The organism is Collinsella sp. AF02-46-1 (assembly GCF_003465825.1).
Classification (GTDB): domain Bacteria; phylum Actinomycetota; class Coriobacteriia; order Coriobacteriales; family Coriobacteriaceae; genus Collinsella.
This window is the reverse complement of sequence record NZ_QSBV01000002.1, coordinates 1-57671: the sequence shown is the minus strand read 5'-3', so window position 1 is coordinate 57671 and position 57671 is coordinate 1. Positions and strand designations below refer to the sequence as shown.

The 57671-nt window shown below is 59.8% G+C and carries 51 protein-coding genes, 1 tRNA gene, 1 other RNA gene and 1 pseudogene (1 of these 54 running past the window's edge); 35 read left to right on the top strand and 19 right to left on the bottom strand.

Going from position 1 to position 57671, the window contains the following annotated elements; translation table 11 throughout:
• The 12 genes from DWV20_RS01440 to DWV20_RS01385 all read left to right on the top strand — a co-directional run.
• Positions 1 to 24, top strand: the final stretch of a protein-coding gene (locus tag DWV20_RS01440; RefSeq protein ID WP_158566271.1) for a SpaA isopeptide-forming pilin-related protein. 1644 nt of this gene lie to the left of the window's left edge; the window shows 24 of its 1668 coding nt (coding positions 1645–1668); its start codon lies off the left edge, out of view; the stop codon is at positions 22 to 24.
• A gap of 114 nt (positions 25 to 138) precedes the next feature.
• Positions 139 to 1899 (top strand): SpaA isopeptide-forming pilin-related protein, encoded by a 1761-nt coding sequence (locus tag DWV20_RS01435; protein ID WP_158566269.1) that lies wholly within the window; start codon positions 139 to 141, stop codon positions 1897 to 1899.
• A gap of 508 nt (positions 1900 to 2407) precedes the next feature.
• Positions 2408 to 3376 carry a helix-turn-helix domain-containing protein gene (locus DWV20_RS01430; RefSeq protein ID WP_118256193.1) on the top strand — a complete coding sequence of 323 codons (969 nt, stop codon included), beginning with the start codon at positions 2408 to 2410 and terminating at the stop codon, positions 3374 to 3376.
• Positions 3358 to 4131 carry a hypothetical protein gene (locus tag DWV20_RS01425; protein ID WP_118256192.1) on the top strand — a complete coding sequence of 258 codons (774 nt, stop codon included), beginning with the start codon at positions 3358 to 3360 and terminating at the stop codon, positions 4129 to 4131. The genes DWV20_RS01430 and DWV20_RS01425 overlap by 19 nt, the downstream gene beginning before the upstream one ends.
• A 131-nt stretch (positions 4132 to 4262) precedes the next feature.
• Positions 4263 to 5180, top strand: coding sequence for a class C sortase (locus DWV20_RS01420; RefSeq protein ID WP_158566267.1), 918 nt, complete (start codon positions 4263 to 4265; stop codon positions 5178 to 5180).
• 327 nt (positions 5181 to 5507) lie between these two features.
• Positions 5508 to 5819 (top strand): Asp-tRNA(Asn)/Glu-tRNA(Gln) amidotransferase subunit GatC, encoded by a 312-nt coding sequence (gene gatC / locus DWV20_RS01415; protein ID WP_055250987.1) that lies wholly within the window; start codon positions 5508 to 5510, stop codon positions 5817 to 5819.
• Entirely contained in the window at positions 5819 to 7333 is a 1515-nt protein-coding gene (gatA, locus tag DWV20_RS01410) for an Asp-tRNA(Asn)/Glu-tRNA(Gln) amidotransferase subunit GatA (protein ID WP_118256190.1), read from the top strand. The genes gatC and gatA overlap by 1 nt, the downstream gene beginning before the upstream one ends.
• Entirely contained in the window at positions 7333 to 9009 is a 1677-nt protein-coding gene (gene gatB / locus DWV20_RS01405; protein WP_118256189.1) for an Asp-tRNA(Asn)/Glu-tRNA(Gln) amidotransferase subunit GatB, read from the top strand. Before gatA ends, gatB begins: the two co-directional genes overlap by 1 nt.
• Before the next feature lie 534 nt (positions 9010 to 9543).
• Positions 9544 to 9789, top strand: coding sequence for a DUF6110 family protein (locus DWV20_RS01400; protein ID WP_117817141.1), 246 nt, complete (start codon positions 9544 to 9546; stop codon positions 9787 to 9789).
• 78 nt (positions 9790 to 9867) lie between these two features.
• A complete protein-coding gene (locus DWV20_RS01395; protein ID WP_233539746.1) occupies positions 9868 to 11883 on the top strand; it encodes a heavy metal translocating P-type ATPase in 2016 nt (671 codons plus the stop codon).
• Between the two features lie 143 nt (positions 11884 to 12026).
• The gene (locus tag DWV20_RS01390) at positions 12027 to 12380 is read left to right on the top strand and encodes a hypothetical protein (RefSeq protein ID WP_147346298.1); all 354 of its coding nucleotides are present in this window, start codon (positions 12027 to 12029) and stop codon (positions 12378 to 12380) included.
• Positions 12377 to 12892, top strand: coding sequence for a PIN domain-containing protein (locus tag DWV20_RS01385; protein ID WP_147346297.1), 516 nt, complete (start codon positions 12377 to 12379; stop codon positions 12890 to 12892). Before DWV20_RS01390 ends, DWV20_RS01385 begins: the two co-directional genes overlap by 4 nt.
• Positions 12893 to 12950: 58 nt before the next feature.
• On the opposite strand, the gene DWV20_RS01380 is transcribed toward DWV20_RS01385, so the two are convergent.
• A complete protein-coding gene (locus DWV20_RS01380; RefSeq protein WP_147346296.1) occupies positions 12951 to 13385 on the bottom strand; it encodes a hypothetical protein in 435 nt (144 codons plus the stop codon).
• A gap of 239 nt (positions 13386 to 13624) precedes the next feature.
• Between DWV20_RS01380 and ssrA the strand changes: the two genes are divergently transcribed.
• The 8 genes from ssrA (at position 13625) to DWV20_RS01340 (ending at position 22967) form a co-directional block, all read left to right on the top strand.
• Positions 13625 to 13988, top strand: a transfer-messenger RNA (tmRNA) gene (gene ssrA / locus DWV20_RS01375).
• Positions 13989 to 14573: 585 nt separating this feature from the next.
• Positions 14574 to 15452 (top strand): patatin family protein, encoded by an 879-nt coding sequence (locus DWV20_RS01370; RefSeq protein ID WP_118256184.1) that lies wholly within the window; start codon positions 14574 to 14576, stop codon positions 15450 to 15452.
• Between the two features lie 194 nt (positions 15453 to 15646).
• Positions 15647 to 16090, top strand: coding sequence for a 50S ribosomal protein L13 (gene rplM / locus DWV20_RS01365; protein WP_022094635.1), 444 nt, complete (start codon positions 15647 to 15649; stop codon positions 16088 to 16090).
• A gap of 2 nt (positions 16091 to 16092) precedes the next feature.
• A complete protein-coding gene (gene rpsI, locus DWV20_RS01360; RefSeq protein WP_022094634.1) occupies positions 16093 to 16488 on the top strand; it encodes a 30S ribosomal protein S9 in 396 nt (131 codons plus the stop codon).
• Positions 16489 to 16611: 123 nt separating this feature from the next.
• Positions 16612 to 17949 carry a phosphoglucosamine mutase gene (gene glmM / locus DWV20_RS01355; RefSeq protein WP_117563621.1) on the top strand — a complete coding sequence of 446 codons (1338 nt, stop codon included), beginning with the start codon at positions 16612 to 16614 and terminating at the stop codon, positions 17947 to 17949.
• Between the two features lie 101 nt (positions 17950 to 18050).
• On the top strand, positions 18051 to 18518 hold the full coding sequence (locus DWV20_RS01350) for a PTS glucose transporter subunit IIA (RefSeq protein WP_316242586.1): 468 nt from the start codon (positions 18051 to 18053) through the stop codon (positions 18516 to 18518).
• Positions 18519 to 18790: 272 nt separating this feature from the next.
• Positions 18791 to 19519, top strand: coding sequence for a glucosamine-6-phosphate deaminase (gene nagB, locus DWV20_RS01345; protein WP_055251013.1), 729 nt, complete (start codon positions 18791 to 18793; stop codon positions 19517 to 19519).
• Between the two features lie 448 nt (positions 19520 to 19967).
• Positions 19968 to 22967: a BTAD domain-containing putative transcriptional regulator gene (locus DWV20_RS01340; protein WP_118256183.1), complete on the top strand. Its 3000-nt coding sequence runs from the start codon at positions 19968 to 19970 to the stop codon at positions 22965 to 22967.
• Between the two features lie 69 nt (positions 22968 to 23036).
• On the opposite strand, the gene DWV20_RS01335 is transcribed toward DWV20_RS01340, so the two are convergent.
• The 6 genes from DWV20_RS01335 to DWV20_RS01310 form a co-directional block, all read right to left on the bottom strand.
• Positions 23037 to 23336: a YhbY family RNA-binding protein gene (locus DWV20_RS01335; protein WP_117637846.1), complete on the bottom strand. Its 300-nt coding sequence runs from the start codon at positions 23334 to 23336 to the stop codon at positions 23037 to 23039.
• Between the two features lie 158 nt (positions 23337 to 23494).
• Complete coding sequence (locus DWV20_RS01330) at positions 23495 to 24382, bottom strand: methyltransferase domain-containing protein (RefSeq protein WP_233539745.1); 888 nt, start codon at positions 24380 to 24382, stop codon at positions 23495 to 23497.
• 316 nt (positions 24383 to 24698) lie between these two features.
• Positions 24699 to 26063, bottom strand: a complete 1365-nt coding sequence (locus tag DWV20_RS01325; RefSeq protein WP_035136908.1) for a PFL family protein — start codon at positions 26061 to 26063, stop codon at positions 24699 to 24701.
• Positions 26064 to 26171: 108 nt separating this feature from the next.
• On the bottom strand, positions 26172 to 28730 hold the full coding sequence (locus tag DWV20_RS01320; protein ID WP_199581738.1) for a homocysteine S-methyltransferase family protein: 2559 nt from the start codon (positions 28728 to 28730) through the stop codon (positions 26172 to 26174).
• Positions 28731 to 28739: 9 nt separating this feature from the next.
• Entirely contained in the window at positions 28740 to 29528 is a 789-nt protein-coding gene (locus DWV20_RS01315) for a hypothetical protein (protein ID WP_117640108.1), read from the bottom strand.
• Positions 29528 to 30400, bottom strand: coding sequence for a methylenetetrahydrofolate reductase (locus DWV20_RS01310; RefSeq protein WP_117640110.1), 873 nt, complete (start codon positions 30398 to 30400; stop codon positions 29528 to 29530). Before DWV20_RS01310 ends, DWV20_RS01315 begins: the two co-directional genes overlap by 1 nt.
• A gap of 426 nt (positions 30401 to 30826) precedes the next feature.
• Here DWV20_RS01310 and DWV20_RS01305 point away from each other — a divergent pair, with 426 nt between their 5' ends.
• On the top strand, positions 30827 to 32914 hold the full coding sequence (locus DWV20_RS01305; protein ID WP_117563614.1) for a glutamine synthetase III: 2088 nt from the start codon (positions 30827 to 30829) through the stop codon (positions 32912 to 32914).
• A gap of 448 nt (positions 32915 to 33362) precedes the next feature.
• On the opposite strand, the gene DWV20_RS01300 is transcribed toward DWV20_RS01305, so the two are convergent.
• The 4 genes from DWV20_RS01300 to DWV20_RS01280 form a co-directional block, all read right to left on the bottom strand.
• Positions 33363 to 33439: transfer RNA gene (locus tag DWV20_RS01300), tRNA-Glu, on the bottom strand.
• Between the two features lie 100 nt (positions 33440 to 33539).
• The gene (locus DWV20_RS09965) at positions 33540 to 35717 is read right to left on the bottom strand and encodes a MurT ligase domain-containing protein (RefSeq protein ID WP_199581736.1); all 2178 of its coding nucleotides are present in this window, start codon (positions 35715 to 35717) and stop codon (positions 33540 to 33542) included.
• Positions 35718 to 35762: 45 nt separating this feature from the next.
• Positions 35763 to 36806 (bottom strand): hypothetical protein, encoded by a 1044-nt coding sequence (locus DWV20_RS01285; protein ID WP_118256182.1) that lies wholly within the window; start codon positions 36804 to 36806, stop codon positions 35763 to 35765.
• The gene (locus tag DWV20_RS01280) at positions 36806 to 37882 is read right to left on the bottom strand and encodes a hypothetical protein (RefSeq protein WP_118256181.1); all 1077 of its coding nucleotides are present in this window, start codon (positions 37880 to 37882) and stop codon (positions 36806 to 36808) included. Before DWV20_RS01280 ends, DWV20_RS01285 begins: the two co-directional genes overlap by 1 nt.
• Before the next feature lie 500 nt (positions 37883 to 38382).
• On the opposite strand from DWV20_RS01280, the gene DWV20_RS01275 reads away from it, so the two are divergent.
• From DWV20_RS01275 to DWV20_RS01250, 6 genes are all read left to right on the top strand, one after another.
• The gene (locus DWV20_RS01275) at positions 38383 to 39606 is read left to right on the top strand and encodes an iron-containing alcohol dehydrogenase (protein WP_118256180.1); all 1224 of its coding nucleotides are present in this window, start codon (positions 38383 to 38385) and stop codon (positions 39604 to 39606) included.
• 84 nt (positions 39607 to 39690) lie between these two features.
• Positions 39691 to 40791: a glycerol dehydrogenase gene (locus DWV20_RS01270; RefSeq protein ID WP_117563611.1), complete on the top strand. Its 1101-nt coding sequence runs from the start codon at positions 39691 to 39693 to the stop codon at positions 40789 to 40791.
• Between the two features lie 114 nt (positions 40792 to 40905).
• Positions 40906 to 41973: a glycerol dehydrogenase gene (locus DWV20_RS01265; protein ID WP_118256179.1), complete on the top strand. Its 1068-nt coding sequence runs from the start codon at positions 40906 to 40908 to the stop codon at positions 41971 to 41973.
• Between the two features lie 151 nt (positions 41974 to 42124).
• A complete protein-coding gene (locus DWV20_RS01260) occupies positions 42125 to 43378 on the top strand; it encodes a 4Fe-4S binding protein (RefSeq protein WP_117765275.1) in 1254 nt (417 codons plus the stop codon).
• A gap of 114 nt (positions 43379 to 43492) precedes the next feature.
• A complete protein-coding gene (gene ychF / locus DWV20_RS01255; protein WP_055309950.1) occupies positions 43493 to 44569 on the top strand; it encodes a redox-regulated ATPase YchF in 1077 nt (358 codons plus the stop codon).
• 11 nt (positions 44570 to 44580) lie between these two features.
• A complete protein-coding gene (locus DWV20_RS01250) occupies positions 44581 to 44964 on the top strand; it encodes a DUF1648 domain-containing protein (protein ID WP_117765273.1) in 384 nt (127 codons plus the stop codon).
• Between the two features lie 9 nt (positions 44965 to 44973).
• Here DWV20_RS01250 and DWV20_RS01245 read toward each other — a convergent pair whose 3' ends face one another.
• Positions 44974 to 45363, bottom strand: coding sequence for a hypothetical protein (locus tag DWV20_RS01245; RefSeq protein WP_117765271.1), 390 nt, complete (start codon positions 45361 to 45363; stop codon positions 44974 to 44976).
• Between the two features lie 76 nt (positions 45364 to 45439).
• Between DWV20_RS01245 and DWV20_RS10110 the strand changes: the two genes are divergently transcribed.
• The gene (locus DWV20_RS10110) at positions 45440 to 45658 is read left to right on the top strand and encodes a helix-turn-helix domain-containing protein (protein WP_035136926.1); all 219 of its coding nucleotides are present in this window, start codon (positions 45440 to 45442) and stop codon (positions 45656 to 45658) included.
• A gap of 318 nt (positions 45659 to 45976) precedes the next feature.
• Here the strand turns inward: DWV20_RS10110 and DWV20_RS01235 are convergent, their stop codons facing one another.
• Positions 45977 to 46990: an asparaginase gene (locus tag DWV20_RS01235; RefSeq protein WP_117636940.1), complete on the bottom strand. Its 1014-nt coding sequence runs from the start codon at positions 46988 to 46990 to the stop codon at positions 45977 to 45979.
• Between the two features lie 267 nt (positions 46991 to 47257).
• Here DWV20_RS01235 and guaA point away from each other — a divergent pair, with 267 nt between their 5' ends.
• A complete protein-coding gene (guaA, locus tag DWV20_RS01230) occupies positions 47258 to 48856 on the top strand; it encodes a glutamine-hydrolyzing GMP synthase (RefSeq protein WP_117635915.1) in 1599 nt (532 codons plus the stop codon).
• Positions 48857 to 49010: 154 nt separating this feature from the next.
• Here the strand turns inward: guaA and DWV20_RS01225 are convergent, their stop codons facing one another.
• The 3 genes from DWV20_RS01225 to DWV20_RS01215 all read right to left on the bottom strand — a co-directional run bounded on the left by DWV20_RS01225 (position 49011) and on the right by DWV20_RS01215 (position 51178).
• A complete protein-coding gene (locus DWV20_RS01225) occupies positions 49011 to 49841 on the bottom strand; it encodes a class I SAM-dependent methyltransferase (protein ID WP_118256178.1) in 831 nt (276 codons plus the stop codon).
• Positions 49842 to 49956: 115 nt separating this feature from the next.
• Positions 49957 to 50562, bottom strand: a complete 606-nt coding sequence (locus DWV20_RS01220) for a class I SAM-dependent methyltransferase (RefSeq protein ID WP_055251058.1) — start codon at positions 50560 to 50562, stop codon at positions 49957 to 49959.
• A complete protein-coding gene (locus DWV20_RS01215) occupies positions 50549 to 51178 on the bottom strand; it encodes a class I SAM-dependent methyltransferase (protein ID WP_118256177.1) in 630 nt (209 codons plus the stop codon). The genes DWV20_RS01220 and DWV20_RS01215 overlap by 14 nt, the downstream gene beginning before the upstream one ends.
• Before the next feature lie 563 nt (positions 51179 to 51741).
• Here DWV20_RS01215 and DWV20_RS01210 point away from each other — a divergent pair.
• Both DWV20_RS01210 and DWV20_RS01205 read left to right on the top strand, forming a co-directional pair.
• Positions 51742 to 52191: a hypothetical protein gene (locus DWV20_RS01210; protein WP_118226672.1), complete on the top strand. Its 450-nt coding sequence runs from the start codon at positions 51742 to 51744 to the stop codon at positions 52189 to 52191.
• Positions 52192 to 52329: 138 nt separating this feature from the next.
• A pseudogene (locus tag DWV20_RS01205) lies at positions 52330 to 52947 on the top strand (GyrI-like domain-containing protein).
• A 442-nt stretch (positions 52948 to 53389) separates the two neighbouring features.
• Here DWV20_RS01205 and DWV20_RS09830 read toward each other — a convergent pair.
• On the bottom strand, positions 53390 to 53611 hold the full coding sequence (locus tag DWV20_RS09830; RefSeq protein WP_147346295.1) for a DUF6019 family protein: 222 nt from the start codon (positions 53609 to 53611) through the stop codon (positions 53390 to 53392).
• Positions 53612 to 53673: 62 nt separating this feature from the next.
• Between DWV20_RS09830 and DWV20_RS01195 the strand changes: the two genes are divergently transcribed.
• Entirely contained in the window at positions 53674 to 54027 is a 354-nt protein-coding gene (locus tag DWV20_RS01195) for a dihydropteridine reductase (RefSeq protein ID WP_118256176.1), read from the top strand.
• 29 nt (positions 54028 to 54056) lie between these two features.
• Entirely contained in the window at positions 54057 to 54680 is a 624-nt protein-coding gene (locus DWV20_RS01190; RefSeq protein ID WP_118256175.1) for a TetR/AcrR family transcriptional regulator, read from the top strand.
• A 271-nt stretch (positions 54681 to 54951) separates the two neighbouring features.
• Here the strand turns inward: DWV20_RS01190 and DWV20_RS01185 are convergent, their stop codons facing one another.
• Complete coding sequence (locus tag DWV20_RS01185) at positions 54952 to 55329, bottom strand: winged helix-turn-helix transcriptional regulator (protein WP_370446224.1); 378 nt, start codon at positions 55327 to 55329, stop codon at positions 54952 to 54954.
• Between the two features lie 137 nt (positions 55330 to 55466).
• Here DWV20_RS01185 and DWV20_RS01180 point away from each other — a divergent pair, with 137 nt between their 5' ends.
• Positions 55467 to 56102, top strand: a complete 636-nt coding sequence (locus DWV20_RS01180; RefSeq protein WP_199581734.1) for an NAD(P)-dependent oxidoreductase — start codon at positions 55467 to 55469, stop codon at positions 56100 to 56102.
• 136 nt (positions 56103 to 56238) lie between these two features.
• On the opposite strand, the gene DWV20_RS01175 is transcribed toward DWV20_RS01180, so the two are convergent.
• Positions 56239 to 56679: a MerR family transcriptional regulator gene (locus DWV20_RS01175; protein WP_117635863.1), complete on the bottom strand. Its 441-nt coding sequence runs from the start codon at positions 56677 to 56679 to the stop codon at positions 56239 to 56241.
• 152 nt (positions 56680 to 56831) lie between these two features.
• Here DWV20_RS01175 and DWV20_RS01170 point away from each other — a divergent pair, with 152 nt between their 5' ends.
• Positions 56832 to 57596, top strand: coding sequence for a carboxymuconolactone decarboxylase family protein (locus DWV20_RS01170; protein ID WP_118256173.1), 765 nt, complete (start codon positions 56832 to 56834; stop codon positions 57594 to 57596).
• Positions 57597 to 57671 lie beyond the last annotated feature (75 nt).

Genomic DNA, 57671 nt, shown 5'->3' with positions numbered 1-57671 from the left:
GGAGGTGGCAGCCATAAAGAGTAGCTGGCAGCCCCACAGAGAGCGGGGCGAGACGTAGCGAAGTAGATGCTAAGACACAGACAGATGATGACCGATCGAATGAGAACCAACCGGAAAACGGAGGAAAAGAAGATGAGCATGAGCAAGAACATCGCACGCCTGGCAGTAACCGCCGGCCTCACAGCAGCGTTGAGCTTCGGCGGAGTCATGGCCCCGGTTACGATGGCGTTTGCCGAGGGCACGCCGACGGTGGCCACGGAGAAGGGTAAGGTGGCTATCACCGACGAAACATACACCGGCACGACATTCAAGGGCATTCAGATCTTCACCGCGAAGGTCACGCAGGATCAGAAGGGCGATGGGAGCTGGGATGGCTCGGCCGCTAAGACTCTTTCCGATATTCAGTGGGCTCCGGGTAATGTGAAAACCCTCGTTACGACTGCGCTCAAAGACGTTACTGGAGCACCTGACGTAGATGCTGACGCCCAGACGTGGGCGGAGTTCATCAGCACGACTCAGGGCTCTAATTTTGGAGAGACTACGGCGGTTGATACTGGTACAACTCTTGACTTGATTGCCAAGGCCTTGGAAGGGGACAAGACCCTCACGTGGACAAAGCCAAGCGATTCCACCAAAGGTAGCTTTAAGGATCTTGATAATGGCTACTGGCTTTTCGTGACCGATACGCCCAGTACGACCAGCGGTGCTAATGGCAATACTGATGCGTATACCTCGCCGATTTTCACCATCGTCGGTGGTTCTGACGTTAACGTGGCCCCCAAGAAGGACGTCCCCAAAGTGACCAAGGCCGTAAAGGATGACAAGAACGGCAAGTTTGTTACGGACGATAGCAAGAATGTTTTTACCGCAGCCAACAAGGCTGCCGACTCCGCTGCTGAACAGCCTGTTGAATATCAGCTTGCCGGCACTGTGACTAGCAACATTAACACGTATGTCAAGTACAGCTACACTTTCACTGACGAGCTCCCCTCCACGATGGTTCCAGAGCTTCAGGGCAGTAACCCAGTCGTTGAGGTCAAGATTGCCAATTCAGTCGTGGATCCCGCTTGCTACAGTGCGACCTATGTCCCGGGAGAAAGCACGAATACGCTCACTGTTTCCTTCGAGAACCTCAAAGAAGTAAAGGATAAGGCTGGCAATCCTATCACCGTTGACGGTATTTCGACAGTCTATGTGAACTACAAGGCCAAACTGGATGCTAGCAAGATTACGCAGGATATGCTCGGCAAGGCCCAGGTGAACAATGTCAAGTTGACCTATTCCAACAACCCGCACACCAATGGCACCGGTACCACGGTTGACCATCCGGCCTACGACTACACCTATGGTATCGATGTCACCAAGGTTGGTAGCGACGAGGACGAGACTGGCAACCCCAAGACCCTCGAAGGCGTTCAGTTCACGCTGCAGGAGAAAGGCTCCAACGAATTTATCAAGGCCGACGGTACCACGACGACAGATACAAATGCCGCAATACTAACTACCAACGATAAGGGCATGATCAACGTTGTCGGTCTCGATGAGGGCACCTACACCCTTACAGAGGTAACCCCGGCGCCTGGCTACAACAACTCTGCTTCCAAAGGTGTCACGTTTACCATTGCTCGCGGCACGCTTCAGCAGGATGGCACCGCGGTGACTCCCGACAAGGATTCTGCCAACGTTACTGCTGCTGATGGTGTTGTAAAGGCCGGTTCTGCCACCGTATCTACCGGTAAGCTCAGCTTCACCATCGTCGACAAGAAGGGCTCCAACCTCCCGCTGACCGGCCTTAACGGCGTGACCTTCACTTGGATCGCTGGTGGTGCGGTGCTGTGCATCGGCGTGGCGCACCTCATTCGTAGCCGTAAGCAGGCTGAGGAGTCCGAGCAGGAGTAACGCTCACTCACCCATCCCTTTGGCAGGTGGGATGTGATGGCCATGAGACTTGCGGACACTTTTCTCGTCCATCGACGTTCTTGCTTTGCCATTCTCTTTTCGGGGCAGATTCCGCACTGGAGTCTGCCCCGTTTTTTGGGATAACGCAGCCAGCCTCTACCGTCCGATGCGGGTACGTTCGTCATCGCGTTTCTTGACTCGTATGAGGTTCGGATTAAGGTCCGTAGGCGCACGCGCGGTGCGGACGGTAGAAGGCATTTGCGCCGCAAGCGCAAATAAGAATGCCCGGGGGTCGGATCCCGGGCATTTAACAAAACCAGAAAACTAGGCCGCCCGCGCTCTCGTACACTTACGCGGGGTGCGTCGTTTTCTATTGACATTGTATCCCGAATCGCCCCGCCAATCCGGGACATTTTGAAAACGCAAATGCTGGCCGATTCACAAAGGAATCTCGTTAATTCCAAAAATAATGTATAATTCCAATACAAACTGGAATCGAACGAAAACAATGGAAATGAACGAAGCGCTAAACTACTTACAAGAAGCACTAGGCCTCTCCTCCAAGACCAAAACTTGGCCTGGATCCGCACGCTTGCCGCTGCATCTGCGAGCGATTGAGGTCCGCGCTGTTGACGCAAACGGTTTTTCGTTTTTGCTTGCAAGTTTGCCTACTGGCGTCGGGCTTCCCGAGGTTAAGAGAGTCTATAGTCAGCTAGCCTTGCGTGCGGAGACTCCTGTTGTCGTTTCGTTTCCTGATGCCGATGCACGTCAGCGCAAAGCATTGGTCGCACAAGGGATTCCGTTTGTTTGCCCCGGCAGACAGGCTTTTCTTCCATTTATGGGCACGGCCTGCACGGAGAGGGGCGGTGCCCGGTTTCGCAATCACGCGACCAAGATGTCACCCAACGCACAGGCTGCCGCAATCTGGGGAGTAGCCCAGGAGCCATATCGCCCCCATGACCTTTGTCGTGCGCTTGGGATCTCGGCAAGCCGCGCGAGTGAGGCCATAACCGAGCTTGTTGACAGGGGACTCGCGAGGCGCGAGCGTCGCGAGCGACGTGTCGTCGTGCTCCCTGTCGCCGTTGATCTTTTGCTAAGCGAGCACATGGCAGAGCTCTCCTCGCCTGTCTCGAAGGTCTTTTTTGCAAGGAAGACGCCGCAGATCGACTATCTTGTTGACGCCGGGGAGACGGCGCTCGCCGCGCGTTCGATGCTCGCTGCACCGGGCATGGAACAAAAGGCCGTCTTAAGAAGTGCATGGCGTCAACTGAGCGACCTCGAAGTCGCAGACGGGGAGTTGCCGGATAACGAAACGGCGATGATTCAAGTGTGGCGCTATGCACCCGTGTTTGCCGGCTCCTCCCGTGTCGACGACATTTCGCTTGCGCTATCTTTGGCGGCAATCGACGATGAGCGAATTCAGCTCGAAGTCGATCGCATGTTTGGAAAGGAATATCCATGGCAAGAAGCGCTGTAGAGGGTCTCCAAGAATTTCAGCAGCATATGCAAGAAGCTGCAGGATCGTATGCTCTTATCGGCGGCACGGCATGCGACATTTTGCTCGCGGAGGCGGGACTTCCGTTTAGGATGACTCACGATTTTGATGTGGTAATCGTCGCCGATGACCGGTTGCCTCAGACGGCAGAAGCTATATGGACTTTGGTGCGTGATGGCGGTTACCGCTGCGGCTGGGGCGAAGGCAAAGGCTCATGTTTTTATCGGTTTACAGAGCCCAAGAGGCCGGGTTACCCCCATATGATCGAACTCTTCGCGAAGTGCCCCGACTTTCTAAAGGGTCGTGAGGGGATTGATGTGGCGCCAATTCACGTTGATGAAAACATAAGCAGTCTTTCGGCAATTTTGTTGGACGATGCTTACTACAGCTTGTTCCTTCAGGGAATTCGGACCGTAGACGGCGTTTCGGTCCTGGGTACGGAATACATTGTCCCGTTCAAAGCGAAGGCGTATCTCGACCTAAAAGCCAGAAGGGAAGCGGGGGAGAACGTTGATTCGAAGAAGGTAAAAAAGCATAAACGCGATGCGCTGAGGCTTGCTCAGTTGCTTGGCGAGTCGGAAGGTGTAGACCTGGGCGAAGAACTGAAGGACGATATGCTTGCGTTTGTTAAAGATTGCGAGGTGGGCGACGTCAATCTGAAACAGATCGGGGTTGCGGGCGTAACGATGGCGCAGTTGCTCGAGACGATGAAAGCAACATATGGCTTGATTGGTTGAGTGGGGTTACGTGGCCCGAACGGTGCAGTCTAGCGGCGTTGTCTGGCGCGGAAGCTCGCTAATCGGCTATTATTTGTTTAGACAACCTGAGCTGTAAGGAGTGACCGGCGATGGTGCAGGGCGCCAAACATATGAAGAGCAATAACGCCGCGGACAACGGCGGCTCAAGCCCTCAGCCCAAACCTCAACCAAAGCCCAAGCGCCGCCGCAAGCGGCTGCCTCGCTGGGCCGACCGGCTCATCACCATCGTCATCATCCTTATCGGCGTGGGCCTTATGACCTGGCCGTGGATTTTGGACCGGCTCGAGGCCTCGGGCGTGTTCAACCAGATCAGCACCGTGTCCAGCACCGTGGACGCGCTGTCTGCCGAGGAGCGCGAGCGCATCTTGCTGCAGGCGCGCTCCTATAACGAGCAGCTTGCCGGCGAGGCCACCGAGCTTCCCGCCGACCAGATCGAGCCCTACGCTCAGCAGCTCATCTTTGACCGCGACCCCATGATGAGCTGGGTCGAGATCCCCTCCATCGATGTGAGCATGCCCATCTACCACGGCACGAGCGAAGAAGTCCTCATGGCGGGCGTCGGCCACCTGGAGGGCACGAGCCTGCCGGTGGGCGGCACCTCGACGCATTGCGTGCTCACCGCGCACTCGGGCATGCGCAACCTGAGCATGTTCGACGACATTCACTCGCTGGAGCCCGGCGACCTGGTGCTGCTGCACACCATGAACAAGACGCTCGCCTACAAGATGGTGGACTCCGAGGTGGTGCTGCCCGAGGAGATGGAGTCGCTGACCATCGAGCCCGGCGCCGACAAGGTGACGCTCGTCACCTGCACGCCCTACGGCGTGAACGACCATCGCCTGTTGGTGCATTGCGTGCGCACCAAATACAACAAGAAGGACGTCGACAAGCAAAAGTCGCTGGCCGGCCGCCACTGGGGCAAGCGCGAGTTTGCCGTGCTCATCGTGGTCGTGGCCATTGTGCTGTTGCTGCTGGACATCGTGATCCACGCGGTCCGCAAGCGCCGCAAGGCCAAGGCCTCGGCATAGGACATTCTCCAGAACCACCACAATGGGGACAGGCACCTTTGTGGTGGTCGGGGCTTCCAAACCATCACAACATTCGATGAAAATCGCGATTTTGCCGAAAAACGTCGAATGTTGTGATGCTTTTCGTTGTGGTCGAGACGGTTTTCGCTATGGACGGTACGGTTTTCGCTACGGACGGCGCGGTTTTCGCTGCAGAGCCGCCAGCCCGCAGCCTGCCAATCCACCGCCCTCGTTACGTTTTCGCTGCATTTAGGTAAAGCGCCTGCTCCAAGCCGGCGCTGCCCTGTATACTAGAGCGGTTTATCTGTTATGCGGAAGGGAGCGCCTATGGCACTCAGCGAGAAAGACGTGCGCGGCATCGCCGAGTACGCAAAGATCGCACTGACCGATGACGAGCTCACCCAGATGACGTCCTATATGAACGACGCCGTCCAGATGCTCGAGCCCGTCTTGCAATATGACTTACCCGACGTGGAGCCCACGTTCCATCCCATCGGAAGCCTGTCCAACGTGATGGGCGATGACCTGCGCGAGCCCGAGCGCGACCTGCCGCTCGACGTCGCGCTCGAAAACGCTGGTAGCGCGCGCGATCGCTACTTCCGCGTGCCGTCCATTTTGGGAGAGGGGGAGAGCGAGTAATGGCGCAGAGCTTCGATTCCCTTACCGCCGCCCAGATCGCCGCGGGCGTTGCCGCCGGCGACTTTACCGCTACCGAGGTGGCCCAGGCCTCCCTTGCCGCCATCGAGGCGCGCGAGGGCGGGGTTCAGGCATTCCTGCAGGTGGCGCCCGAGCTTGCGTTCGAGGCTGCTGCGCGCGTGGATGCCGACCGTGCCGCAGGCAAGCCGCTGCCCCCGCTTGCGGGCGTGCCGCTGGCCATCAAGGACAACATGAACCTCGTGGGCACGCGCACTACCTGCGCTTCCCGCATGCTCGGGGACTACCAGAGCGTCTACACCGCCACCTGCGTCCAGCGCATGCTCGATGCCGGCTGCCTGCCCATGGGCAAGGCCAACATGGACGAGTTTGCCTTTGGCAGCTCCACCGAGAGCTCGGCGTTCCACCGCACCAACAACCCCTGGGATACCGAGCGCGTGCCCGGCGGCTCCTCGGGTGGCTCCGCTGCGGCCGTCGCCGCGGGCGAGGTCGCGCTCTCGCTGGGCTCGGACACCGGCGGCTCCATTCGCCAGCCGGCGAGCCTCTGCGGCGTGGTGGGCTTTAAGCCCACGTATGGCGCTGTGAGCCGTTACGGCGTGGTTGCCTTTGGCTCGTCGCTCGACCAGGTGGGCCCCTTTGGCCGCACGGTCGAGGATGTCGCGCTGGCCATGAACGCGCTTACCGGCGCGGGCCATGATCCGTACGACTGCACCAGCCAGGATTGCGCCGTCGACTTTACCGAGCATCTCAACGACAGCATCGAGGGTAAACGCGTGGGCATCATCCCCGCGTTTATGGAGGCCGAGGGCCTGACGCCCGAGGTCAAGGCCGCTGTTCAGCGCGCCGCCCAGGAGCTGCAGAACCAGGGCGCCGAGCTGGTCGAGGTCGACCTGCCGCACCTGGACGCCGCCATCGCCGCCTACTACGTCATCGGCCCGGCCGAGGCGTTCTCCAACTTGGCTCGTTTCGACGGCATTCGCTACGGCTATCAGGAAGAGGGCTGCGCCAACCTGTCCGACCAGAGCTCGCTTTCGCGCGCCCACGGCTTTGGCGCCGAGGCCAAGCGCCGTCAGATGCTCGGCGCCTACCTGTTGAGCTCGGGCGTGTACGACAAGTACTACTACGCCGCACAGAAGGCTCGCACACTCATCACGCAGGATTACGACGCCGCGTATGCCAAGGTGGACACCATCCTCATGCCCGCCTCGCCGCGCACGGCCTTTAAGTTTGGCGAGATCAGCGACCCCACGCAGATGTACCTCTCCGACCTGTATACCATTTCGCTCAACATCTGCGGCAACGGTGGCATTTCGGTGCCGCTGGGCCTGGGCGAGGATACTCAGCTGCCCGTTTCTGCCCAGCTGGTGGGACCTGCCTTTAAAGACCGTCAGCTGCTTACGTTTGCCCGCGCCCTGGAGCGCGGCTTTGCCGATGCCGCCACGGGTGCGCCCGCGCTTTCCGTCGCGCCCGATTTTGCCGGGAAGGGAGGCGAGCTGTAATGAAGGAGCTTTCCGAGGTCCTGCAGGATTGGGAGGCCGTGATCGGCCTGGAGATCCATACCGAGCTCACCGCACTCGATACCAAGATGTTCTGCAACTGCAAGCTCAGCCACGATGACGAGCCCAACGCCAACGTGTGCCCGGTGTGCTTGGGCCTGCCCGGTGCGCTGCCGGTGCCCAACAAGCGCGCCATCGAGAGCATCGTCAAGGCCGGTCTCGCCACCAACTGCGAGATTCAGCGCCACTCGATGTTCTACCGCAAGCACTACTTCTATCCCGATATGGCCAAGAACTTCCAGACCACGCAGGGTCCAGTCGCCTTTGCCATGTACGGTCATCTTGATCTGGACGTGACCGGTCGCGGCGCCGCCGAGCGCCCCGACTGCGCGTTTGGCGAGGCCGAGGCCCAGAGTCTGGCGAGCGCCTCGGCCAACGCCGAGGGTCTGTCCACGTCCATGACGTCGACCATGCGCGAGGGCAATCAGCGCGCCGGTCATCTGGCCAGCTACGATGCATCTAACCTGCAGATGCCCGAGCGCCGCGAGGACGGTTCCTACACGGTGCCCATCCGCATCCTGCGCATCCACATGGAGGAGGACGCCGCCAAGATGGTCCACGTGGGTGGCGCCGAGGGCCGCATTACCGCCGCGGCCGAGTCGCTCGTCGACTACAACCGCTGCGGCACGCCTTTGATTGAGCTCGTGACTGAGCCCGACCTGCGTACGCCCGAGGAAGCGCGCCTGTTTATGGAGAAGCTCCGCCGCATCTTTGTGACGCTGGGCATTTCGGACTGCTCCATGGAGAAGGGTTCCATGCGCTGCGACGGCAACGTGTCGCTGCGCCGCCGCGGCGAGACCAAGCTGGGTACCAAGACCGAGCTCAAGAACCTCAACTCGTTTAAGAGCCTGCACGATGGCCTTGCCTACGAGATTTGCCGCCAGGCCGAGGTGCTCGAGGAGGGCGGCATCATCTATCAGGAGACCCGCCACTGGGAGCCCAGCCGCAAGCGCACTGTGGTCATGCGTGTGAAGGAGACGGCCGACGACTATCGCCTGTTCCCCGATCCCGACCTGGCGCCGTTCGATCTGGATGACGAGTTCATCGACCGCTGCCGTGGCGAGATCCCCGAGCTGCCCGATGCCAAGCGCGCCCGCTTTGAGGCCGACTTTGGCATTAAGGCGGCCGACGCCGAGCAGATCGCCGGCGACCCGGAGTTTGCCGAGTTCTTTGAGGCGGCCGCTGCCGGTATGGCTGGCAAGGAGGCCCAGACGGTTGCAAACTTGCTGGTGAACGAGATGATTGCTTACCTTAAGGGCGCGGGCGTGTCGCTCGCCGAGTCCGGTATCGCGCCGGCTCAGGTGGCAGCACTCGCCAAGCTGCTGGCGACCGATGCCATCAGCTCCAACCAGGCGCACGAAGTCTTTGAGGCCATGGCCCAGACCGGCGACGACCCCAACAAGATTGTCGACGAGCGCGGCATGCGTCAGGTGAGTGATGCCGGTGCGTTGCAGCCGATCGTGGACGAGGTGCTGGCTAACTGTGCCGATCAGGCGCAACAGTATCGTGACGGCAACCAGAAGGTCATCGGCTTTTTGGTGGGTCAGTGCATGAAGGCGAGCCGCGGCAAGGGCAACCCGAAGCTCTTCAACGAGTTGCTGAGAACGTCGCTCTCGTAAGCGGGAACCGAGGGGCCGGGTGCAGGGCCTTGCCTCTCAATTTCGGACAGTCCTGACTCACGACGGAGGCGCCACTGGCGCCTCCTGTTCGTGCGGAACTCATTGAGAGGCAAGGCCCTGCACCCGGCCCCTCGGTTCCGTGACGACTCGGCCGTTCGGGTCAGGTGGGGCTGAATTGAATAGAGTGAATGGGCGTGCCGTTGGCGCGCCCATTGTTTTGAAGGGAACTCATTTTGAGGACGCACCCGCCCTGCCGGGGCTCCCGGGTTCTGCAACGACTCGGCCGTTCGGGTCAGGCGGGCTGAATGGAATTTGGTGAATGAGGGCGCTGTTGGCGCCCTCATTTTTTGTGGATGTGGTGCAGGGACGGCCCCCTTGGTCACAGCGCGCCCCAAGATTTCCAAAAAGTTAACCTTTGTTGACCTCAATAGTTAGATAAACTAAACTATTTTCCAAAAGTGTGCTCGAGCAAACTTGTTTACTCGGGTGCTGAGGCACCGTGCCGCGTCCGATGCGGCAAAAGGGAGAAGCAACATGAAGAAGTCGACGTTTAACACCCTGCTTGTCGGTGGCGGTTTTCTGCTTGGTACGGCCGGCATCAAGCTGCTCACCAGCGCTCCGGTAAAGAACGCCTGCGTGCAGGGCATTGCGTGCGGCATGCGCATCAAGAACGGCTACCAGGACATGGTCGAGCAGGCCAAGGCCGAGGTCGACGACATGGTTGCCGAGGCTGCTTACATCACCCAGAGCGAGGCCGCCGCGGACAACGCAGCCGAGTAGCACTCCCAGGCATAAACAATGAGATTCTCGATTATCAGCGAGATCCCCGGCAGGACCCGCCTCCAGTTGGCGGGTCCTGTGCCAGAGAGCGATCTCGATGCGCTTCTAAAGCTCAGCGGCGAAATCGATGGTGTGCGCAAGGTGCGCGTCTACGGCCGCATTGGCCAGATGGCGCTGGAGTACGACGAGCCGCGCCGCGCAAGCGTGCTCGACGCCCTGGGCGCACTCGATGCTCAAGCTATTGCCGATGCCAAGTCGGGTTACGTGATGCAGCTTGAGCCGCGCAAGCACAAACTCGTTATGGACCTGGCGACACTCGTCGGTGCCCATTACGCACGTCGCTGGTTCTTGCCCACGCCCCTGCGTGCGGTGTTTGTCGTGGCCGGTTACATGGCCTTTTTGCGTGCCGCCCTCCGTGAGCTCGCGCAGCCGCGCCTGACCGTTCCCGTGCTCGACGCTTCGGCCATCGGCATTTCGTTCGTCAAACGTGATGTCGACACCGCAGGCCAGACGATGTTCCTGCTCAACGTGGGCGAGCTGCTCGAGGACTACACCCGCGCCATGAGCGAAAACGAGCTCATCAACTCGCTGCTCGATGTGCCCGACAAGGCGCAAAAGGTCGTCGGCGACACCGAGGTAAGCGTTGCCGCCACCGAGCTTGAGCCCGGCGATCTGGTCGCCGTGCGCACCGGCATGTCCATCTGCATCGACGGTGTTGTCGAGCAGGGGAGCGCTATGGTCAACCAGGCGACCCTGACCGGCGAGCCGCTGGCCGTCGAGCGCAGCGTGGGCGACGACGTGTTCGCCGGTACCGTCGTGGAAGACGGCGGCATCTTGGTGCGCGTGCGCGCCAATACGGCGCAAACCAAACTGCGCTCAATCGTCTCGCTCGTGCAGACGGCCGACTCGCTCAAGTCCGAGGGCCAGTCGCATATGGAGGACCTTGCCAACAAGATCGTCCCGTGGAACTTCCTGCTCGCGGGCCTGGTTGCGCTTACTACCCGCAGCCTCATCAAGACCTCGGCGGCACTGATGGTCGACTACTCGTGCGCACTCAAGCTCACGGGTTCCGTTGCCGTCATGACCGCTATGAGCGATGCTGCCAAGATGGGCGTCATGGTCAAGGGCGCGAAATACTTTGAGTCGTTTGCCAAGGCCGACACCATTGTGTTTGACAAGACCGGCACGCTTACCGAGGCGCAGCCGCGTCTTGCCTGCGTGCTCACCACCGATGGCTGGAGCGAGGACGAGGTCCTGCGCCTTTCCGCTTGCTTGGAGGAGCATTTTCCGCATCCGGTGGCGCGTGCCGTGGTCAATGCGGCACGCGAGTGCGGGCTCGAGCACCGCGAGCGTCACGCTGCGGTCGAGTACATCGTGGCGCACGGCATCGCTTCGTCCATCGAAGGGCGTCGCGCGATTATCGGCTCGGCACACTTTGTGTTTGAGGACGAGAGCGCGCAGCTCGAGGCCGACATTAAGGAGCAAATCGAGTCCCAGATGCAGGGCCTGTCGCCGCTATATCTGGCGGTCGATGGAAAGGTCGTCGGCGTGCTCGGCATCGAGGATCCGCTCAAGCCCGGGGTCCGTGAGGCCATCGCCGACTTGCATGCGCTGGGCGTCAAGCATGTCGTTATGCTCACAGGCGATTCGGAGCGCACGGCCGAGCGCATTGCGCGCGAGGCGGGCGTTGACGAGTTTAAGGCCGAGCTGCTGCCCGAGGACAAGTACGCCTATGTGGAGCGCATTAAGGGCGAGGGGCGTCACGTTGCCATGGTGGGCGACGGCGTCAATGACTCACCGGCGCTGGGCCTGGCCGACGTGGGGCTGGCAATGGGTGGCGGAAGCGACATCGCCAAGGAGGTCGCCGACATCATCCTGACCGACACGGATCTTGCCGCGATCGTGCGCCTGCGCCGCATGAGTCAGGGTCTCATCGACCGTCTGACGAGCTCCTATTCTAAGGTGATGCTCACCAACTCAGCGCTCTTGGCGCTGGGGATCACCGGCGCGATTACCCCGCAGGCGTCGTCGCTGCTGCACAACGGCTCGACGATTGCCTACAGCCTGAGCAACGCGAAGGCTTACCTGCGCTAGCAGACGTGTTCGCCCACGTTATCTGGCCTGCGCCCAGACGGCATTTGTGTCGTCTGGGCGCAGGCCTTTTGCGTTTGACCAAGTGCTAGCTTATCTATATAGTGGTGCTAGCATGGCTAGCAATTGAAGGGGGCGGGATCAACGTGGGTGCTGTTAGTGGCATGGCACAGGTGAACGTTCGCGTGGATCGCCAGGTCAAGAACCGTGCCGAGGAAGCGCTGCAGCTTTCGGGCGGGTCACTGCCCGAGCTCATCAAAAAGGTGGTGGCCAAGGTCGCACAGGGTGGCGGGCAGTGCGAGGAAGTGCTTGCGGCCGTCGACGACCGGCAGCAGACCGTCGCGCACGATACTCCGTTCGCCGCGTCGTGGGCAGCGGCAGACCGGCTTTATGCAGATTTGGGCATCGTTGCGCCGCCCGCATCCGACGATCGCGGTTGGGACGCAATCTATTCCGAAGCCATGGATGAGCATTATCGCCAAAAGGGGATGATCCTGTGAGCGGGGTTCCCCTCAAAATAATGGTGGATGCCAACGTATGGGTTGATTCGTTTTGCGCCGACCATGCCGAGTCGCTTGCCGCACGTGCGTTTATTGGACAGGCGACGGAGACGGGGGCATTGCTGTTCTTTCCGGTGCATATCGCCAAGGACGTGCTGTACGTTGTCCAACACGAGCTGAAGCGTAGCGTTCTTGCCAGCGGGGGAGCGCTCGACGAGGCTTCTGCCCGCGCGATTGGCGATGCGGCGCTGGCGTTTGTTCGGAATATGACCGAAAACGCCACAGCCGTGGGTGCAGATGCGTCGGACCTTTGGCTGGCCGACAAATACTTAGCGCTCCATTGCGATTACGAGGACAACTTGGTGCTCGCCGCGTGCAAGCGCGCGCAGGTTGATTACTTGGTGACCAACGATCGCAAACTGCTCGAACATGCCGATCTTGCAGCAAAGACCCCGCGCCAAATGATGCCGATTCTCGCGCTGGCCGAACGCGGCGGCGCGGCTATCGGTTGACGCGAACTGTTTGCGGGCCTCTTGGACGACGATGCGCCAAGGGGCCCGCGCCTGCTATTTACAAAAGCTCGGCCTTAATGGCGGGACTTTCTGCGAGCTGCTCGGCTGCCTTTTCGTCGGAGCTGTCGAGTGCTGCCAGACTGCGGTAGACCCACTCGTTGACCTGGGTGTTCTTGACGCCTGCGGTCTGCATGAGGGCGCCTACCTCGCGGATTGCTGCGAGCAGATCGGCTTTGGGACCCGCGAGCTCGACCTCGATGCCGTGGTAGGCGACCACGCCGCGGTTCTCACTCACGTGGTCGATAAAGCCCTCGACGGTCTCAAGCTGCTGGGCGAGAGCCACATCATCGTTAGCGTCCAGCGCGACGAGTGCGTTCGATACCGTGAGGGCGGGATGTCCGCAGGGGACAAAGCCTTCGATGACATCCATAGCTTCGGTAATGGTTGAGCCCAGGCCTGCGAGGGCATTGACGAGTTGCTGCTTGGTATCCATAACGGTCCTTTCGACGGGGCAGTTGTGCTTGGCGAAAATATACGTGACGCGATCGGTAGCAAAAGTGCGAAGTGCGGCGCACATTGGGGTCTTCACAGCTCGTGCATAGAACAGCTGTCTGCCTTTAGAACGTGGTAAGATAACACTCCACAAGCGGGGCTCGTCCCGCATGTTCCTTGAAAAGTCGACGGCTGTTGGGTGCTTTTGTGCCCGATGCCATCCAGACTTTCCCAGCATTCGGGGGCGACTGGTTTCGACACGATAGCTCTGAGAGAGGAAGCAAGCCGAGGTCTCCTCGCCTCGTTAAACAGGGGTACCGTCAAATTGAATTGACAACAACTCTTCTTTTGAGCCTATGGCTCTCGCTGCTTAGTTTATAGCGGCGCGTCAACCCGGTGATTTCCCCGACACCGGCGCGACGTCATGTTAGGGGAATGCTCCCGCACACGTAATCGGTATGGCGCGGGCTAAGACCGAACCGGTTGGGATGCCGCGAGCGTGTCGCTGCGCGCAAAGCGTCCGAGACTAAACCAGCGACTGAGCTTGGAGATGCCAATCAGGGGGCTTTCGTGGACCGGAGTTCGATTCTCCGCGCCTCCACCAATAGTTACAAGCAGGTAGAGAAGTGTTTCTACCTGCTTTTTTATTACATATAGATACCGCGGAGGATCGAACTCTGCGCAGGGCGCGAGCGTTAAGCAAACGCGAAGCGTTTGTAGCGAGCGGGCGAGGACGCCGGCAGGCGGCCGAAGCCGGTGCGTATTTGCGAAGCAAATACGCGGATTCTCCGCGCAAAGCCTCAGCCCTATGCAGATGCGATGCCGATCGGACTGCAGCCTGCCATGCCCCGCATCAACGTCGCCCCAGGCGGAAAATCCATCCCAGAATTCCGGTTCAGACTGGGATGCGGTTTCCGGATGACGTTTCAAGCGGAAACTGCATCCCGGAATCGACGCTCGGAATGGGATTCATTTTCCGGAAGACGCCTCAAGCGGAAACTGCATCCCGGAATCCGCGCTCAGAACGGGACACGCTTTCCCAACGGCGGTCCAAGCGGAAAGTTCATCCCGGAATCCCGCCTCAAACTGGGACACGCTTTCCGCTCCATATTCTCAACTCCAAAACCTATGCGCCCTCCATTCCAAAACTGGGTAGAAGAAAGCCAAAACGCAATCGCAGGAGGTCAATATGACTGCAGAAGATAAGGCAAAGAACGCCGGCAAGGTCGCGCTCGTCTTGGAGGGTGGCAGTTTTCGTGGGCAGTTTACCGCCGGCGTGCTCGACGTTCTCATGGAGGCCGGTGTCGAAATTCCGGCGGTGTACGGCGTTTCGGCCGGTGCGCTCAACGGCGTCAACTACAAGTCGCACCAGATCGGTCGCGTCAATCGCATCAACCTGACCTTCTGCAATGACAACCGCTACATGGGTGCCGCATCCTTCGCATCCACGGGCTCCATCGTGGGTTACGACTTTATCTTCAACGATATCCAGGACCGCCTGGATCCCTTTGATAACGAGACGTTCGACGCCAGCCCTATCGAGATGTACGCCGTCGCGACGGACATGCTGTTTGGAACCGCTGCCTACCTGCCGGTCAAAAGCGCCGTGCTCGACCTCGATGCCGTGCGTGCCTCGACGTCGCTGCCGCTGGTGACGCCGCCGGTCGAGATCGACGGGCACAAATACGTCGACGGCGGCGTAGCCGATTCGGTCCCCATCGAGCACGTGCTGGAGGAGGCGGGCTTCGATCGCGCGGTTGTCATTGTCACGCAGGACCGCTCGTACGAGAAAAAGCCCTACGAGTTTATGCCTGCCGCGCGCGCCCGCTATGTCGACTACCCCTATCTGCTCGAGGCTATCGAGACGCGCCACGACCGCTATAACCTCCAGCGCATGCACCTGTGGAAGTATGAGCGCGAGGACCGCGCGCTGGTCATTGCTCCGCAAAAGCCGGTCGAGGTCGGCCATGTCGAGCACGATCCGGCAAAGCTTTTGGACCTGTATATCCAGGGCCGTCAGGAGGCAAAGCGCCTGCTCGCGGAAATCCAAGAGTTCGTTGAGCGCTAGCGACGGCGAACCCTCAAAAAATGACAACAGCTAAAGAGTTGGAAAAATCACGGCTCGTGGATGACATGTGCAGAAACTCTGGTCGGAGCCAAAATACCTGTTGACTCGTACGGCGAGCGGGGTAATATGGACGGGTTACTTGCAGAGCCCCGTGAATCTCTGTAACAACACGTACTGTACATGGAGGAGTCTAAGTGATTTCGAAATCGACTCACTACGCCAAGCAGGGCGAGGTCCAGCGCAACTGGGTTCTCGTCGACGCCGATGGTGCTGTCCTGGGCCGTCTTGCCACCCAGATCGCAATGATCCTGCGCGGTAAGAACAAGCCCCAGTTCACGCCCAACAGCGACTGCGGCGACTTCGTTGTCGTCATCAACGCCGATAAGGTCCAGCTTACCGGTAACAAGGCCGACACGAAGACCTATTATCGCCACAGCGGCTACAACGGCGGCCTCAAGGCTGAGAGCTTCCGCCAGGCTATGGAGAAGCACCCGGAGAAGGTCATCGAGCGCGCCGTTCGCGGTATGCTGCCCAAGACCACCCTCGGCCGTGCCCAGATGACCAAGCTTAAGGTCTACGCTGGTGCCGAGCATCCGCACGCTGCCCAGAACCCCACGAAGATTGAGCTGGAGGCTTAAAGATGGCTGAGAACACCGTTGTCTACCAGGGTACCGGCCGTCGTAAGAACGCCGTCGCCCGCGTCCGTCTCGTCCCCGGCACCGGCAAGGTGACCATCAACAAGCGTGACGCCGAGCAGTATTTCGGCCGTCATCAGCTCGTTGAGAACGCCCTTGCTCCCTTCAAGGTGACCGACACCGCCGGTCAGTTCGATGTCATCGCTCTGTGCGATGGCGGCGGCATCTCCGGTCAGTCCGGCGCTCTGCGCCTGGGCATCGCCCGCGCTCTTCTGAACGCTGGCGACTACCGTGCTGACCTCAAGAAGGCCGGTTTCCTTACGCGCGATGCTCGCGTGGTCGAGCGCAAGAAGTACGGCCTCAAGAAGGCCCGCCGCGCTCCCCAGTTCTCCAAGCGCTAAGGTTTTATCTCCTTACGAGATACAATGTACAAGCGGGGCCTGCCGATTCCTCGGCGGGTCCCGCTTTTCTTTTTCGACTAGGGTGGGCGGTTGCATATCGCCTGCTAGGGAAGGAGCGATCCTATGCCCCAGAACATCTTCGGTACCGACGGCGTCCGTGGCGTCGCCAATGCCGACCTCTCGTGCGACCTCGCGTTTCGCCTGGGCCGCGCGGCGACCAAGTTCCTTGGCCCGGACATCTGCATCGGCCGCGACACGCGCCTTTCGGGTACCATGCTCGAGAGTGCTCTGACCGCTGGCATTATGGCAGAGGGCGGCCGTCCGCATTGCTGCGGCGTTATCCCTACGCCGGCCGTGGCGCTGCTCACCGTCCAAAACGAGCTCGACGGCGGCATCGTCATCTCCGCTTCGCATAATCCGCCGGAGTTCAACGGCATCAAGTTCTTTAGCCGCAAGGGCATGAAGCTTCCCGATGCTGTCGAGGAAGAGATCAGCGCCTGGGTCATGTCCGAGGAGGCCATGGCTGCCGACACGCTGCCGACCGGCGCCTGTGTGGGTCACATCATCAAGATGAAAGACGCCCGCAAGGCCTATGTCGATCATGCCATCAGCACGCTCGACGGCCTTAAGCTCGATGGCCTGGTTGTTGCCGTCGACTGCGGTCACGGTGCTTCCTGCCAGACCACGCCCGCTGCGCTGCAGCGCCTGGGCGCCACGGTCCATGCCATCAACACCGATTACTGCGGCACCGACATTAACGTTGAGTGCGGCTCCACTCACCTTGAGCCCCTGCGCGAGCTCGTGCTGCGCACCCACGCCGATATCGGCCTGGCCCACGACGGCGACGCCGACCGCGTGCTGTTCGTCGACGGCGAGGGCAATGAGATCGACGGTGACTACATCCTGGCTATCTGCGGTTCTGACCTCGCCGCCCGCGGCAAGCTCGCCAACTCCGAGATCGTCTCGACCGTCATGTGCAACCTTGGCTTCTCCATCGCTATGAAGGAGCAGGGCTTCGAGATGGTTCAGACCGCCGTGGGTGACCGCTACGTTTTGGAGCGCATGCTCGCGGATGGCGCCGTCATCGGCGGCGAACAGTCCGGCCACATCATCTTCCTGGAGCACAACACCACCGGTGACGGCCTGGTGACGGCTCTGCAGCTGCTGGCCGTGCTCAAGCGCACCGGTCGTACCCTCACCGATCTTGCCGGCATCATGAAGAAGTACCCGCAGGTACTCGTCAACGTGCATTCCGACAACAAGGCCGGCCTGGACGATTGCCAGCCCATTTGGGACGCCGTCGCTGCCGCCGAGAAGGAGCTTGACGGCCGCGGCCGCATTCTGGTGCGCCCGAGCGGTACCGAGCCGCTGGTCCGTGTTATGGCCGAGGCGGAGACGCACGAGCTCACTCAGCGTGTTGTCGACGACATCGTCGAGGTTGTCAAGCGCGAACTTCCCTAATGGTCAAAAACGGGTGCCAAGTGGTAAACTGTTAAAGCTATTTTGATTGATTGGTATGTCCGAGGGGGAGCATGTTCACTAAAGTCCTAAGGTCTTTTGGTATGCGTGGACGAGTTCTTACGCTGGATGCTCCCATCTCGGGCGACGTCATTCCGTTGTCCGAGGTCAATGACCAGACATTTGCCACCGGCCTTTTGGGCCAGGGCGTGGCGATTCAGCCTACCGGCACGCGTGTGATTGCGCCGGCAGACGCCAAGGTCGAGGCCATTTTTCCCACGGGTCACGCCGTTGCGCTCAACACGGTCGATGGCCTAGACGTGCTCATCCACGTTGGCTTGGACACTGTTCAGCTTGAGGGCAAGCATTTTAGCGTGCATGCACAGGTGGGCGATGTCGTCCATAAGGGTGACGTGCTCATCGAGTTCGATCGCGAGGCAATTGCTGCCGAGGGCTACGATGTGACGGTTCCCATCTTGGTGTGCAACTCCGTTGAGTTCTCGAGTATCAAGGGCTCCGTTGGTGCGCATGTCGAAGAGATGGACCAGCTCATCGTTGCTCGCGAGCGCTAGTAAGTGCACGTGGCCATTAGCCTACAATTCAAACACGTTTATGGAGGGCGCCCTTGAAAGAGGGCGCCCTCCGTGGCAAGATGGGATTTGTCCGAAGCTAAACGGCTTTGGGTCACCGTGGACGGGCAGGGGCCTCGACGCGGCTAGACACGAGACACATACATTACGCGACCTCGCCCTGGTGGCCGCACACGTTGGTTGCGGCCGACGCGGGCCGCGGGCAAGTGCTTGTAAGGGGAGCCTTGCCTCTCTTGTACGAGAAAGGACGCGTAATGAAGATCATTAAAGCTAAAGACTACGAGGATATGAGCCGCAAGGCCGCCAATATCATCTCGGCGCAGGTTATCCTCAAGCCCGATTGCGTGCTGGGTCTTGCCACCGGCTCCACCCCGATCGGTGCCTACAAGCAGCTCGCTGCTTGGTACGAGAAGGGCGACGTCGACTTTGCCGAGGTCAGCACTTACAACCTGGACGAGTATCGCGGCCTTTCGCACGACGATCCCCAGAGCTATCACTACTTCATGCGTGAGAACTTCTTCGATCACATCAACATCGACCTGAACAACACGCATGTGCCCGACGGTTCCAACCCCGACGCCGCCGCTGCCTGCTCTGAGTACGACAAGATCGTCGCCGCCGCCGGTTACCCGGATCTGCAGCTGCTCGGCATTGGCAACAACGGCCACATTGGTTTCAACGAGCCCGATGACCACTTCTCCAAGGGCACGCACTGCGTCGACCTCACCGAGAGCACCATTCAGGCCAACAGCCGCCTGTTCGACAGCATCGACGATGTTCCCCGTCAGGCCTACACCATGGGTACCCAGACCATCATGTATGCCCGCATGATCCTAGTCGTCGCCAACGGCGAGGCCAAGGCTCAGGCCGTGCATGACATGTGCTATGGTCCGGTTACGCCCGCGTGCCCGGCTTCGATCCTGCAGCTGCACACCAACTGCGTTGTCGTTGCCGACGAGGCCGCCCTTTCGCTCTGCGAGTAGCGCGAATCCTGCATCTCGACATAGCCTTGCCTAAGGCCTCCGCTTTGCGGGGGCCTTTTTGTTATCCCTCTCCGCCCGCTTGACCAAAATCTTGCCGCAAGCTTGACGAATGCCGGATGCCCAACAGCTTGATTCATTCCATACCAGATTCTATGCAAAAATGCCACTAAAAGGTCGTAGACGGTAGCGGGTGCTAGGCGAGTTGAATGACATAGCTGAACCTTGTTCATTTGCGTTACACTGCCGCTTAGATGGGACAAGCTGACAAGCTCATTTACCTGCTTAAAGACCGATTAGTCGGGGGATTAATAACAATCGGCCCTCGCTGTACAAAAACTTGCCGCTTGCGTACCAAAAGACAACCTAGAACACAAGGTCGCTCTATTCATAGCGCGGCTTGTATGGTCTTGCGGTTACAGTGTCCATACGGTCGAGTTGAGGAGCGGGCATGGTAAACGATTTGGGCAGTATGGACGACCTCGAGCTGATGCCGCTGGGCGGTGGCTATATGGTGCGACGCGAACGCTTGATGAATGAGCTTCTCGCCAAGGGCCGAAAGGCCGGCATCGTGGTTCTTTATGCGCCCGACGGGTTTGGGAAGACCTCGGTGCTGCTGCAGTACACCCATGAGGTTAAATGCGACCCGACGCGAGGCCCCGTGCGGATTATCGAGGCCGATCGCGCCACTGGGCGCGAGGTGTTTATGCAGCTCGAGGTGGTTACCGAAGAACTCAAAGACAAACCGCACTCCCTTATCGCGATTGATAATGTGCCAAACCTCGATCAGCACGATACCGAAGACCTCATCGACAGGATTCGCGGCCTGCGCGCTATGGGGGTGGGGGTCTTTATCTCCTGCCGTCCTTCAAATCGTCAACTGATTCATGGGCTGGGCGATTCGGTTAAGATCAATGCGCAGATGCTCAAGGTGCATGCCTATGAGTATTCGGCGTGGGCATCGGCGTTTTCGATCAGCACATCGCTCGACTTTTATCAGCTCACGCAGGGCGTGCCCGAGCTCGTTTCGGCATTGCAGACGGGTCTGTATGGCCAAGGCGACGTAGCCGGTCTGCTCGAAAACGAGATTGTCAACGTATATGGCGCGGCACTTGTCGACTTGGCTTCGCTCGACAATAATGCACTGTTTTGCGTGGCATGTCTCATGATTTTGATGGGCGAGGGCAATATCGCAGAACTCGAGGCTTGCGGGGTGAGGCTATCGATGGTCGACCAGTCCTACTTCGTACGCGACTACCCGATCTTTGGCTTGGACCCCGCCGAGCGGAGTTTTACGTGTCTGGGCACGGAGGATAACGGACGCTTGCGCTTGCGTAAGTTGGTGGCCGAGGTTCGCCCCGAACTTGTTCCGAGGGCGGCCCGGATTTTGCTTAAGGCGGGCCGATGCGATGCGGCGATGGGCCTGGCGGACGCCTTTTTGGACCGTGATGCGGTCCTTGAACTTGCTGGGCAGTATGGGGTCGATCTGGCTCTGACGGGGCACGGGGCCGATATCTGCCGAGCAGCGCTGGGCACGATCGATGCCGAGGATCCGGCTCCAGAGCCAACGCCTGCCGAGGCGCTTGGCGTATATCTGGCAGCGGTCAGCGTGTCCAATACAAAGCTCGCTCGCTATATGGCATCGGTCATCGAGCGCGGGGGCGAACGGGCGGCCTGCGAAATAGACCCTGTTTCATGGAGGGTGGCCCAGACACTGACGGCTGTTTGCTATGGGGACAACGGGCTTGGGCTTCCTACGAACCTGGCCGTGCCAGAAATAGAGACATCCCATACCGCACTCGATATGTTGTCCGCGCATATCGAGGTCAAGCGCTGCCTGACCGAGCGGGGAGATGACGGCGGCGTTCTACAGCAGCTCAAAACGAGCAAGGCCTACGACTGCGAGCTCGACATCGCGGGGATTGTTATACGGGCCGACAGCATGCTGGTGGAGCTTTTTGACGGGTCGTTTGCGGGAACCGACGAGCGCGACGACGAGATGACGGTGGTGCGGGAGGCGCTCGACGTACGTGGGCTTAAGGCGATGGCTATCTGGGTGCGCATGGTGTTGGCGGCACGGCGGCTCCTTTCCGGCTTGCCGGTAACCGACGACGCGGCATTCAACGAGCTCGATCGTTTTGCCGTGCGCATGCGCGACAACCAGATTCAGCTGTTTGGCCTGTTGCTAGAAGGCTGGCAGTCGCTGGCAGAGGGACGGCCGGTTAATGCAAAGTTCCGTGCGGTCCAAGTGCTCAAACTTGCCGAGGAGTCGATTGCGTACATGCGCGATAACGCATTGCTGCTGGAGCGCGCGGCGTATCTGCGTAACACCTCGATGGTTTCGGTGCGTGAGGAAGCGGAGTTGCTCGATATAAGCCAGACGCAGGTTGGTGGAGCGGAGGCCTGGATGGTGGCGCTGCATTTGGCCTGTGCGGGCCGAGACAGCGATCTTGCGGCCTGGATGTCCATGAATCGTGCGGGGATTCTGGAGCCATCGTATCGGCTCTTTGCGCGCCTTGCCATGCATTGTCTGGGCGAGCCGGCGACCAGGATTCGCAAGAAGCTTCCCGTGCGCGAGCTGTCGCGGTACTCGCTGCGCGACGATTTGGAAGGGGAGGGCGAGCGCCTGTTCCAGGCCGGCGAGGTTGAAGCCGTTGATACCATTGACCATATCGAGATTCGCATGTTTGGTGCGTTTCGCGCCGAGCGCGACGGGTTTCCCATCACGGACAAAATGTGGCGCCGCAAGAAGGCGGCGACACTTGCCGAGCGGCTTGCGCTGGGCATGGATGCGCTCGTCGATCGTGAGACGCTGGCCATGGAGTTGTGGCCCCATGCCGAGTTCAATAGCGCCCGCAACAACCTGTACTCGACGATATCGCGCTTGCGGTCGGCTTTGGGACCGACGCCGGATGGCAAGTCGTGTGTGCTCATCCAAAATGAATGCATCGGACTCAACGGCGACTACGTCAAGACCGATGTACGGCTGTTTGACCAGATAAGCCGCGAGGTTTTGGGAAATCGCACGGGTGCGCGCGGGCCCCATTTAGTTGAGCTGTGCCTTAAGATTGAGCAGCTTTATGCCGGGCCGCTGTATGTTCCCAATGGCTGTAACCCCACCTACTTTTTGCGTATGCGACGCATTATGCAGTCAAAGTTCATCGATTGCATGATTAAGGGAGCAAATGCCGCTCTAGAAGAAAACGATCTGCAGTCGGCGATTTGGCTGGCGGAGTCGGGGCTTCGGCAGGAAACAGCGCGTGAGGATATGGTGCGCTGCGCCATGCGCGTCTACAGTGCGGCGGGGCGGCGGCGCGATATCGTCGAGCTGTACAGCGGGCATATGCACCATCTAAGGGAGCAGGTCAATGGCGTGCCCGAGCCCGAGACGCGGCGTCTATACGAGCGCTTGGTGGAGGGGCGGCTCAATCGCGTGCTGGTCGAGCGATAAAAAACGGGCGCCCGAAGTACTTGGGCACCCGTAAGCTTGCCATGTGTTGGCTCGCCGGATCATTGGCTCTTAGACGAGCTCGATCTTCTCGATGTCCTTGCGCGAGGACTCGCGATACAGCGAGAACTTGCGGCCGATGACCTGGACGACCTCGGCGTGGCAACGCTCGGAGAGCTCTTCGGCGGCCTCGCGGGCGGAAAGACTGGAGCCATCGAGCACGGAGCACTTAACGAGTTCGTGCTTCTCCAGGTAGGCGACCGTCTGCTCGACGGTGCCCTCGTTGACATCGGACTTACCGATGATGATGGCGGGGTTGAGATGATGGGCCATGCTGCGAAGTTGCTTGACCTGGGCTCCTGTCAGTGCCATGGGTTCTCGCTTTCTATGTATGGGGCGCCCCGCGACGGGGCCTTAATCTACGTGAGCTGTCCCACGATAGCGCAGGAACGGCGCGGTGTGGAGTGCGTTTGCCCAGTTCAAAAAGAATGCGGATGCCGAGGTGATGGGCAGTGCGGGCTGTGAACGGGCTACGAGCGGGATTCAGAGACCGGTTCCCATGCAATAAACGCCCAGCGAACCTTACGGATATGGTCGAGCATATAGCGCCCCTGCGGCACGCCCTTGGAGCCCGGCTCGCCGGCATGGGGGTTTTCGATCATGTGCTGAGCGATATAGTCGTGCAGGCGGTCGATCTTATCCTCGTTGCCATGCTCGAGCATACGGGAAAAATCCGCCACGCCTGCCTCAAGGCTATCGAAGGTATCGCGACGAGGCGATTCAAAGTATGTAACCTGCGGCAACGCACCCATCTGAATGAGGATGTTGAAGGCGTACACAAAGCCATTGCTGCAGGTAACCGAGGCACCAATGGCGTTCATCAGGTGCAGATCATAGCGCGGGCTGGAGTTGGCGACCATCGTGACAGCACAACGCCGACGAGCCGTACGGTCGAGCTTGGCAAGCGCACCTTTTAGATCGGTCGTCGTAACCGACCGACTGGCAAAGGCAACATCCACCGTTTTCGCGACCGGTCCAACCAAATCCCAATCATCATCCCAAGCAAGCTCAAGCGGTGTAATGCGATTCTCGAGCCCATGGTACTCAATGCCAGCATCAAGCGTGCCCAACATGGCAGGGGAAAAGTCAGCAGCAATCACAGGATGCCCAGCCTGAGCAAGCGGAATAGCAATCGACCCAGCCCCGCACCCCATATCGAGTACCGACTCGCCGGGCTCAAGCGCCAGCAGCTTTATAAAATCCCGAGCATAAGGGGCAGTCTCCAACGGCCGAAAATGCCGAGCCCTTTTATCCCACTCAAAAGAATCGTCAGCCCGCCGCCGATCAGCTTGCAGACGCATCCACTCCAGATTCCAATCTGTGGAAAGCAGCTCAGAACGATTCTCCCCATCAGCCACGGGCCAACCTCCTAGCAACAAAAAAGCGACTCCTCCCAAAAGAAGAGCCGCAACCAGCATATATCAGAAAGAACCGATCCAACGCCAAACCGTCATACCAGCAAAGTGGAGCAGAAGCGAAGCGACTGCAACCGGGATAGAACTCAATCGAGGTCCCGTTGTGCGGGAGCCCCGGGGAGGGCAAATATATAAGGTCGATCGCGAGTTTCGCACGAGCCGGAGAGCACTTAATGTGCTCTCCGTGCGAGTCAGGACTGTCCGAGCAGGCGACCTTATATATTTGCCCTCCCCGGGGCTCCTCGCCCGAACCCCTCAGCTAGTTCTTCAGCGAGTTCAGCGGCGCCGGGAAACGTCCACCGCGATGGGCAAGCACGGTGCCGGCGTTGGGGTTCACCGGCATGATGGGTGCACGGCCGAACAGGCCGCCGTACTCGACGCAGTCACCCACGCCCTTGCCGATGGCGGGAATCACGCGGACGGCCGTGGTCTTGTTGTTGATGACGCCGATGGCCATCTCGTCGGCGATGATGCCGGCGATGGTCTCGACCGGGGTGTCGCCGGGGATGGCGATCATGTCCAGGCCGACGGAGCACACGCAGGTCATGGCCTCGAGCTTCTCGAGCGAAAGCGCACCGGCTTCGACGGCGGCGATCATGCCGGCGTCCTCGGACACGGGGATGAAAGCGCCGGAGAGACCGCCCACGCTGGAGCTGGCCATGACGCCGCCCTTCTTGACGGCATCGTTGAGCATGGCGAGCGCGCAGGTCGTGCCCGGGCCACCGCAGGTGCCCACGCCGATGATCTCGAGAATGCGGGCAACGGAGTCGCCGATGGCAGGCGTGGGGGCCAGCGACAGGTCGACGATGCCCTTCTCGACACCCAGGCGATGGGCGGCCTCGCGGCTCATGAGCTCGCCGGCGCGGGTGATCTTAAAGGCGGTCTGCTTAATCTTCTCGGCGACTTCCATCATCGATGCGGAATCGGGCAGCGTCTCCAGGGCTGCGGCCATAACGCCGGGGCCCGAGACGCCTACGTTGATGACGGCGTCGGCCTCGCCACCGCCGTGGACGGCGCCCGCCATAAACGGGGAGTCCTCGACCATGTTAGCAAAGCAGACAAACTTGGAAGCGCCGACGGAATCCTGGTCGGCCGTGAGTTTAGCGGCATCGATGATGGTCTGGGCGGCCATAAGCACGGCGTCCATGTTGATGCCGGCACGCAGGCTGGCGACGTTGACGCTGGAGCAGACACGGCTCGTGGTGGCGAGCGCCTGGGGGATGGACTGGATGACGCGGCGGTCGGCGTCGCCGATGCCCTTCTGGACGAGTGCGGAGAAGCCGCCCAGGTAATCGATGCCGAGCGTCTCGGCCGCGCGGTCGAGGGCATGCGCGATGGGGGTGAGGTCCTCATCCTTGCAGCACGCGGCGATCTGCGCCACCGGGGTGACGGAAACGCGCTTGTTGACAATGGGGATACCGTACTCGCGCTCGAGGTTCTCGGCGGTCTCGACCAGATGCTCAGCCGTGTGCGTCACATGGTCGTAGATCTTCGTGCACATGCGGTCGAGGTTCTCGTCACCGCAACCCATGAGCGAAACACCCATGGTGATGGTCCTGATGTCGAGGTTCTGTTCCTCAACCATGCCGCGGGTTTCCGCGATTTCTGCGGGCGTGATCGCCATCCTTGCGCTCCTATCTGCCAAAACGAGCATAGTCTTATCTATTCTAACGTGCCGCACGTGCCAAGTGGCGCGTGCGGCACGTTTTGGTGCTCGGTTGTTTCCGTTGTGTTACTTCCCAAAGACCTCTTCGGCGATACGAGCGCTCTCGGCGGCGTCCTTGGCGTAGTAGTCCGCGCCGATTTGCTTGGCGTATTCGGGGGTGAGCACGGCGCCGCCCACGATGATCTTGACGCCCGGAACCTCGGCATGGAGCAACTTGATGGTCTCTTCCATGGCGACGACCGTGGTGGTCATAAGCGCCGAGAGGCCGACGAGCTTGATGTCACGCTCCTGCACGGTCTTGAGCACCTCTTGCGGGTCGACATCGCGGCCTAGGTCAAAGACGGTGTAGCCGTAGTTATCGAGCAGCATCTTGACGATGTTCTTACCGATGTCGTGGATGTCGCCCTTGACGGTGGCCACGCAGATCTTACCCTTGTCGGCAATCTCGCCGGCGGGCATCAGGCGCTTGATGGTGTCGAAGCCCACGCGCGCGGCCTCGGCCGAGGCCATGAGTTGCGGCAAGAAGAACTTGCCCTGGTCAAAGAGGACGCCCACCTCGTCGAGGGCGGGGATAAAGTGATTGTTGATGAGGTCCATGGCGTCGTGGTCGGCCAACAGGCGTTCGGTCTCGGCCGCGATCTCGCCTTTGCGGCCCGAGACGACCATGCGACGAATCGGGTCGTCGTTGCCGTCGGTGCCAGCGGTGCCAGCAGCGGGCACGGTGTCGGTCGATGCGGCCTGAGCCGCTGCCGGGTTGGCGGCGATCTTGTACGGATCGGTCCAGCCGGCATAGCGCTCGATGTATCCGGTCGAGCCCTCGTCCTCAACGCTCAGGACGCGATAGCTGTAGACGGTGTCCATAAAGCGCTTGGAGCCCGGGTTCATGATGGGGGCGTCCAGGCCCGCGCCAAAGGCGGCGGCCAAAAAGACCGAGCCCAGCAGCGGGCGAGCGGGCAGGCCAAAGCTGATGTTCGACACGCCGAGCGCGCATTTGACACCCAGGCGCTCCTTGCACAGGGACATGGCGCGCAGGATCTGCTCAGCCTGGCGTTGATTGGTCGAGGCGGTCATGACCAGGCAGTCGATGAGGATGCGGTCCGGGCCGATGCCGTAGCGGGCGGCCTCGGCCACGATGCGCTCGGCGATGGCGAAGCGGGCCTCGGCGGTATCGGGGATGCCGCCTTCGTCGAGCGTAAGGCCGACAACGTTGGTGCCGTAGTGGGCGACCAGCGGGAAGATCTCGTCCATGATCTGCTGCTTGCCGTTGACCGAGTTGATGATGGGCTTGCCGGCGTAGCGACGTACGGCGGCCTCGACGGCGGCGGGGTCGGTGGAGTCGATCTGCAGCGGCAGCAGCGTGGAGCCTTGGAGCTGCTCGGTCGCTTGCTGGATGACCTTGACCTCGTCGATCTCGGGCAGGCCGACGTTGACGTCCAGGATATCGGCGCCCTGCTCCTGCTGGCTGATGCCCTGGCTCACGACGTAGTCCAGGTCGCCGTCGCGTAGGGCCTGCTGCAGGCGCTTTTTGCCGGTGGGGTTGATGCGCTCGCCGATGACGGCGATCTTGTGGCCGTCGCAGGGGAGGTCCACGACCGTCTGGGCGCTCGTGACCGACATGCTGGGCTTGCGGTGACGCGTGCAGGGCGTGTGGTTGTCGATGAGGGTGCGAAGTGCCGCCATGTGCGTGGGCGTGGTGCCGCAGCAGCCGCCCACGACGCTTACGCCGTCGGCAATCATGCCGGCGACGGCCTCGGCGTATTCGGGTGCCTGGATATCAAAGACGGTATTGCCGTCATCGTCCACGCGGGGCAGTCCTGCATTGGCCTGCACCATAACGGGCTTGTCGGTGACGGTGAGCATACGCGCGGCGAGTCCTCGGAGCTCGGCCGGGCCCTGGCTGCAGTTGATGCCAAGGACGTCGGCGCCGATGGCGTCGAGGGTGATGGCGGCGACCTCGGGGCTCGTGCCCAAGAAGGTGCGGCCGTCTTCCTCAAAGGTCATGGTGGCAAAGACGGGCAAGTCGGAGTTCTCGCGGCAGGCGAGGACTGCCGCCTTGATCTCGGCAAGATCGGTCATGGTTTCGATAATAAAGAGGTCAACACCCGCGGCGACGCCAGCGTGCACCTCCTCGGCAAAGAGATCGTAGGCCTCGTCGAAGCTGAGGGTGCCCAGGGGGCGAAGCAGCGCACCGATGGGGCCGATGTCGCCGGCGACGTAATGGGCATCGGCCGCGCGGGCGCAGGTGACGGCCGCGGCAAAGACGTCTGCCACGGTGGCGGCACCGTCGAGCTTGTGGGCGTTGGCGCCAAAGGTGTTGGCGGTGATCACGTCGCAGCCGGCTTCGACGTACTGACGCTGGATGTCGGTAATGACCTGAGGCTCCTCAAAGTTGAGCAGCTCGGGCAGGGCGCCGGCCTTCATGCCGGCCGCCTGCAGCATGGTACCCATGCCGCCGTCGAACAGCAGGTGTCCGGTGCCCTTGATGGCGGCGCGCATACGATCGTCCTTAATGCGAAGGTCGTCGATCGTGCGCGTCTTGTATGCAGCGCCATTACGGCGTGCGGCATCAACGGGTGCCGCCAGCGCGGCACCGTCCAGATCATGAGTGATAAGCGGAGTAAACATCGATGGCTCCTAATGGCTGGAATAGCAGGTGGTGTGGGCGGCGCGGAAGCGGCAGTGCTCACGCATGCGGCAGATATTGCAGGTGGGGCGGCTCTGGGCGTCGTGGACCTCGCCGTCAAACAGACCGATCACCGCGGTCACGCTCTTGGTGGGCATGAGCAGGCTGGTCGGCGTGACGGTAAGCCCGATGAGCCGCGTAGCGTTGAGCGCAGCCACGATTGAGCGCTGGGCCGAGAGCGGGCAGTCGCCATAGCCGGGACTAAAGCGCCAGTTACCGGCGAGCCCGTGTGCAGCGGCCGCAGCCTTGACCTGCTGGTCCATCTGCTCGACGGCGGCTTCTACATAGGCAGAGCATGCGGCGTCGAGCACGGCGCCTTCCAGAGGCTGCTGGGCTCCCGTGGTGCGCAGGCGACGCTCGGCGTTCATGCCGAGGGTGCATGCCATGAGTGCGGCAAGGCGGGCGTCCTTAAGGTGGCGATAGATATCACGACCCCGCAGCTTAACATTGGTGCCAACCAAGCGGATGCAGGGCTCGCCCTGCTCGTCGACGCCCGTGGCATCGACGGCAAACACGCGTCGCACGCCGCGGGGCTCGATATCCAGCTCTAGGCGCTCGACTACAAGCTCAATTCGTCGGGACAGCTCGGGCTCAATCTGCTGGCCGCCGTAGCCCAGATACCGCAGCATCTCGGCACGGTCGACACGAGGGTGGTGGGCGGCGTCGATACGGTAAAGCGCCGGCGACGCAAGGTCGGCCGGCACTTCAACAACGGTTGTATCGATGTGCGGTTTTTCCATTACCCTAGGCGCTCCATAATGGTCGCGGCGATCGCAGGACGATTCATAGTGTACAGGTGCAGACCGGCGGCGCCGTGCTCCTTAAGGTCGCAAAGCTGACGGGCGGCATAATCTACACCGGCTGCCTGCAGGCTCTCGGGGTCGTTCTCGTACTTGGCGAGAATCTTGATGACGGGGGAGGGCAGCGACGCGCCGCACATAAAGACCATGCGGCTGATCTGCGACTTGCCCATAAACGGCATGATGCCCGCGGTAATGGGCACGGTGATGCCGGCCTTGTCGGCAAGCTCGCGGAAGCGATAGAAGCACTCGTTATCAAAGAAGAGCTGCGTCACAAAGAAGCTCGCGCCGGCGTCCTGTTTTTGCTTGAGGTATTCGACCGAAGCGTTGAGGTCCTCACAGGCAATGTGGCCCTCGGGGTAGGCCGCGGCGCCCACACAAAAGCCGGCGTCGACAAGCTCGGGGATGAGGTCACGGGCGTAGGCGTAGTCCGAGGCGGGCTTGTCATCCTCGGTCGCGCCAGTGGGCAGATCACCGCGCAGGGCCAGGATGTTTTCTACGCCGGCGGAGCGGTATTCGTCGATCTTGGCGACGATATCGGCGTGCGAGCGGCCCACGCAGGTGAGGTGCGCCACCGAGGGCGTATTGAATTCGCTCGTAATCATATGCGCGATGGGGGCGGTGGTGGCGCCATTGCCCGAGCCGCCGGCAGAGCAGGTGACCGAGACAAAGCTCGGCGAAAGCTTGCACAGATTGCCTGCCACCTCGCGAGCCGTGTTGAGGGTAAGCTCGCCCTTGGGCGGGAACATCTCAAACGAAACGGGTGCGGTGCCCTGGGATGCTGCCTGCTTAAAAACCTCGTCGACGCGCATATCGTGCTCCTTTAGATACGTAATAGTGTGATGTGTTGTAAGGATTCTACAGCACCACTGTGTCACGGTGGAGTTTCACTCGCTATTCGGGGATACCAATCAAAGATGCCTTGCTATCGACATTCCCTATAGCAGAGCGGTCAATCTAGGATGGGGCTATAAAGACTGGTATCTGATACGAAATACCAGTTAATAGAGCCCCATCCCAAATTGACTACCCTTAAACCATGGGGAGAGGTCTGCAATTTATACAGTTGATTGGCTGTTGAGGGCGGCAACGCCGCCGCGATGCGGTAACCTCATTGATTGGTTTCGTGACAGCAACATAACGGTAATGTTGCGGAAACACGACGAGCCTAATCTATGACTCGTTCGTTAGTAATCAACACCGCTTCTCACGCGGTGCCGATACGAAGGGAGTTCCGTATGGCCGAACTTACTGACCGCTTCGGGACCATGGTGTTCTCTGAGGAAGTCATGAAGGACTACCTCCCCAAGGACATTTGGAAGCGCCTTGCTGCAACCCTCGAGGACGGTGAGCCGCTCGACCTGGATGTGGCCAACGCCGTTGCCCACGCCATGAAGGTCTGGGCCATCTCCAAGGGTGCGACGCACTACGCGCACTGGTTCCAGCCGCTTTCGGGCATTACTTCCGAGAAGCACGACAGCTTCCTCGAGCCCAACCACGACGGCACCGCCATTACCAAGTTTACGGGCAAGAACCTCATCCAGGGCGAGCCGGACGCCTCCAGCTTCCCCAACGGCGGCCTGCGTGCCACCTTCGAGGCCCGTGGCTACACCGCTTGGGATCCCACCAGCCCCGCCTTTATCAAGGACGATGTCCTGTGCATCCCCACGGCTTTTTGCTCCTACACGGGCGAGGCCCTGGACAAGAAGACCCCGCTGCTGCGCTCCATGACCGCACTCTCGCGTGAGTCCAAGCGCGTTTTGGCGCTGTTTGGTAAGACCCCCAAGAAGGTCGTTCCTTCCGTGGGCGATGAGCAGGAGTACTTCCTGATCAAGAAGGACGCTTACCGCAAGCGCAGGGACCTGGTCATCACCGGGCGCACCCTCTTTGGTGCTGCTCCCTGCAAGGGCCAGGAGCTCGAGGAGCACTACTTTGGCGCTATCCGCCCCACCGTCTCGTCCTATATGAAGGACCTGGACGATGAACTGTGGGCGCTTGGCATTCCTGCCAAGACCAAGCACAACGAGGTCGCTCCCTGCCAGCATGAGCTCGCCCCTGTCTACGGCGAGGTCAACGAGGCCATCGACCAGAATCTGGTCATGATGGAGAAGATGAAGCTCATCGCCTCCCGTCACGACTTGGTCTGCCTGCTGCACGAGAAGCCCTTTGAGGGCATCAACGGTTCGGGCAAGCACAACAACTGGTCGCTTGGCACCGAGTCCGAGAACCTGCTCGACCCGGGCGACACCCCGCTCGACAACCTGCAGTTCATCGTCTTCCTCACCGCGGTGATCGAGGCCGTCGATAACTATCAGGAACTCCTGCGTGCCTCCGTTGCCTCGGCCGGCAACGATCATCGTCTGGGCGCCAACGAGGCTCCTCCGGCGATTATGTCCATCTTCCTGGGCGACCAGCTCACCGAGGTCGTCGAGAAGATCATCGATGGCAAGGCTTCCGTCCATGCCACGCGCGGCGTGCTTGACCTAGGCGCCGATACCCTGCCCAAGCTGATGCAGGACAACACCGACCGCAACCGTACCTCCCCGTTCGCCTTCACCGGCAACAAGTTCGAGTTCCGTGCCTGCGGCTCCGAGCAGAACGTCTCCGACTCCAACCTGGTGCTCGATGCTGCCGTGGCCAAGTCGCTCAAGTCTTTCGCCGACGCACTCGAGGGTACGCCCGAGGATAAGTTCCAGGACGCCGCGCTCGAGTACTGCAAGAAGGTGCTGACCGATCACCAGCGCATCCTGTTCTCCGGCGACGGTTACTCCGACGAGTGGCCCATCGAGGCCGAGAAGCGCGGCCTTGCCAACAACAAGACCACGGCCGACGCTCTTCCCGCCTTTGTTTCCGATAAGGCCATTGCGCTCTTTGAGGAGACGGGTGTCCTGACCCGCGCCGAGGCCCAGTGCCGCTATGACTGCAAGCTCGAGAAGTACAACAAGCTCATGAACATCGAGGCTACCACGATGGTTCGCGAGGCGCGTCGTACCTATCGCCCGGTCATTACCGCCTATGCCACCAAGGTCGCTAAGGGCCTTGAGACTATTCGTGCCGCCGGTGCTGAGGCCGCCATGCAGTGCGAGCAGAACACGCTCAACAAGCTCTGCAACGGTATCACCGCCATCAACGACTCCATCAAGGCGCTCGACGCCGTACATCAGAAGGCCGAGGCTCTCGATGGCCAGGAGCAGGCCAACGTATACGCGCACGAGGTCGTTCCCGCTATGGATACGCTGCGTGCCGCCGTGGACGCAATGGAGGAGATCGTGGCCGCCGACTACTGGCCGGTTCCGACCTACGACGACATTCTGTTCTACGTGTAGAACGTAACCGACATATCGTCACGGTATTGAGCCGGGGTCCGCATCGCGCGGGCCCCGGCTATTTGTTTGCGAAGGACGCTTTGGATCCCGCTTTGCAACTGATTCGCCCACGCAATAAGGGGTCGTGGGCAAAAAACGTCAAATATGAGTACTGTCACAAGCCCTGTAGCATTATCTTTTTGCAAAATATGCAGTGTTACGCAACATATGTCCAAGTACTTAGCTGATAAATGCCTGCAATTCCTCCGCCATAGGACGCCTTGTGTCCAAATCGCCTTCTGATGGCATGAAATCGCTGTTACTAAATTGGTAACAGTACTCATATTTGCTATTTTTTGTCCACGGGCCCTTGGATGACAGTGTGATTTTATGCCTTCGGGGTTCGAATCCCGGCGTATGGGTAGCAAAAAGCCCGTCACCGAATTGGTAACGGGCTTCTCAGATTCTGTGGTGCCCCCAGCGGGATTCGAACCCGCGATATCCACCTTGAAAGGGTGGCGTCCTTGGCCGCTAGACGATGGGGACAGCGGGAAAGAGTATAGCAGACTTTTTTGCCGGCGCGTATATCGTTGGCAAACTGGAAAACCACCACAAAGGTGCCTGTCCCCTTTGTGGTGGTGAGGTGTTAGGGGAGGAGCTTCATGGCGGCGTCGTGGGCGGCGTGCTCGTAGATGTCGTCGAGGGGTTTGAGCGGCAGCAGAGCGTTGGCCTGTGCGTCGCCGCGGCGCTCGAGGGCGTGCGCGATCAGCCAGTCGGCGAGTTCGGGATTCTTGGGTAGCGCCGGGCCGTGCAGGTACGTGCCGATGACGCCCTTGTAGATCAGACCCTCAAAGCCGTCGTCGCCGTTGTTGCCGGTGCCCGTGACGACGGACGTTCCGAGCGGCGTGGCCGCTGTATCGAGCAGGGTGCGGCCGCCGTGGTTCTCGAATCCCACAAAGGGCTCGGGTGCCAGGTCGGTCTTGACGGCGACGTTGCCGATCAGGCGGTCGGAGCCGCGCACAGTCTCGGCGGCAATGACGCCCAGACCCTCAATGCGATCGTCGCCCATGTAGTACGAACGGCCGAGCAGCTGATAACCGCCACAGATAGCAAGCAGTGTGCCGCCGTCCTCAACATAGGCCGCGACCTTGTCTTTTTGAGCGAGCAGTTCATGTGCAACCGCCAGCTGGTCGCGATCGGAGCCACCGCCCATCATAACGATGTCGGCGTCGGTCAGGTCGAGCGTCTCGCCCATGTGGACTTCGTCCACACGCACGGGAATGCCGCGCCAGGCGCAGCGGCGTTCGAGCGCGATAACGTTGCCGCCGTCGGCGTAGAGGTTGAGCGCATCGGGATACAGGTAGACGATGCGCAACGGGCGCGAAAGCTCGACCGGCGCAATATCGGTGGGGACAGCGCTACCATCGGCGCGCGTTACGGCGTGGGAGACAATTGAGCTTGCATCGTCGTCTTTAAGCCCGTCGAGCTCCTTGACTAACGGCGGGAAGGCCGTGTAGTTGGCGACGGCGTAGAAGGTGTCATCGGCGGCCTCGTCTGCCACGGCGCCGATCGCCTGCGCGACGTCCGAGATAATCGCGGCATCGATGCCGGCGTACTTGAGGCGTACCTGCATGTCGTGCGCACGCGTGCCTCCGGCAAAGGCGACAAGACCCGGCGTGTCGGCGATGCGCTCGAAGTCGACGTCGTAGATCCACGATACATCGTGGCCGTCAGCATCGTTGTCGTTGAGGAAGAAAGCGCAGAGTCTGCCGCCTGCCGTCTTGATGGACTGGATTTGTCGATCGAAGCCTACGGGATTCTTTGCCAGGTTTGCCTCGACGGTGCGGCCGGCAATATCCCAGCGGCCCATGCGTCCGCCGGCGGGGACGTAGGCATCGAGCGTGGGCTGCAGATGTGCCGCGTCCACGCCCAGCTCGCGCGCCGCAAAGAAGGCGGCGGCAACGTTATAGACCATGTACAGGCCGTTGTAGCGTGTGGCGATGTGTGCAGCAGCAGCGTCGGGCGCAGGTCCAAAGACCAGGTCAAAGCCGTAGCCGTCGCAGCCGAGCTCCACGCCCGTCACGCGACGGACCAGCGCGGGACGCCCCCATCCGCACGAAGGACAATGATAGGCTCCGAGCTGGCCGTACTGCACATAGTCGTACTCCAACGGTGCGTTGCACTGTGAGCAAAAACGCGAGTCGCTAATGCGGTCGGACTCGGTGCCCGTGGCGCCGTCGATGCCAAAGGCGATGCTTGCATTGGGGACGCGCGCGGCGATCGAGGCGCACAGCGGATCGTCGGCGTTGTAGATGAGCGTTGTTGCCGGAGAGAGCTCCAACGCATGGGCAATGACGTCTTGGGTATGGTCGATCTCCCCATAGCGATCCAGCTGGTCGCGGAACAGGTTGAGCAGCACAAAGTACGTCGGTTTGAGCTTGGGCAGAACGCGTACGGTGTAGAGCTCGTCGCACTCAAAAACGCCCACGCGCTTGCCGCCGCCGGCTCGCTTGAGGTCGCTGCGCGCTTCGAGCAGTGCGCCCACCACGCCCGGCTCCATGTTGTTGCCGGCGCGGTTGCATACCACGGTGGCGCCGCTGGCGGCAACGGCGTCGGCGATGAGGTTGGAGGTGGTGGTCTTACCGTTGGTGCCGGTGATCACCACGCTGCGGTCGACAAGACTCGCCAGGTCGCTCAGCAGATAGGGGTTGATCTTCATGGCGATGCGGCCGGGGAGTACGCCGCCCTGGCGCTTAAGGACAGAGCGCAGCCCCCAGCGAGCGATATCACTCGAGGTGCAGGCAAGAGATGAACGGAGGTTCATGAAACCGTTCCTAACGTAAACGACATGGTCGGGTCGAGTGCGTCACTAGAATCCGTAGCGGCGCGCAAATTCCTGGGCGAGCTGCGATACATCTTCGCAGGCGCTGGCCCAGGGGGCAAAGTCGGGGGTGTCCGAGATAATGCCGTCGGCCTCCCAAACTGCCTGGTGCGAAAGATCCCAGGGATCGCGTGGCTCGGGCCGGCAGGGAAGGTACGGTGTCTGGTACATGGGATTCAGTAAGAAGAACGCACCGCCCTCGCAGCGGTTAGCGAACTCACGCAGCGCACGCACCGCCGGACGCATCTTGTTCGTTTTGAACAAGAGGATCGTGCGGGCGAGCAGGTACCAGGGGGAGTTCTCGAGTGCATCGGCCCCCACCTGTTCCTCGAGCTGGTGAGCCAGGGCAAAAAAGCCGTCCTGGTCTTCCAAGCGAGCGAGGGCGAGCAACACGGTGCCGGCAGCTCGGGTGGGATAGCCTTCTGCCTTAAGGACGCGGCGGGCGTAGTTGGCGGCAGCGCGGTAGCGGGCGCTCGCCATGCACAGCTGCGAGATGGCCTCGAGCGTGTGGAGCCACCCGATAAGTGCCGGCTCGCTCACGGTAAGATCTGACGCCGTCACACCGTCCGTCAAAACCTTGTTGGCCCAGTAGTGTGGGGCCTCCATATCGAACCCGGGCACGCTTTGCTGCAGGTAATCGGCCGTGGTCGCCTCGAGCTTCATCAGGTCGCCCAGGCAAGCGTCAACGGGCGTGTCGGCCAGGATGATGGCGAGCAGCTGCGCGTCGAGGACATGCGCATCGATGCGGACGATCTTGAGCAGCTCATCACGCATATCGTCGAACAGGCGATTGCGCGTCTGCTCAAACTCCTCGTCGCTGCCCATGTCTTCGATGCGATGGAGCTCGTCGAGCAGGTGGCGATGAACACCGGCATAGGACAGCAGCGCCTGGGCATGCTCGGACTGCGCATACTTTTGGGGATTCGCGCTAATGTCGTTATGGACAAGCTCGCGTGCTGCATCGGTGAGCTCGGGGTGCGACGCCAGATAGGTGCGCTCCAAGTAGGCGGGGATGTAGACGCTCGGATCCATTAGAGGTCCCCTCCCTTAAATGGAAGCCCTTGCTCGGCTGCGCGCAGGATGCGCTCGTCGATCTGGGAACGCACGATGTCGTTGGTGGCGACCCAGGCGGCAAAGCTGGCGTTGTCGGGAGCGCCCAGGCCCTCCTGCAGCACCGGCGTCGCCTCGGACAGTGCAAGGACGAGCTCGTCGGTGGAGCCTGTACCCACGTTGACGCGGGCATAGACGCCATCGGGAAACTCGGTTTGGAAGTAGAGCGCCTCGGCCGCGTGCGGACACGAGCGCGCAAGGATACGCAGGTAGTGCTCGGCGCCCTCGTAGTCCAGCTCGCGCCAGGCTGCGCTCATCAGTGCGATGAGCGTCCACGGGTCCAAGTCGCGCTCCGCATCTTTGGGGCGGCGGCGCAGCGGGGTATTCGCGAGATAGGGTACGGAGTGGGCAGAGCGAAATCGCTTGAGCTCCTCGGCGGGGTATTCGAGCTTTGCCATGGCGAGCATTGCGGTGTGGCGGACGCCGGCCGGGTCGTTGGGCGCAAAGTCCAAGCTGCGATTCGCTGCCTCCAACGACATGCGATAGCGTCCGCTAATGAGGGCGCGCGATGCAAGAGCGGCAAGCCAGCGCAGGTAGGGGCGGCGCATAAGGTCGCCTGCGGCTTCACGCTCGTAGGGGTCCTGCGCCGAGGCGATCTTGAGCGCCAGGTCGTGTTCGACTTCATCGCGCTTGGATACCAAGTACTGTACGTATTCCTCGTTGGAGTCGGCGGTGAGGGCCGTCAGCATGCGCTGAGCATCCCAGTTGGTCGGATCGAGTGCGGCGGCCTCGCGAAGCATGTTCTCGGCAGCGGCTTCTTCTTGCTCTGCCTGGGCGTCGTCGGGGATAAAGGGGATGCGGTAGTCGACAGCCTCGACCACCTTGGCAATGAGGTGCCCGGCGCGGTCGCGGTCGTGCACGATGAGCGGTGCGGGGTTGCGGGTGAATTGTTCCATCAGACGCTCTACGGCGGCAGCGTCGGTGAGCGGGATATTGTCACGGCGCAAGGCCTCAAGAACGAGGCGATGGCAATCCTCTTGAATGGGATCGAATGCCATGGAGCCTCCTTTGCTGCGGTTAGGGTTCAAATATCTCTATATAAGGTTCTAGTTTACCCGCATGTGGCACACCGGGGGTGCCGCACTTGGACTTGCACCTTTGCACCACGAAGACGGATGTCGCACAAATGTCGGCACCTTGGACGACCGAGTGGTATCACGGTGCCGCAAACGGTCGATTTTTGGCGGCGAACGGTGCATATTTTGGAGGGGCACCGTCCTGCCCGGGATATGTAGTCAACCTTGATAAAACGTTTGCCCAGCTTGGGAGTATGAATGCCGCACAAGGGTCTTCAGGGATAGAAAAAACGTTTCATCATTGGCGGCTTTAGGTGAATAACTGACCAACCAGAACGGTAAAATAGTGTTTGTCTGAGCGTTGAGACGTTTAGACATCGCGCATTGTCATCGCCGGCAACGCGCAAACCGGTCCTAACGGAGCCAATTGGGTGCTCCGTTATATACGCAAGTCTAAGAGGGGCTTGTTTAGGAGGCACAGTATGGGACGTTTTACCAATCCTCGCGATCTGTACTTTGGTGAGGGCGCTCGCCACGAGGTGAAGAACCTCAAGGGCAAGAAGGCCATCATCGTTTCTGGCGGCAGCTCTATGCGCCGCGGCGGGTTCCTGCAGGACGTCGAGAACGACCTTAAGGAAGGCGGTTTCGAGGTCAAGCTGTTCGAGGGCGTCGAGTCCGACCCGTCCATCGAGACGGTCATGAAGGGCGCCGAGGCCATGCGCGAGTTCGAGCCCGACTGGATTATCGCCATCGGTGGCGGCTCGCCCATCGATGCCGCTAAGGCCATGTGGGTCTTCTACGAGTATCCCGAGGAGTCCTTCGATAACATCATCCAGCCGTTCAGCTTCCCGGAGCTGCGTCAGAAGGCTCATTTCTGCGCCATCTCCTCTACCTCCGGCACCGCTACCGAGGTCACCGCGTTCTCCGTCATTACCGACTACGCCAAGGGCATCAAGTACCCGCTGGCCGACTTCAACATCACCCCTGATGTCGCCATCGTCGACCCCGAGCTCACCTACACCATGCCCGCCAAGCTGTGCGCTCACACCGGCATGGATGCTCTGACCCACTGCATGGAGGCCTACGTTTCCACCTTCGCCTCTATGTTCACCGACGCCAACGCTCTGCACGGCATCCGCGAGATCGTCGAGTGGCTGCCCAAGTCCTATGCTGGCGACCATGAGGCCCGTCAGCACATGCACGAGGCTCAGTGCATCGCCGGTATCGCCTTCTCCTCGGGCCTGCTCGGCATCGTTCACTCCATGGCTCACAAGACCGGTGCTGCCTTCGAGAACGGCCACATCATCCACGGTGCTGCTAACGCCATGTACCTGGGCAAGGTCATCCAGTGGAACTCCAAGGACCCGCGTGCTGCCGAGCGTTACGCTTACGTGGCCAAGGAGATCCTGCACCTTCCCGGCGAGACCAACGAGGAACTCATCGCCGCACTCGTCCAGAAGATTCGCGACCTCAACGACCAGCTCAACATTCCGCAGTCCATCAAGGATTACGCGAATGGTGGCGTGAAGGTCGACGCCGAGAACCCGCAGATGGTTTCCGAGGAGGAGTTCCTCGCCAAGCTGCCCGAGATCGCCGCGAACGCCGAGCAGGACGCCTGCACGCCGGAGAACCCGCGTGAGACCAAGGCTGCCGACTTCGAGAAGATTCTCAAGGCCTGCTACTACGACACCGACATCGATTTCTAATCGACTCTTGTTATCGTAACGAGGGGCTCCGCACGTATCCGTACGGAGCCCCTTTCTTTTTAATTATTAGAGAATGGGATAAAAATGGCTGCAATCTTCAATAGTCCCAGCAAGTACATCCAGGGCCCGGACGAGCTGGCCAAGCTCGGCTCCTATGTCGAGCCGCTCGGCGCTAAGGCCCTCGTCATCGTGACGCCTTCGGGCAAGAAGCGCGTCGGTGCCAAGATCGAGGGCGGCTTTGCCGAGGCTAAGGCCGAGCTGCTGTTTGAGGACTTTAACGGCGAGTGCTCCAAGGGCGAGGTCGATCGTCTGGTTGCGCTCGCCCGCGACAACGGTTGCGACATCATCGTCGGCGTCGGTGGCGGCAAGATCCTCGACACCGCGAAGGCCGTCGCCTATTACCTGGAGTCCCCGGTTATCATTTGCCCCACCATCGCCTCGACCGATGCACCGTGCTCGGCACTTTCGGTGCTTTATACCGATGACGGCCAGTTCGACAAGTACCTCTTCCTTAAGGCAAACCCCAACATTGTCCTGATGGATACGACGGTTATCGCGGCGAGCCCGGTGCGCCTGACGGTTTCCGGTATGGGCGATGCACTCGCAACCTATTTCGAGGCTCAGGCGACGCACGATGCCGACGGCGGCACCTGCGCTGGCGGTAAGGGCGGAATGGCCGGCCTGGCGCTCGCCAAGCTCTGCTACGAGACGCTTATGGCCGATGGCGTCAAGGCCAAGGTTGCGCTGGAGAAGGGAGCGTTGACGCCTGCCGTCGAGCATATCATCGAGGCCAATACGCTGCTTTCGGGCATTGGCTTTGAGAGCTCGGGCCTTGCTGCTGCTCATGCCATCCACAATGGCCTGACGATGCTGCCCGAGTGCCACGGCATGTATCACGGCGAGAAGGTCGCCTTTGGCACTATCGTCCAGCTGGTACTCGAGGATGCCCCGACTGAGAAACTCGAGGAAGTCTTGGGCTTCTGCATTGAGCTGGGCCTGCCGGTCACGATGAAGGAACTTGGCGTTGCCGAGCTTACGCGCGAGCAGGCCATGATTGTTGCCGAGGCCGCCTGCGCGCCCGATGACACCATGTGCAACATGCCGTTTGAGGTGACGCCCGAGATGGTCGCAAACGCCATTCTGGGTGCAGACGCACTGGGCCACTACTATCTCATGGATGAGTAAATCAAGCTAAGGAAGGGGCAAAGCCAGCAGATGGCTTTGCCCCTTTTTTGCTAAGGTGCAAAGGGGTCAGGTTACTTTGCACCAATCGTTGTTTGATGAAGGGTGGATTCTCGTATGGCGCTTCCTATGGTTTACGGCGGTCCCGGCCGGTATGTTCAGGGGCCGGGGGAGCTTTCGCGCCAGGGCAGGTATTTGTCATGGTTGGGCTGCGCTGCCTATGTCTTGTTTGACCAGGGCACCGAGGATCGGCTGTGCAGGCAGATTGTCGATGGATTTCTGGACGACGATCTAAGCGAGCCGTTCTTTAAAATTTACAACGGTCCGTGTACGGAAGAGGCTGTTGCCGAAATGGCTAAGGAAGCCCAGGCTGAGTATTGCGACATGGTGGTGGGTATTGGCGGTGGCAAGATGCTCGATATCGCCAAGGCAGTAGCGTTTTATGCCGAGTTGCCGTTGTGCGTATGTCCCACGGCGGCCTCAATGGATGGTCCGTGCAGCGCGATTTCGGTGCTGTATCACGAGGATGGGTCGTTCGACCGCTACCTGATGCTCGAGAAGAATCCAGATCTGGTCGTGGTCGATACCAACGTGGTCGCAGCGGCCCCACTGCGTATGACGGTCGCTGGTATGGGCGATGCGCTGGCAACGTACTTCGAGGCGCGTTCGTGCGCCGCGGCGCACGGCGCCAACGAGCACGGTGGCGCGCCGGGGCACTTGGCTCTGGTTGCGGCTCGTGCCTGCTACGACACACTTATGGAGTGCGGTGTCGCTGCCAAGCGCGATCTCAAAAAGGGGCGTACGTCGCCAGCGGTTGAACGCCTGATCGAGTGCAATATTTTGCTCTCGGGTGTCGGCTTTGAGAGTGGCGGCTTGGCGTTGGCGCATGCCATCGCCAACGGGCTGACGATTCTGCCCGAGTGCAAGGCCATGCATGGTGAGGCCGTGGCATTTGGTCTGGTGGTGCAGCTGCGCCTGGAGCGTGCACCCGAGCTTGATCAGGTGCTCGAGTTTTGCCAGCGCGTCGGTCTGCCGACGACGCTCGAGGAGCTGGGCCTTGGCGAGATTTCCGATGCCGATCTGCAGGGTGTTGCAAATGCGGTCTTTAGAAACGAGCGCAATATGGCTAACGAGCAGGCCAAGGCGACCAAACAACAGCTCCTGCAGCTCATGTGCGAGGCATAGTTTGGCGCTTGATTGACCTTGTGCAATCGAGACGGCGATAGGCCATGGGCTATTTGCCTCAAAGGTGCTCCGCGTGTAATTTGCCCGAGGCGTGGGCCGATAGCGTATCATTATCTTTTGCTTGTTTGCACTGCTCAGGGAGGGGCCGCGCATGGCGCAGGAACACGATCTGTTTGATGACATTATCGAAATCAGCAAGGGTTTCGACTTTCTCAAAAACCCGCTTGGCGGTGTGACCGACGCACTCGATCCGTCGGCGCCGCAGTGGAATCCTGCCGACTACAAGGAGCGTCCGCGCGGCAACACCATTCCGTGCCTGACCTGCAAAAACGAAAAGAGCGGCTGCACCGCGTGCATGGACGTGTGCCCGGTCAACGCTATCGAGGTCGAGGAAGACGCCATTGAGATCCTCGACTCCTGTCGTAAGTGCGGCCTGTGCGCTGCCGCCTGTCCGACTGAGGCGATTATTTCGCCGCGTCTGGCGCCCAAAAACCTTTACGACGACATTGTCTCGGCGGCTACGAGCCACGAGACCGCCTACGTTACCTGCACGCGTGCCCTTAAGCGCATGCCGCGCGAGAACGAGGTTGTTGTCGCCTGCGTGGGCGATATTACGGCCGAGACCTGGTTCTCGGTACTGGCGGACTATCCCAACGTGAGCGTGTACCTGCCACTGGGCGTGTGCGATAAGTGCCGCAACACCGGCGGTGAGGACATCCTGGGCGAGGCGATTGCGAAGGCCGAGGAGTGGGCCGGCACGGGCATGGGTCTGGAGGTCGATCCCAAGAGCCTCAAATGTCATAAGCGCCGCGAGTACGAGCGCAAGGAGTACATGGAAAAGATCGCCCGCACCACGGGCCTTACCGTGACAAAGCTCAATCCGGCAACGGCGGCACTGGCCTCGGTGACGCAGAAGCTCAAAGCCCATCGCCATCAGATTACCCAGTTGGAGCGTACGCTCAACACCATGTGCGGCACCACGACGACCAAGCGTCGCCGTTCGCTCACGCACGGGCGGCAGCTGGTGCTCTCGACGCTGCAAAACCACCCCGAGCTTGCCCAGAACATGCAGGTGAGCACGCCGGAGTGCGATTTTGACAAGTGCACGTCGTGTGGCGAGTGCGTCAACGTATGCCCCACGTTTGCCTGCGATCTGGTGGGAAGCGGCCGCTTTGCACTGGAATCCACGTATTGCCTGGGTTGCGGAGCCTGCGTCAAGGTGTGCCCCGAGCATGCGCTCAAGTTAGTTAAGCATGACGCGTCCAATCTGGTCGTCGTCGATCCCGAAGCCGAGGAAAAGGCCGCCCAGAAGGCGAAGGCTCACGAAGAAGCTGAGAAGGTCAAGGCCGAGGCAAAGGCCAAGCTTGACAAGATGCTCGACCAGGTGGAAAAGCTCGCGGACTAGTCAGCGACCTCTATCTCTGCTTCATTCGTGCCGCCGTGGCGTCCGGGTTCGCCCAGATGCTGCGGCGGCGCTATACTTATGCAGTTTGAAGTACCTGTATCAAAAGGAGCTGTCGTGTCCCTTTCCATCGGTATCGTGGGCCTGCCCAACGTGGGCAAGTCGACGCTGTTCACCGCGCTTACCAAAAAGACCGGCCTTGCCGCCAACTACCCGTTCGCCACGATCGACCCCAACGTGGGTATCGTCGATGTGCCCGATAGCCGCCTGCAAAAGCTCGCCGACATCGTCAACCCGGGTCGCATTGTGCCGGCTACGGTCGAGTTCGTCGACATCGCAGGTCTGGTGAAGGGCGCTAACGAGGGCGAGGGTCTGGGCAACCAGTTCTTGGCAAACATCCGCGAGACCGACGCCATCTGCGAGGTCGTGCGCTACTTTAAGGACCCCAACGTCATGCGTGAGGTGGGCCGCACCGGCGAGTTCGTCGATCCCGCCGGCGATGCCGACACCATCATGACCGAGCTCATCTTGGCCGACATGGGCACGCTCGAGAAGCAGCTGCCCAAGCTCGAGAAAGAGGCCAAGCGCGACAAGGAGCTCATGCCCAAGTTCGAGGTTGCCAAGCGTCTGCTTGCCTGGCTCAACGAGGGCAAGCGCGCCGCATCCATGGAGATGACCGACGAGGAGCGCGCCGCTGCCAAGGGCCTGTTCCTGCTCACCATGAAGCCCATCCTGTATGTGGCCAACGTAGACGAGGACATGCTCAACGAGGACCTGGCACCCATCGACGGTGTCAAGCCGCTGCCGATCTGCGCCAAGATCGAGGCCGAGCTTTCCGAGCTCGATCCCGAGGACGCTGCCGACTACCTGGAGAGCCTGGGCCTGGAGCAGCCCGGCCTGGACGTGCTCGCGCAGGCAGCCTACAAGCTGCTCGGCCTGCAGTCGTTCTTTACGGCCGGCGAGATGGAGGTCAAGGCCTGGACGGTGCGTCAGGGCGCGACCGCCCCGCAGGCCGCCGGCGTCATCCACACCGACTTTGAGCGCGGCTTTATTAAGGCCGAGGTCATTGGCTACGACGATTACATCGAGCTCGGTGGCGAGCAGGGCGCCAAGGCTGCCGGCAAGCTGCGTATTGAGGGCAAGGACTATGTTATGGCCGATGGCGACGTCGTGCACTTCCGCTTTAACGTGTAAGGACGACGCATATGTTTAAATATGGCAAAAAAGCTGGCTACATGGGTATTGCGCTGCTCGTACTTGCGGTGATTCCGCTGGTGGTCGCAGCGTGTGTTATCCCCAACATTGGTCCCGAGGTGGCAACAAAGTTTAATGCTGCCGGCGAGGCGACGCGCTGGGGCAAGAGCTACGAGCTGCTGGCGTTGCCGGTGCTCAATCTGCTGCTGAGCGTGGCGACGTACTTTACGGCGGGACGCCAGGCAAAAAACAACGATGACTCCGCCGCCATGGCACGCATCGTGTGCGAGCGCTACCTGCGCAACGGTTGCATCACGGGTGTATTTCTCAACGTAATCAACGTCTACTTTATGTATTCGGCGATTACCGGTATGGGCTTTGGCCTGGGCTTTTAGCTTGCGCCTTTAGGCAACGAGCCTGCAAGCATATTCGATGGCTGCTGCGAGGCCGCCGCTCGATCGTGGTTGAAAGACCATGTCGGCGGCGGCCTCGTTTTCGTATCCGGCACCGCGAAGGGCGAGCGCGACGCCGGCTTCCAGGAGAAGGGGCAGGCCACGCTGGCTGGTTACGATTACGGCAGCCTGATTGAGCGAGCGGCTGTGCGCTTGGCATTGGATGGCAAGCGCACCTTGCGCCGGACAAGGGACCAGAACGGCGGCGACGCGACTTGATAGCAATGCAAATGCTGTGCGCTCATCGGGCGAAAGATATTCTGCTTCAACGACGACGAGCTTGGGCGGTGCGCTGTTTGTGCGAAGCGTGGCTCGGTACGTGCGGACCGAAGAACCCGACATAGAAAACTCCTGTGTATTCGGCAAAACGTAAACTATAGTTTACGTTTATGTTCGGCTCCATTTCAAACTCGGCTGCATGGACGAACGTGCGAAACAGATTCTTGGCAGGCGGGTCGAAGAGACACGCAGAGACCTTGGTATCTCCAAGGTTGATTTTTGTGTGGCGACAGGAATCAGCCGACCCTACCTCGACCGAATCGAAGATGGGACGGCAAATTTCACGCTCAAGGTTCTATTTAAGATCGCGCCCGCACTCGGCATGACGGTGTCAGAGCTTCTCGAGGGTATCGAGTAGCCTTTTTTTGCTAGATTTGCCGTTTGCTGAACGGGTCCCCCCGACGGCGGCGTGCAAAAACGCGAGTATTCAGCATCCCTCAATAATTTGACGGCAGCCGGGGCCACAAATACGACGCGTAATGTTTTGGATTATCCACAAAATTCAATAATATGAGGAATAACAAGCGCGCGGAACGAGTCTTTCGAGTCGAAAGGCAATTTACAGCCAGCGGTTTTAACGTTCCCGGAAGGGGCGGATGCTGAAAACTCCGCTTTTTGCACGTTCCGAGGGGTATCACGTGCCCTACAAGGCCCAAAGAGGCGGATTTTGTTTTAGCTACGCCATCGGGATGCGGTCGTGGTTGACTTGGCTGTAGAACAGGCGCTGAATCTCGGCCGCATCACGCGACTGGCCGAGTGCCCACATGGTCTTGGCCACGAGCGTCTCGGTGGTCATGTCGTCGCCGCGCAGAATGCCCGGATGATCCGCGTAAGCACGGCCGACCTCATAAACGCCCAAATCGAGGCCCTCTTCGGGGACCTGCGTGGTCATAACGACAGTACGGCCCGAATCGACCCAGCGGAAAATCGCCTCCTGGAATGACTCGCCCGACTCACCAAACTCGGGGATACCGCCAATGCCAAAGGTCTCCAGAATCATGGCGTCGTAGCTATCGGCAAGGGCGTCCAGGATACCCGGGTTCACGCCGGGTGTCAGCTTAAGGACAAACACGCGCGGGTCGATACTGTCGTAGAAACGAACCGGATTCTCATTCTGGTGAGTGCCGTGAAGCCCGTTGCGCACAATGCGGTCGTTGCGGATGTAGGCAATGGGCGGATAGTTGACACTAATGAACGCGTTAAAGCTCATGGTGCGCTGCTTGCGGGCGCGCGTGCCGGCAATGGCGACGCCGCCAAACACGATCGAGACGTCGTGTGAATGCTCGTCGAGCGCATAGAGCAGGCTCTGGTACAGGTTGAGCTTGGCATCGGTAAAGGGGTTGCCCATGGGCTTTTGCGAGCCGGTGAGTACGATGGGCTTGGGACTGTCCTGAATCAGATAGGAAAGCGCTGCCGCGGTGTAGCTCATGGTGTCGGTGCCGTGAAGGACTACGAAGCCGTCGTGATCGGCATAGCCTTCGACGATGACGTCGCGGATACGCATCCAGTCGCTCGGGCGCATATTGGTGCTGTCGATGTTCATGGGCTGCACGACGTCGAGCTCGCAGAGGCCCGAGATCTCGGGAACGCTCTGGGCGAGTTCCTCACCGGTCAGGGCGGGGGAGAGGCCGTTGCCGTCCTCGGTCGATGCGATGGTGCCGCCCGTGGCGATGAGAAGGATGCGCTTCATGCTGGTATTCCTATCGTATTTGCCGCCGCGAGGGCGGAGTCGTTCGGCAGTATTGTGGCACAGGGCGTCCAATGTTCAAACGTATTACATCATCTGTAACGTTCGGTAACACTTCAATTGCCGTCAAATAGGGGTCCAGGTCGTGCGTTTGCCGTGCGCTGATGGTTGCGAGGGACGAGAAACCCCATATAACGTGTACACTATGAAAGCTATTTCGTTCATTCACGCGGGTGAGCATCGGCTCCCCGCCAACAAGAGGGGGAAACCATGGATCAAAAGGCTTCCGCAAAGGTCCTCGTACTCGACTTTGGTGCGCAGTACGGTCAGCTCATTGCCCGTCGCGTCCGCGACCTCAACGTGTATTCCGAGATCGTTCCCTGCGACATCTCGGCCGACGAGATTCGCGAGATGAACGCCTCTGCGCTCATCCTTTCCGGCGGCCCGGCTTCTGTGTATGCCGAGGACGCTCCGTCCATCGACCCCGCCATCTTTGACCTGGGCCTTCCCGTCCTGGGCTTCTGCTACGGTCATCAGATCACGGCCGTGACGCTCGGTGGCAAGGTCGGCCACTCCGAGGTGGGCGAGTATGGCCGCGCCACCATCACGCGCACGGCAGGCGCCAAGCTCTTTAACTCCACGCCCATGGAGCAGACCGTGTGGATGAGCCACCGCGATGCCGTCTCCGAGGTGCCCGAGGGCTTTACCGTTACCGCCAGCACCGACGTGTGCCCGGTTGCCGCCATGGAGTGCGTCGAGCGCAAGATCTTCACCACGCAGTTCCACCCCGAGGTCAAGCATTCCGAGTACGGTCAGCAGCTGCTGAGCAACTTCCTGTTTGAGATCTGCGGCCTGGAGCCCAACTGGAGCATGGACAACCTGGTCGAGACCATGACGGCCGAGTTCCGCGAGAAGGTCGGCAACGACCGCGTGATTCTGGCCCTGTCCGGCGGCGTCGACTCCTCCGTCGTGGCTGCGCTGGGCGCCCGCGCCGTAGGCAAGCAGATGACCTGCGTGTTCATCAACCACGGTCTGCTGCGCAAGGGCGAGCCCGAGCAGGTGGAGGAGGTCTTCACCAAGCAGTTTGACGTCGACTTTATCCACGTCCACGCCGAGGACCGTTATGCCGAGCTTCTGGCCGGCGTGACCGAGCCCGAGGAGAAGCGCCGCATCATCGGTACGCAGTTCTGGAAAGAGTTCTTCGCGGTTGCTCAGCAGCTTGAGACCGATGGTAAACCCGTGAAGTACCTGGCTCAGGGCACCATCTACCCCGACATCATCGAGTCCGGCGCTCGCAAGACGGGCGGCAAGACGGCCACCATCAAGAGCCATCACAACCTGATCCCGTTCCCCGAGGGCGTGCACTTCGACCTCATTGAGCCGCTCGACCACTTCTTTAAGGACGAGGTCCGCGCGCTTGGTCTGGCGCTGGGTCTGCCGGGTCACATCGTGTTCCGTCAGCCTTTCCCGGGCCCGGGTCTTGCCATCCGCATCATCGGTGCGGTCGACAAAGAGAAGCTCGAGATCCTCAAGAACGCCGACGCTATCGTGCGCGAGGAGCTCGACGCCTACAACCAGCGCCTGTTTGAGCAGACCGGCGAGCGCAACTCCGAGCACAGCTGCTGGCAGTATTTTGCGGTCCTGCCCGACATCAAGTCCGTTGGCGTTATGGGCGACGAGCGCACCTATCAGCGCCCGATCATCTTGCGCGCCGTGGAGTCCAGCGACGCCATGACCGCCGACTGGGCCAAGCTGCCCTACGACGTCCTGGCCCGCATCTCCGGCCGCATCGTTGCCGAGGTCCCTGGCGCCAACCGCGTATGCTACGACATTACGTCCAAGCCGCCCGCGACCATCGAGTGGGAATAGAACATACGTTCGATAAAATAATATAGTATCAGATAGCGGGCACGGTTTCAATTGAATCCGTGCCCGCTGCTGTATGCGTGTCCTTGCACGCCCAATATGCGCCGTAAAAGCCGTCTTCTTCGACGTCAAAGTGAATGCGCTTCGTTTTCGCCTCTCAAAATCTTATTTTCACGATTTGCATTTTCATCCCGTTGTCACCGACCCTTGCGAGAAACCGGAAAAAGCAGCTGACAGAAGAGTCTCTCAAATCGTTGTAGCCCAGCATATAGCCGCGACTTGTGACCTGCAGACGGCTGTCCCACGTGCCGACTTCCTTGGCGGCATCCGAAACCGCAAAATATGCCCCCACATCCTTGATTTTTGCAGTCTTAAGCCATGTTTTTGCGATCATCTTTACCGCCGTCCGATTGGCAGCATCAAAGACCAGCACACTGCCGGGGAAAGCGTCCGCCATCCCCCGCACCAGTTCCCGGACCTGCTGGGTCAGAAAGTAATAGAACACCCCGGAGGCAAAGAACACCGCCCCGCGGGAGGCATCGATTTTGCTAAACCATGCGGTGTCTTTCAGGTCGCAGGGGATATTTTGTTCTCGATCCCCGGCGGGCAGTAGCTGCTGCCGCAAGGCAATCACATCCGGGAAGTCCAGATTGTAGATCTTGCATCTACCGTTGTCGCAGGTTCTGCCGGTGTTGTCCAGCCCGCAGCCCAGATTGACCACCGCCGCATTGGGGTGGCCTTTCAGGTAATCCCGCACCTCGAAAGCAAGATCACTCTGCCGTGTGGCCACCTCCAGCGCACCAAAGCGCTGCATCAGGTTGCGGGAGTTTTTCTCTGCCTCTGAAAAGTCGTAGTCGATCTGGTCGAGCAGACGAACCGCTGTTTCATCCCTGTAAAGGTTCGGGTACAACTCCGTACACAGCTTCCGGGAATACAGCGGGAGGATCAGCGTCTCCTGCACGGTGTTTTTCTCAATTTTACATTTCATAGGTTTCTTCCTCAGTGAATAAAAACTGTCATAATTGCCGCCAGCATAGCCGCTATGACCGTCATGCCTATCGCCATGTGCAGGATGGATGCAAAAATGCCCGTGCTTGATACCCCTACTTCCGCGCCGTGACGCAGAGCCACTTTTTCTTTTTGTGTATCTGCACCTCGTGAAAACCCGCCTGCTCCAGACATGCCTTTAATTCAATGTCCTTGTAGATGGTCATGCCGCCGATGATCTGCGTCCACCTCTCGTCCTTGTCCGTATCGCCATTGCTCTCGTTGCAGATAAGAATTGTCCCGCCTGGCTTCAGCGTCCGCCAGACCTCACGGAAGCATCGGGGCAAATCAGGCCAAAAATAGACGGTCTCAAAGGCCGTGGCGGCATCGAAGTAGCTATCCTCAAACACCATATCCGCCACACTGCCTTGCAGAACGGCGCAACGCCCCTCCTGAATTGCAATTCGGTTGAGCTTTCTAGTCTTCTCCACGCTGACGGGCGAATAGTCGACGCCCTTGACGACGCCATGCGGGCATTTTTTCAGCAGCCGTTTTATGTTCGCCCCGCCGCCGCAGCCGCAATCCAGCACCTTGGCATTTGGCGCAAGTCGTAGAAATCGAAGTCCCCACCGCGCCACAGGGCTGTGGCCCAGATTCATCATGGCAACCATAAGTTTTCCGCCGAGGCCCACGGGCTTGCGGGTGTTTTCAAAGAACGACATCTGGCCCCTCCGATTTCGTGCATTCCGCATAGGTCAATGGGAACGAGGCCTTCAGCACCGCGCTTTTCTGCACCGCCCAGCCGTTTTGACGCAGGAAACGCAGGTATTCCTCGCTTGTCCACCTGCTGTGGAGGGGGAATCCCGCCATACTCATGAAAAAGGCTTTTGCCTTGCCGGAAACCGAGTTCCCCGCGTGGGTGAAGGTTGGCGCGATGAGCACGCCGTCGTCCTTCAGTACCCGCCTGATTTCTTGCAGTGCCTTTTCCGGATGCGGCACTATGTGAAGCGCGTTGGACGCGATCACCACTTCGAAGGACTTCTGTGCATAGGGCAGGCGGAACATATCTTGTACGGAAAAGTGCAGCTTTGCGGATTGATTGTCCCGCTTTGCTTCAAGGATCATCTTTGCAGAAGCGTCCGTAGCCTCGATGTGCGCCGCCGCATCCACGATGCTCTTTGCGATAAGCCCCGTGCCGGTGGCAACCTCCAGCACGGTTTTTGCTTTCACCACCGGCCGGATCAGCCCATACATCTTCTCATACGCCGCCCGGTCGTTTCGCATGAAACGGTCGTACCGACCAGCATTCCTGTCCCAGAAGTCCTTGCGTTCGTGCATGGCCATCGCCCCCAAACAGTTAGAGCCATCTAACTATAACACACGAATCATGCAGTAAGATGAGGCTAACCTTCTTTTCTTGGCTAAGACGCATCTCTTCGGTTTTCGCTTATAACGGCGCGAATCAGATACTAGGCTGGAGCTGAAGAAAGAGCTCGGCGGACAGGTAGGTCGATACCGGTTCCCGGAACGGTGATCCAGCCAATTACACCAGGGCCCTAGTCATTGAGTGGGAATAGAAAATTCCTTAGTTATGGGGGTATAAATTTGATTTCCTTTAGGATACCCCCCCATAACTATATGAATTGACCTGCTGACTCCAATGAAGATTGGAGGGCAACTGCCAGGGGTGACGGCCCAGCGAGTGTTATTTTGCGAGCTATGCGCGTTGAAAGCGACCTTTCGTGGCATAAACTACTTGCCGGAAGCCGCGGCTTTCAGAGTACGGCTTACGTGTACGTTTAACCTCCGTGGGCGACGGGGTGCCGCAAGGCGTAGAATATCGCCCACCTGTAGGGGCCTGCAGCGATGCGGGCCCCACTTCGTATGAAGAGGCGCAACCGGTGAAGGTCGTATCCATCTCCCAGGACTTCTTTGACCTCGTCGAGGGCGACCGCGAGCTCATGCTTAAGCACAATCTCCCCTGCATCGTGGTGGTGAGGCTGCGTTTCCGCGGGAAGCGCAGGGACTTCGCCGTGCCGCTGCATTCCAACATCGCCCCCAACGTGCCCAAAGACCAGTACTTTGCGTTGCCACCCCGCCCCACGACGAGCCCCGGCTGTCGCCACGGCATCCACTACATCAAGATGTTCCCCATAACCAAGTCCTACCAGCGCCGCTTCAGGACCGAGGGCTCGGCCTACTACGAGACGCTCCAGCGCATCATCGACGGCAACATCAAGCGCATTGTCTCCGAGTGTCAGGCGTACCTCGACCGCTACGAGCGCGAGGGAAGGCCCCGCTTCGCCGTCGACATCGACCGCATCGTGGGCCTGCTGGAGGGCGAGAAGTAGGGCGCCTCGGCTCAACCCCGAGCATGCGGAACCGCTTCACATTTTTGAACGCCGCGCGCCCCAAATACCCGAGAAATAGGCCATGAGGTGCGGCGGCGCACTCGTGCCTGCGCGCAGCCATCTCCATCAGCGTCTACGGTGCGCTACAACATCGCGGGCAAACCGCCTGACAAGCCGAGCATTCTGATCGTTCCGTCTATGAGCTACGTTGCCGTGCGGGGCAAGGGCGATCCCAATGCCGAAGGCGGCGCGTAGCAGAACGCGCTGCCGATGCCCTACGGCGTTGCCTATACCATCAAGATGTCGAAGAAGGGCCCGCGTGAAATCGAAGGCTATTTCGACTTCGTCGTGCCGCCACTCGAGGGCTTCTGGTGGCAAGACCGCGCCGATGGCGAGATCGATTACACGAGGAAGGACGACTTCAACTTTATCTCGTGCATCCGCCTGCCCGATTTCGTCACTCGCGAGGATTTCGACTGGGCCGTTTCGGAAGCTGCCACCAAGAAGAAGCTGGACTTCTCGGCGGTCGAGCTGCTGAGGGTCGACGAGGGCCTTTGCGTTCAGTGCATGCACACTGGGCCTTACGACGACGAGACGACGACCATAGACGCCATGCGCACATTTGCAGCGGAACGGGGCTACGCCCCCGACTTCTCCGAATTCCGCCTGCATCACGAAATCTACCTTTCCGATCCGCGCAAGTGTGTGCCGGAGAAGCTCAAGACCGTGATCCGCCATTCCATCAAGCCGATTTAGCGAAACGAGCGCCGCCGTGCGGTCCGGCTTTTGGGGTTTATCAATTGGCAGTCCGCGATGATCGAGCAGGCTGCCTGCCTCCCGGCAGGTGCGTAATTCCTTTAGTCGATTCATCTCGAGGTGCGTTCTTTGCTCATCTTGTGGCGCAGAGTTATGAAACTCCCAAAAGTGTAATCAGATTCGAGTTTTAGGAGCAGCTCTTGAAAGGCGATAGACTGAAACGCCGTAATAGATACCTCGAGGAAGCGATGCTCTTTCGTGATGCCGACCTTATCAAGGTAAGCACGGGCGCGCGAAGGATAAAGCGCAGGGGACGACCTCTCTATGCCACACGTTACGACCTGCACGTTAAGGCGCTCCTCAAGACGAATTCAAATGAATGAGTGAGCATCATTGTCCCCGAGGGCAAAGCAAGGCCGTTTTAGGGGCAGCGAAACTGGATTTATCGATCCTCTTGATCCAATCCAAGTTCTTTCAACTCTTTTTCGTTTTGGATATCTTCGGCGGTATTCTTGCCAGTGACAGCACCGTAGGCCTCTTTTATGCCGTTTTTCACTGCCCATTTGATAACGAAATACAGCGCAATCATCATTCCGAGCAGTTGCGGTGAGTGTCGACATTCGCCGATATAACATGGACACAACGTCCCGTTTGTGTTCTTCAATCGCCTGCACGTTCTTCCTATTCTTGGGTTGTCGAACAAGCCATAGAGAAAAGGAAGAAAACATGGACACCGACAAGACCTGCGCGGAATCGATCGCCAAGCAATACGCGCCCAAAAGCGCCTCCAAGCTCACCGCGCTCAAGAAGCTCGATGCCAAAGCAAAGCGCCCCGCGAACGTCTTCGCCTACAGCTTTGGCATCGCTTCCTCGCTGTTGTTGGGTGTGGGCATGTGCCTGACCATGGGTGTGCTGGGACCTGGCGAGGGCACGTTGTTTGTGCTCGGAATCGTCCTTGGTATCTTGGGTATCGCAGGCGCAAGCGTGAACCTTGTTCTGTATCGCTGGATTCTTGAAACCTCTAAGAAGAAATACGCCTTTGAGATAATGGAGCTTGCCAAGGAAATTGCCGGCGAATAGCTTTTGGCATCAGGGAGAGGCAGGCTTGGGTGAACAGGCAGCAGAGCAGATACTTTACGACGGCGCAGCTTATGGACGAGGCTTTGCTCGACTTGCTGCAGAACAAGGGCGCGGAGTTCATAACCGTTAAGGAGATTTGCAAGAAGGCAGGGGTGGGTCGCTCTACGTTCTACCTTCACTACCAGGGTGTCCCTGACCTCGTGAAGGAGTGTTCGGAGCATGTGAACACCAAGTTCTTCGAGCGCTTTGAACAAAGCGCCGCAGACACGATCGGGGCTATCCGTACGACTCCCCTCGACGAGCTCGTTTTCGTAACCGACGAGTACCTGAGGCCCTACCTCGAGTTCGTCCAAGACAACTGCTCCATCTATCGCGCGATGCTCGCAAACGGGCATACGCTGCAGGCTCAGGAGCGATTCGAGGCCCTAGCGAAGCACATCATCGACCCAGTGTTGGAGCGCTTTGGCTATCCCAGCGAGCAGCGGGCCTTCGTCATCAGTTTTTATGTGCATGGGCTCTCTGCCGTGGTACAGGACTGGATCCGGAGCGGCTGCGAAACGCCTATCGATGAGATGGTGCGCATTATCAAAACCTGCGTGCACCCGAACGGCACGAACCGACGTCTTGCCAACGCTAAAGAGAGGCGCGAATGAAACGATGTGACGGCGACGCCCCCTAGGCGCCATGCGCGCAGGCCGCGCACCTGCATTGAGAATACTGCGAAAGGAACGGGAAGCGAAAGCAGCAATCTACCTTGGTAAAGGGCGTGTGTCCCTTTCCGCTGCTCGCGCGGGCCGACTCCAGCCGTGCCGGGATCTCCAGCGCGTCCTCGAAGCCGTTTGCGGCGAGAACCAAGGAGGAGGGTTTCCCGTGATGGCGATAGGACGGAGGGGTTTCTGTAGGCGTGTATCCAGTAGGAGCTACTTATCGAAGCCCGCCACCGCGGAGCTGCTCCTTGTAGTTCTCGCCCCAAGCTCTCATTGCGTCAAGAACGGGTCTGAGTGTCTGTCCCAGGTCGGTGAGCGAGTACTCCACCCGTGGAGGCACCTCTGCGAACGCTTCACGATGAACGAGCCCCGTTTCCTCCATGGTTCGTAGGTTGCTGGTCAGAACTTTCTGCGAAATCTTGCCGATCGAGCGTTGCAGCTCCTTAAAGCGCATCGTGCCTTTGAGCGAGAGTTCGCGCAGGATGAGCACCTGCCACTTGTTGCCGATGAGCAAAAGCGTTGTCTCCACTGGGCAGGCAGGCAGGTTCTCCAAAGTCGGTGTTGTCATATTCGTGAAACCTCCGTCTGCAATCATGCACGTCATTTACATTAGTTTCCTTTTGGTGCTTACAGCACTTTTATGTGCCTACTTTCCATTATATACCTTTGACGCGTATCGTATGAGCTGTAAGGAAAGCGGCGGCGAGTGCCGCAGGTCGAAAGGAAAGCATGATGACCAAGAAAATCGCAGTTGTAGCAGCGAACGGCAGGGCCGGCAGCCTCATCGTTGAGGAGGCCGTGCGTCGCGGATTCGACGTGACCGCCATCGTACGCGGCGAGAATAGGACCGCCGCTCAGAACTCCGTCATCAAGGACGCACTCGAGCTCACGACGGAAGACCTCGAAGGATTCGACGCCGTGGTGGACGCCGTGGGCGGCTGGACGCCCGAGACCATCCCCGGTATCACCGACGCGGGCATCCACTTGGCTGATGTGCTGATCGGCACCGATGTGCGCCTGCTCATCGTGGGTGGCGCGGGCTCGCTGTTCGTCAACCCCGAGCATACGGTCACCGTCGATATGGGCCCGGACTTCCCCGATGACTGGAAGCCGCTGTCCGCCGCGGCCGGCAAAGTCCTTGCTCACCTTCGCGAAACGGACGGCCTCAAGTGGACCTTCATTTCCCCTGCTGCTGACTTCCAGGCCGACGGCGAGCGCACCGGTGAGTATATCTTGGCGGGCGAGGAGTTCACGCTCAACAGCCGCGGCGAGTCAACGCTCTCGTACGCTGACTATGCGATTGCCATGGTCGATGAGATCGAGTCCGGTAACCACGTCGCCCAGCGCATCTCGGTTGTGAGCAAGTAGCTTTATGCCGTTTGGGAAATGGGAGGGTCGATGCCAGCCGCGTCGACCCTCCCGTTGCGTACCGGGGCAACCAGTCTTGTTGTCCGAGTTGTGACATCTTAAACAATGGTTGAGTTTAAAAAGGGCGTTTTTGGTACTACCGAGCGTGAGCGTTCTCGTAGGCCTCTTTGATATCTTCTGGCAAACCGTCGGGAATCATGGCCCTCAGCTCAGTCTCATTCTCGCCCTGATTCAGCTGCCCGTAGAACCAGCATTTGTACTTCAGCATGTCCAGCGCGCGGTTCATGTTCGCGATCTCTAGCTCCATGTGGGCCTTCCGCTCCTCGAACATGGCCTTGCGTTTGGGGTATGTCGATGGACCCTCCGCGCACCATTCCATGAATAGACGGATGTCCTTGATCTCCATCCCCGCTTTCTTGAGGCATTCGATGACCCGAAGCGCCTCGAGTTCCGTATCGCCGAATTGCCGAATGCCGGACGTCCGCTCCAATGCCGGGAACAATCCCTGCTTGTCGTAATAGCGCAGCGTTGAGGCGGGCAAGCCGAACATCTCCGACACCTGTCCGATTGTGTACATGGCTCCTCCGAATCAATCTCGAATTCATTTCTTGACCTAAAGTCAGGTTTAGGTATTACCTTCATTCTCGTCATTAGAACAGGGATTGCAAAGGGTGTTCCGTAATGCGGAAACAGATTTGCACCTAAACCATCGACAGGGGGAGATCGATCATGGCAATTAAACAGACGGCAGGCAGAGATGCCCTAGGGGACTTTGCCCCCAAATTCGCACAGCTCAATGACGATGTGCTGTTTGGCGAGGTGTGGAGCCGGGAGGGTGAACTCTCCCTGCGCGACCGCAGTGTGGTGACGGTGGTGGCCCTAATGGCGCAGGGGCTGACGGACTCTTCGTTCAAATATCACCTGACGTCCGCAAAGAACAACGGCGTGACCAAGGCGGAGATAGCGGAGATCCTTACGCATGCGGCGTTTTATGCGGGATGGCCCAAGGCGTGGGCGGCCTTTCGTATGGCGAAGGAGGCCTGGGCGGATGACGATGCCACCGACGCAAAGGCCGAGCACCAAAACGAGATGGTTTTCCCTATCGGTGCCCCCAATGACGCCTTCGCGAAGTTCTTTATCGGTCAAAGCTACCTCGCGCCCCTTTCCACCGAGCAGGTCGGCGTCTTCAACGTGACGTTTGAGCCTGGCTGCCGCAACAACTGGCATATCCATCACGCCAAAAGCGGTGGCGGACAGATCCTCGTCTGCGTGGCTGGTCGAGGGTTTTACCAGGAGTGGGGCAAGCCGGCACAGGAACTGCGCCCCGGCGACGTGGTCAACATCGCCCCGGGGGTGAAGCACTGGCACGGCGCTGCGCCCGACAGCTGGTTCTCACATCTCGCGTTGGAGGTTCCGGGCGAGGAAGCCTCCAACGAGTGGTTGGAACCTGTGAACGATGAGGATTATCTCAAAGCGACTGACAAGGAGGCTTAAATACCTTCGCCGTCCGCGCCGCCGAGAGCAGCGTGCCCAAATCGGCCTGGATCGCCCCTGCCTTGCTTCCAAGCT

Coding starts and splice junctions, on each gene's coding strand:
- DWV20_RS01435 (WP_158566269.1), top strand. CDS start 139: ATGAGCAAGAACATCGCACGCCTGGCAGTAACCGCCGGCCTCACAGCA.
- DWV20_RS01430 (WP_118256193.1), top strand. CDS start 2,408: ATGGAAATGAACGAAGCGCTAAACTACTTACAAGAAGCACTAGGCCTC.
- DWV20_RS01425 (WP_118256192.1), top strand. CDS start 3,358: ATGGCAAGAAGCGCTGTAGAGGGTCTCCAAGAATTTCAGCAGCATATG.
- DWV20_RS01420 (WP_158566267.1), top strand. CDS start 4,263: ATGAAGAGCAATAACGCCGCGGACAACGGCGGCTCAAGCCCTCAGCCC.
- gatC (WP_055250987.1), top strand. CDS start 5,508: ATGGCACTCAGCGAGAAAGACGTGCGCGGCATCGCCGAGTACGCAAAG.
- gatA (WP_118256190.1), top strand. CDS start 5,819: ATGGCGCAGAGCTTCGATTCCCTTACCGCCGCCCAGATCGCCGCGGGC.
- gatB (WP_118256189.1), top strand. CDS start 7,333: ATGAAGGAGCTTTCCGAGGTCCTGCAGGATTGGGAGGCCGTGATCGGC.
- DWV20_RS01400 (WP_117817141.1), top strand. CDS start 9,544: ATGAAGAAGTCGACGTTTAACACCCTGCTTGTCGGTGGCGGTTTTCTG.
- DWV20_RS01380 (WP_147346296.1), bottom strand. CDS start 13,385: ATGGATACCAAGCAGCAACTCGTCAATGCCCTCGCAGGCCTGGGCTCA.
- DWV20_RS01370 (WP_118256184.1), top strand. CDS start 14,574: ATGACTGCAGAAGATAAGGCAAAGAACGCCGGCAAGGTCGCGCTCGTC.
- rpsI (WP_022094634.1), top strand. CDS start 16,093: ATGGCTGAGAACACCGTTGTCTACCAGGGTACCGGCCGTCGTAAGAAC.
- glmM (WP_117563621.1), top strand. CDS start 16,612: ATGCCCCAGAACATCTTCGGTACCGACGGCGTCCGTGGCGTCGCCAAT.
- DWV20_RS01350 (WP_316242586.1), top strand. CDS start 18,051: ATGCGTGGACGAGTTCTTACGCTGGATGCTCCCATCTCGGGCGACGTC.
- nagB (WP_055251013.1), top strand. CDS start 18,791: ATGAAGATCATTAAAGCTAAAGACTACGAGGATATGAGCCGCAAGGCC.
- DWV20_RS01340 (WP_118256183.1), top strand. CDS start 19,968: ATGGTAAACGATTTGGGCAGTATGGACGACCTCGAGCTGATGCCGCTG.
- DWV20_RS01335 (WP_117637846.1), bottom strand. CDS start 23,336: ATGGCACTGACAGGAGCCCAGGTCAAGCAACTTCGCAGCATGGCCCAT.
- DWV20_RS01325 (WP_035136908.1), bottom strand. CDS start 26,063: ATGGCGATCACGCCCGCAGAAATCGCGGAAACCCGCGGCATGGTTGAG.
- DWV20_RS01320 (WP_199581738.1), bottom strand. CDS start 28,730: ATGTTTACTCCGCTTATCACTCATGATCTGGACGGTGCCGCGCTGGCG.
- DWV20_RS01315 (WP_117640108.1), bottom strand. CDS start 29,528: ATGGAAAAACCGCACATCGATACAACCGTTGTTGAAGTGCCGGCCGAC.
- DWV20_RS01310 (WP_117640110.1), bottom strand. CDS start 30,400: ATGCGCGTCGACGAGGTTTTTAAGCAGGCAGCATCCCAGGGCACCGCA.
- DWV20_RS01305 (WP_117563614.1), top strand. CDS start 30,827: ATGGCCGAACTTACTGACCGCTTCGGGACCATGGTGTTCTCTGAGGAA.
- DWV20_RS09965 (WP_199581736.1), bottom strand. CDS start 35,717: ATGAACCTCCGTTCATCTCTTGCCTGCACCTCGAGTGATATCGCTCGC.
- DWV20_RS01285 (WP_118256182.1), bottom strand. CDS start 36,806: ATGGATCCGAGCGTCTACATCCCCGCCTACTTGGAGCGCACCTATCTG.
- DWV20_RS01280 (WP_118256181.1), bottom strand. CDS start 37,882: ATGGCATTCGATCCCATTCAAGAGGATTGCCATCGCCTCGTTCTTGAG.
- DWV20_RS01275 (WP_118256180.1), top strand. CDS start 38,383: ATGGGACGTTTTACCAATCCTCGCGATCTGTACTTTGGTGAGGGCGCT.
- DWV20_RS01270 (WP_117563611.1), top strand. CDS start 39,691: ATGGCTGCAATCTTCAATAGTCCCAGCAAGTACATCCAGGGCCCGGAC.
- DWV20_RS01265 (WP_118256179.1), top strand. CDS start 40,906: ATGGCGCTTCCTATGGTTTACGGCGGTCCCGGCCGGTATGTTCAGGGG.
- DWV20_RS01260 (WP_117765275.1), top strand. CDS start 42,125: ATGGCGCAGGAACACGATCTGTTTGATGACATTATCGAAATCAGCAAG.
- DWV20_RS01250 (WP_117765273.1), top strand. CDS start 44,581: ATGTTTAAATATGGCAAAAAAGCTGGCTACATGGGTATTGCGCTGCTC.
- DWV20_RS01245 (WP_117765271.1), bottom strand. CDS start 45,363: ATGTCGGGTTCTTCGGTCCGCACGTACCGAGCCACGCTTCGCACAAAC.
- DWV20_RS10110 (WP_035136926.1), top strand. CDS start 45,440: ATGGACGAACGTGCGAAACAGATTCTTGGCAGGCGGGTCGAAGAGACA.
- DWV20_RS01235 (WP_117636940.1), bottom strand. CDS start 46,990: ATGAAGCGCATCCTTCTCATCGCCACGGGCGGCACCATCGCATCGACC.
- guaA (WP_117635915.1), top strand. CDS start 47,258: ATGGATCAAAAGGCTTCCGCAAAGGTCCTCGTACTCGACTTTGGTGCG.
- DWV20_RS01225 (WP_118256178.1), bottom strand. CDS start 49,841: ATGAAATGTAAAATTGAGAAAAACACCGTGCAGGAGACGCTGATCCTC.
- DWV20_RS01220 (WP_055251058.1), bottom strand. CDS start 50,562: ATGTCGTTCTTTGAAAACACCCGCAAGCCCGTGGGCCTCGGCGGAAAA.
- DWV20_RS01215 (WP_118256177.1), bottom strand. CDS start 51,178: ATGCACGAACGCAAGGACTTCTGGGACAGGAATGCTGGTCGGTACGAC.
- DWV20_RS01195 (WP_118256176.1), top strand. CDS start 53,674: ATGGACACCGACAAGACCTGCGCGGAATCGATCGCCAAGCAATACGCG.
- DWV20_RS01185 (WP_370446224.1), bottom strand. CDS start 55,329: ATGATTGCAGACGGAGGTTTCACGAATATGACAACACCGACTTTGGAG.
- DWV20_RS01180 (WP_199581734.1), top strand. CDS start 55,467: ATGACCAAGAAAATCGCAGTTGTAGCAGCGAACGGCAGGGCCGGCAGC.
- DWV20_RS01175 (WP_117635863.1), bottom strand. CDS start 56,679: ATGTACACAATCGGACAGGTGTCGGAGATGTTCGGCTTGCCCGCCTCA.
- DWV20_RS01170 (WP_118256173.1), top strand. CDS start 56,832: ATGGCAATTAAACAGACGGCAGGCAGAGATGCCCTAGGGGACTTTGCC.